General features: G+C 53.5%; 51 protein-coding genes (2 of these 51 cut by a window edge). 35 read left to right on the top strand and 16 right to left on the bottom strand.

Annotated elements, in window-relative coordinates; translation table 11 throughout:
- The 4 genes in view from rnc to pdxJ are tightly spaced (at most 25 nt apart) and all read left to right on the top strand, a layout consistent with a single transcriptional unit that may run on beyond the window.
- Positions 1 to 245: the end of a ribonuclease III gene (gene rnc, locus CPH80_RS10095; protein WP_096277457.1), read on the top strand. The gene continues 445 nt to the left of window position 1, outside the view; only the last 245 of its 690 coding nucleotides appear in the window; its start codon lies off the left edge, out of view; its stop codon occupies positions 243 to 245.
- The gene (gene era, locus CPH80_RS10090; protein WP_096277455.1) at positions 245 to 1,162 is read left to right on the top strand and encodes a GTPase Era; all 918 of its coding nucleotides are present in this window, start codon (positions 245 to 247) and stop codon (positions 1,160 to 1,162) included. Before rnc ends, era begins: the two co-directional genes overlap by 1 nt.
- A 25-nt stretch (positions 1,163 to 1,187) precedes the next feature.
- Positions 1,188 to 1,916 (top strand): DNA repair protein RecO, encoded by a 729-nt coding sequence (gene recO / locus CPH80_RS10085; RefSeq protein WP_096277453.1) that lies wholly within the window; start codon positions 1,188 to 1,190, stop codon positions 1,914 to 1,916.
- The gene (gene pdxJ, locus CPH80_RS10080) at positions 1,906 to 2,646 is read left to right on the top strand and encodes a pyridoxine 5'-phosphate synthase (protein ID WP_096277451.1); all 741 of its coding nucleotides are present in this window, start codon (positions 1,906 to 1,908) and stop codon (positions 2,644 to 2,646) included. The genes recO and pdxJ overlap by 11 nt, the downstream gene beginning before the upstream one ends.
- Positions 2,647 to 2,675: 29 nt before the next feature.
- Here the strand turns inward: pdxJ and CPH80_RS10075 are convergent, their stop codons facing one another.
- On the bottom strand, positions 2,676 to 5,552 hold the full coding sequence (locus CPH80_RS10075; protein ID WP_096277449.1) for an ATP-binding protein: 2,877 nt from the start codon (positions 5,550 to 5,552) through the stop codon (positions 2,676 to 2,678).
- Positions 5,553 to 5,776: 224 nt separating this feature from the next.
- Between CPH80_RS10075 and cysM the strand changes: the two genes are divergently transcribed.
- The 9 genes from cysM to CPH80_RS10030 all read left to right on the top strand — a co-directional run bounded on the left by cysM (position 5,777) and on the right by CPH80_RS10030 (position 17,818).
- On the top strand, positions 5,777 to 6,670 hold the full coding sequence (gene cysM / locus CPH80_RS10070; protein WP_096277447.1) for a cysteine synthase CysM: 894 nt from the start codon (positions 5,777 to 5,779) through the stop codon (positions 6,668 to 6,670).
- Positions 6,671 to 6,696: 26 nt separating this feature from the next.
- A complete protein-coding gene (gene rlmD / locus CPH80_RS10065; RefSeq protein WP_096277445.1) occupies positions 6,697 to 8,046 on the top strand; it encodes a 23S rRNA (uracil(1939)-C(5))-methyltransferase RlmD in 1,350 nt (449 codons plus the stop codon).
- A 58-nt stretch (positions 8,047 to 8,104) separates the two neighbouring features.
- Positions 8,105 to 10,345 carry a GTP diphosphokinase gene (relA, locus tag CPH80_RS10060; RefSeq protein ID WP_096277444.1) on the top strand — a complete coding sequence of 747 codons (2,241 nt, stop codon included), beginning with the start codon at positions 8,105 to 8,107 and terminating at the stop codon, positions 10,343 to 10,345.
- Entirely contained in the window at positions 10,342 to 11,196 is an 855-nt protein-coding gene (mazG, locus tag CPH80_RS10055; protein WP_096277442.1) for a nucleoside triphosphate pyrophosphohydrolase, read from the top strand. Before relA ends, mazG begins: the two co-directional genes overlap by 4 nt.
- A 95-nt stretch (positions 11,197 to 11,291) precedes the next feature.
- Entirely contained in the window at positions 11,292 to 13,937 is a 2,646-nt protein-coding gene (gene ppc, locus CPH80_RS10050) for a phosphoenolpyruvate carboxylase (RefSeq protein ID WP_096277440.1), read from the top strand.
- A gap of 65 nt (positions 13,938 to 14,002) precedes the next feature.
- Complete coding sequence (locus CPH80_RS10045) at positions 14,003 to 15,376, top strand: HDOD domain-containing protein (protein ID WP_096277438.1); 1,374 nt, start codon at positions 14,003 to 14,005, stop codon at positions 15,374 to 15,376.
- 212 nt (positions 15,377 to 15,588) lie between these two features.
- Positions 15,589 to 16,242: an adenylate kinase gene (gene adk, locus CPH80_RS10040; RefSeq protein WP_096277436.1), complete on the top strand. Its 654-nt coding sequence runs from the start codon at positions 15,589 to 15,591 to the stop codon at positions 16,240 to 16,242.
- A gap of 33 nt (positions 16,243 to 16,275) precedes the next feature.
- Entirely contained in the window at positions 16,276 to 16,974 is a 699-nt protein-coding gene (tsaB, locus tag CPH80_RS10035) for a tRNA (adenosine(37)-N6)-threonylcarbamoyltransferase complex dimerization subunit type 1 TsaB (protein WP_096277434.1), read from the top strand.
- A 4-nt stretch (positions 16,975 to 16,978) separates the two neighbouring features.
- Entirely contained in the window at positions 16,979 to 17,818 is an 840-nt protein-coding gene (locus CPH80_RS10030; protein WP_096277432.1) for a class I SAM-dependent methyltransferase, read from the top strand.
- A gap of 14 nt (positions 17,819 to 17,832) precedes the next feature.
- On the opposite strand, the gene plsB is transcribed toward CPH80_RS10030, so the two are convergent.
- A complete protein-coding gene (plsB, locus tag CPH80_RS10025; protein WP_096277430.1) occupies positions 17,833 to 20,301 on the bottom strand; it encodes a glycerol-3-phosphate 1-O-acyltransferase PlsB in 2,469 nt (822 codons plus the stop codon).
- A 139-nt stretch (positions 20,302 to 20,440) separates the two neighbouring features.
- Here plsB and nudC point away from each other — a divergent pair, with 139 nt between their 5' ends.
- Both nudC and murI read left to right on the top strand, forming a co-directional pair.
- Positions 20,441 to 21,268, top strand: a complete 828-nt coding sequence (gene nudC, locus CPH80_RS10020; protein WP_096277428.1) for an NAD(+) diphosphatase — start codon at positions 20,441 to 20,443, stop codon at positions 21,266 to 21,268.
- An 8-nt stretch (positions 21,269 to 21,276) separates the two neighbouring features.
- On the top strand, positions 21,277 to 22,098 hold the full coding sequence (gene murI, locus CPH80_RS10015) for a glutamate racemase (RefSeq protein WP_227520433.1): 822 nt from the start codon (positions 21,277 to 21,279) through the stop codon (positions 22,096 to 22,098).
- Here the strand turns inward: murI and CPH80_RS10010 are convergent.
- From CPH80_RS10010 to CPH80_RS09995, 4 genes are all read right to left on the bottom strand, one after another.
- The gene (locus CPH80_RS10010; protein ID WP_096277424.1) at positions 22,093 to 23,100 is read right to left on the bottom strand and encodes a DUF2156 domain-containing protein; all 1,008 of its coding nucleotides are present in this window, start codon (positions 23,098 to 23,100) and stop codon (positions 22,093 to 22,095) included. The two genes, murI and CPH80_RS10010, sit on opposite strands and share 6 nt — an antisense overlap.
- A gap of 40 nt (positions 23,101 to 23,140) precedes the next feature.
- A complete protein-coding gene (locus CPH80_RS10005; RefSeq protein WP_096277422.1) occupies positions 23,141 to 23,794 on the bottom strand; it encodes a class I SAM-dependent methyltransferase in 654 nt (217 codons plus the stop codon).
- A gap of 249 nt (positions 23,795 to 24,043) precedes the next feature.
- Positions 24,044 to 26,221: a putative bifunctional diguanylate cyclase/phosphodiesterase gene (locus tag CPH80_RS10000; protein ID WP_096277420.1), complete on the bottom strand. Its 2,178-nt coding sequence runs from the start codon at positions 26,219 to 26,221 to the stop codon at positions 24,044 to 24,046.
- Between the two features lie 42 nt (positions 26,222 to 26,263).
- Positions 26,264 to 28,225, bottom strand: coding sequence for an HDOD domain-containing protein (locus CPH80_RS09995; protein ID WP_096277418.1), 1,962 nt, complete (start codon positions 28,223 to 28,225; stop codon positions 26,264 to 26,266).
- A 208-nt stretch (positions 28,226 to 28,433) separates the two neighbouring features.
- Here CPH80_RS09995 and CPH80_RS09990 point away from each other — a divergent pair, with 208 nt between their 5' ends.
- The 4 genes from CPH80_RS09990 (at position 28,434) to CPH80_RS09975 (ending at position 34,293) form a co-directional block, all read left to right on the top strand.
- Positions 28,434 to 29,708 carry a MinD/ParA family protein gene (locus CPH80_RS09990; protein ID WP_096277416.1) on the top strand — a complete coding sequence of 425 codons (1,275 nt, stop codon included), beginning with the start codon at positions 28,434 to 28,436 and terminating at the stop codon, positions 29,706 to 29,708.
- Positions 29,709 to 29,820: 112 nt separating this feature from the next.
- The gene (locus tag CPH80_RS09985; RefSeq protein WP_096277414.1) at positions 29,821 to 31,359 is read left to right on the top strand and encodes a fatty acyl-CoA reductase; all 1,539 of its coding nucleotides are present in this window, start codon (positions 29,821 to 29,823) and stop codon (positions 31,357 to 31,359) included.
- 278 nt (positions 31,360 to 31,637) lie between these two features.
- Positions 31,638 to 33,587: an acetate--CoA ligase gene (gene acs / locus CPH80_RS09980; RefSeq protein WP_096277412.1), complete on the top strand. Its 1,950-nt coding sequence runs from the start codon at positions 31,638 to 31,640 to the stop codon at positions 33,585 to 33,587.
- Positions 33,588 to 33,627: 40 nt separating this feature from the next.
- A complete protein-coding gene (locus CPH80_RS09975) occupies positions 33,628 to 34,293 on the top strand; it encodes a LuxR C-terminal-related transcriptional regulator (protein ID WP_096277410.1) in 666 nt (221 codons plus the stop codon).
- Positions 34,294 to 34,506: 213 nt separating this feature from the next.
- Here the strand turns inward: CPH80_RS09975 and CPH80_RS09970 are convergent, their stop codons facing one another.
- Positions 34,507 to 36,336, bottom strand: coding sequence for a hypothetical protein (locus tag CPH80_RS09970; RefSeq protein ID WP_096277408.1), 1,830 nt, complete (start codon positions 36,334 to 36,336; stop codon positions 34,507 to 34,509).
- Between the two features lie 111 nt (positions 36,337 to 36,447).
- Between CPH80_RS09970 and CPH80_RS09965 the strand changes: the two genes are divergently transcribed.
- Positions 36,448 to 37,410 (top strand): IS1595 family transposase, encoded by a 963-nt coding sequence (locus CPH80_RS09965; protein WP_096277406.1) that lies wholly within the window; start codon positions 36,448 to 36,450, stop codon positions 37,408 to 37,410.
- Between the two features lie 106 nt (positions 37,411 to 37,516).
- On the opposite strand, the gene CPH80_RS09960 is transcribed toward CPH80_RS09965, so the two are convergent.
- A complete protein-coding gene (locus CPH80_RS09960) occupies positions 37,517 to 38,500 on the bottom strand; it encodes a D-2-hydroxyacid dehydrogenase (protein ID WP_096277405.1) in 984 nt (327 codons plus the stop codon).
- A 278-nt stretch (positions 38,501 to 38,778) separates the two neighbouring features.
- Here CPH80_RS09960 and CPH80_RS09955 point away from each other — a divergent pair, with 278 nt between their 5' ends.
- From CPH80_RS09955 to CPH80_RS09945, 3 genes are all read left to right on the top strand, one after another.
- Positions 38,779 to 40,002 carry a pyridoxal phosphate-dependent aminotransferase gene (locus CPH80_RS09955; protein WP_096277403.1) on the top strand — a complete coding sequence of 408 codons (1,224 nt, stop codon included), beginning with the start codon at positions 38,779 to 38,781 and terminating at the stop codon, positions 40,000 to 40,002.
- Between the two features lie 9 nt (positions 40,003 to 40,011).
- Positions 40,012 to 40,203, top strand: a complete 192-nt coding sequence (locus CPH80_RS09950; protein WP_096277401.1) for a CPXCG motif-containing cysteine-rich protein — start codon at positions 40,012 to 40,014, stop codon at positions 40,201 to 40,203.
- A gap of 93 nt (positions 40,204 to 40,296) precedes the next feature.
- Entirely contained in the window at positions 40,297 to 40,869 is a 573-nt protein-coding gene (locus tag CPH80_RS09945; protein WP_096277399.1) for a DUF1439 domain-containing protein, read from the top strand.
- A 53-nt stretch (positions 40,870 to 40,922) separates the two neighbouring features.
- Here the strand turns inward: CPH80_RS09945 and CPH80_RS09940 are convergent, their stop codons facing one another.
- On the bottom strand, positions 40,923 to 42,092 hold the full coding sequence (locus CPH80_RS09940) for an isocitrate/isopropylmalate dehydrogenase family protein (RefSeq protein ID WP_096277397.1): 1,170 nt from the start codon (positions 42,090 to 42,092) through the stop codon (positions 40,923 to 40,925).
- Positions 42,093 to 42,276: 184 nt separating this feature from the next.
- Between CPH80_RS09940 and CPH80_RS09935 the strand changes: the two genes are divergently transcribed.
- Positions 42,277 to 42,633: a hypothetical protein gene (locus CPH80_RS09935; protein WP_096277395.1), complete on the top strand. Its 357-nt coding sequence runs from the start codon at positions 42,277 to 42,279 to the stop codon at positions 42,631 to 42,633.
- Here CPH80_RS09935 and CPH80_RS09930 read toward each other — a convergent pair.
- A complete protein-coding gene (locus tag CPH80_RS09930) occupies positions 42,627 to 43,520 on the bottom strand; it encodes a LysR family transcriptional regulator (RefSeq protein WP_096277393.1) in 894 nt (297 codons plus the stop codon). The two genes, CPH80_RS09935 and CPH80_RS09930, sit on opposite strands and share 7 nt — an antisense overlap.
- Positions 43,521 to 43,665: 145 nt before the next feature.
- Between CPH80_RS09930 and CPH80_RS09925 the strand changes: the two genes are divergently transcribed.
- The 5 genes from CPH80_RS09925 to CPH80_RS09905 are packed head-to-tail and all read left to right on the top strand — an operon-like array spanning position 43,666 to position 48,282.
- A complete protein-coding gene (locus CPH80_RS09925; protein WP_096277391.1) occupies positions 43,666 to 44,877 on the top strand; it encodes an acyl-CoA dehydrogenase family protein in 1,212 nt (403 codons plus the stop codon).
- An 11-nt stretch (positions 44,878 to 44,888) separates the two neighbouring features.
- A complete protein-coding gene (locus tag CPH80_RS09920; RefSeq protein WP_096277389.1) occupies positions 44,889 to 45,710 on the top strand; it encodes an SDR family oxidoreductase in 822 nt (273 codons plus the stop codon).
- Between the two features lie 30 nt (positions 45,711 to 45,740).
- Positions 45,741 to 46,805 carry a phosphotransferase family protein gene (locus CPH80_RS09915; protein ID WP_096277387.1) on the top strand — a complete coding sequence of 355 codons (1,065 nt, stop codon included), beginning with the start codon at positions 45,741 to 45,743 and terminating at the stop codon, positions 46,803 to 46,805.
- Positions 46,805 to 47,494 (top strand): histidine phosphatase family protein, encoded by a 690-nt coding sequence (locus CPH80_RS09910; RefSeq protein ID WP_096277385.1) that lies wholly within the window; start codon positions 46,805 to 46,807, stop codon positions 47,492 to 47,494. The genes CPH80_RS09915 and CPH80_RS09910 overlap by 1 nt, the downstream gene beginning before the upstream one ends.
- A gap of 17 nt (positions 47,495 to 47,511) precedes the next feature.
- Entirely contained in the window at positions 47,512 to 48,282 is a 771-nt protein-coding gene (locus CPH80_RS09905) for an SDR family oxidoreductase (RefSeq protein ID WP_096277383.1), read from the top strand.
- On the opposite strand, the gene CPH80_RS09900 is transcribed toward CPH80_RS09905, so the two are convergent.
- Both CPH80_RS09900 and dacB read right to left on the bottom strand, forming a co-directional pair.
- Entirely contained in the window at positions 48,279 to 49,193 is a 915-nt protein-coding gene (locus CPH80_RS09900; RefSeq protein WP_096277381.1) for a DUF6279 family lipoprotein, read from the bottom strand. The genes CPH80_RS09905 and CPH80_RS09900 overlap by 4 nt on opposite strands.
- Before the next feature lie 188 nt (positions 49,194 to 49,381).
- Positions 49,382 to 50,950 carry a D-alanyl-D-alanine carboxypeptidase/D-alanyl-D-alanine-endopeptidase gene (gene dacB / locus CPH80_RS09895; RefSeq protein WP_096277379.1) on the bottom strand — a complete coding sequence of 523 codons (1,569 nt, stop codon included), beginning with the start codon at positions 50,948 to 50,950 and terminating at the stop codon, positions 49,382 to 49,384.
- 304 nt (positions 50,951 to 51,254) lie between these two features.
- Here dacB and CPH80_RS09890 point away from each other — a divergent pair, with 304 nt between their 5' ends.
- Both CPH80_RS09890 and CPH80_RS09885 read left to right on the top strand, forming a co-directional pair.
- Positions 51,255 to 52,022: a glutathione S-transferase N-terminal domain-containing protein gene (locus tag CPH80_RS09890; RefSeq protein ID WP_096277377.1), complete on the top strand. Its 768-nt coding sequence runs from the start codon at positions 51,255 to 51,257 to the stop codon at positions 52,020 to 52,022.
- Between the two features lie 101 nt (positions 52,023 to 52,123).
- Positions 52,124 to 52,537 carry a GFA family protein gene (locus CPH80_RS09885; RefSeq protein WP_096277375.1) on the top strand — a complete coding sequence of 138 codons (414 nt, stop codon included), beginning with the start codon at positions 52,124 to 52,126 and terminating at the stop codon, positions 52,535 to 52,537.
- On the opposite strand, the gene CPH80_RS09880 is transcribed toward CPH80_RS09885, so the two are convergent.
- Positions 52,531 to 53,655 carry a PQQ-dependent sugar dehydrogenase gene (locus tag CPH80_RS09880; protein ID WP_096277374.1) on the bottom strand — a complete coding sequence of 375 codons (1,125 nt, stop codon included), beginning with the start codon at positions 53,653 to 53,655 and terminating at the stop codon, positions 52,531 to 52,533. The two genes, CPH80_RS09885 and CPH80_RS09880, sit on opposite strands and share 7 nt — an antisense overlap.
- 235 nt (positions 53,656 to 53,890) lie before the next feature.
- Positions 53,891 to 54,340, bottom strand: a complete 450-nt coding sequence (locus tag CPH80_RS09875; protein ID WP_096277372.1) for a YaiI/YqxD family protein — start codon at positions 54,338 to 54,340, stop codon at positions 53,891 to 53,893.
- A gap of 147 nt (positions 54,341 to 54,487) precedes the next feature.
- On the opposite strand from CPH80_RS09875, the gene CPH80_RS09870 reads away from it, so the two are divergent.
- Both CPH80_RS09870 and CPH80_RS09865 read left to right on the top strand, forming a co-directional pair.
- Positions 54,488 to 54,826, top strand: coding sequence for a zinc ribbon domain-containing protein YjdM (locus tag CPH80_RS09870; RefSeq protein ID WP_096277370.1), 339 nt, complete (start codon positions 54,488 to 54,490; stop codon positions 54,824 to 54,826).
- Positions 54,827 to 54,980: 154 nt separating this feature from the next.
- Entirely contained in the window at positions 54,981 to 55,490 is a 510-nt protein-coding gene (locus CPH80_RS09865; protein ID WP_096277368.1) for a copper chaperone PCu(A)C, read from the top strand.
- A gap of 82 nt (positions 55,491 to 55,572) precedes the next feature.
- Here the strand turns inward: CPH80_RS09865 and CPH80_RS09860 are convergent, their stop codons facing one another.
- Positions 55,573 to 55,749 (bottom strand): CCGSCS motif protein, encoded by a 177-nt coding sequence (locus CPH80_RS09860; RefSeq protein ID WP_157746883.1) that lies wholly within the window; start codon positions 55,747 to 55,749, stop codon positions 55,573 to 55,575.
- Positions 55,750 to 56,034: 285 nt separating this feature from the next.
- Entirely contained in the window at positions 56,035 to 56,241 is a 207-nt protein-coding gene (locus tag CPH80_RS09855) for a cold-shock protein (protein WP_096277364.1), read from the bottom strand.
- A gap of 295 nt (positions 56,242 to 56,536) precedes the next feature.
- On the opposite strand from CPH80_RS09855, the gene CPH80_RS09850 reads away from it, so the two are divergent.
- Both CPH80_RS09850 and CPH80_RS09845 read left to right on the top strand, forming a co-directional pair.
- The gene (locus CPH80_RS09850; RefSeq protein ID WP_096277362.1) at positions 56,537 to 57,391 is read left to right on the top strand and encodes a crotonase/enoyl-CoA hydratase family protein; all 855 of its coding nucleotides are present in this window, start codon (positions 56,537 to 56,539) and stop codon (positions 57,389 to 57,391) included.
- Positions 57,392 to 57,506, top strand: the 5' portion of a protein-coding gene (locus tag CPH80_RS09845) for a CPBP family intramembrane glutamic endopeptidase (protein WP_096277360.1). It continues 488 nt past the right edge of the window; the window shows 115 of its 603 coding nt (coding positions 1-115); it begins with the start codon at positions 57,392 to 57,394; its stop codon lies off the right edge, out of view.

Genomic DNA, 57,506 nt, shown 5'->3' with positions numbered 1-57,506 from the left:
ATCTTCAGGATACCCAGAAAGATCCCAAGACCCGTTTGCAGGAGTATCTGCAATCGCGGCAGTTCCCATTGCCCATATACGATGTTATTTCTGTCGATGGAGAAGCTCATAACCAAACATTTCATGTGTCCTGTGTGTTGGCGTCTTTGGATCGCAAAACCAGTGGCATAGGCAGCAGCCGCCGCGTAGCGGAGCAGGAGGCTGCCCGTAGCGCGCTGAAACAACTTGGCGTGGAGACACCCTAATGAATGATATTACTCGCCCGGACAACCCCGATAGTCGCTGCGGTTTCGTAGCAATTGTTGGCCGCCCAAACGTGGGCAAATCTACGCTGCTGAACCATATTCTTGGGCAGAAGCTGAGCATCACCTCCCGTAAACCGCAAACGACGCGCCACAAAGTTCTGGGAATTAAAACCGTGGATCTCGTGCAGGCAATTTATGTGGATACGCCGGGCATGCACGAAGAAGAGCCCAGGGCGATGAATCGATATATGAACAAAGCGGCTACCTCGGCGCTTGTTGATGTGGATGTGGTGATATTTGTGGTGGATCAGCTTGCCTGGACTACCGCGGATGAAATGGTTCTGGAAAAGCTTAGTAGCTTAAAGTGCCCGGTTATCTTGACAGTGAACAAAGTGGACCGGATTGAAAAGCGGGAAAACCTGTTGCCGCACCTCGACATGCTTTCCAAAAAGCGCGACTTTGCTGAAATTATTCCTATGTCGGCGTTGAAGGAAACCAACCTAAAGCCACTGGAAGACGCGGTTGATCGTTTTCTGCCTGAGAGCGTCCACTTTTACCCTGACGATCAGATAACGGATCGCAGCGAGCGCTTTCTGGCTTCGGAAATGGTGCGTGAAAAGATTACCCGCCAACTCGGCGCCGAGCTGCCTTACTCTGTTGCGGTAGAAATTGAAGAGTTCAAACACGACGGTAAGACGTTACACATATCGGCACTGATCCTTGTGGAACGCGAGGGCCAGAAAAAAATCATGATTGGCGATAAAGGCGATAGGTTGCGAAGCATCGGCCAAGATGCCAGGGCCGATATGGAACGCATGTTTGACTGTAAGGTTATGCTGCGGCTTTGGGTGAAGGTAAAACGCGGTTGGGCGGATAACGATCGTGCCCTGAAAAGTTTGGGTATGAACGACTTCTGAGGTCTCTATGCCTCCGGATGCCGCTATGAGAGGAGCTCAGGAGCAGGAGCCCGCTTATGTGATTCATCGCCGGCCTTGGCGAGAGACCAGCCTCGTGGTGGATCTATTCACCCTGAATCACGGCCGTATATCCCTGGTTGCCCGCGGTGCCAGCCGCAGTAAAAGTGCGTTGAAGGCACAGCTTCAGCCCTTTCAACCACTGTTGTTGGGCTGGGTGGGGCGCGGCGACCTGAAAACCCTGACCCAGGTAGATGTGCGCGATGGCCCGGCGCTGCGCAGCACCGTGTCCCTTTATAGCGGTTTGTACCTGAATGAGCTGGTACAACGGGTATTGCCGCAAGCAGATCCTCACCCCATACTTTTTGCTGCTTATATTGAAACCCTTGCCCTGCTTGCAGAAACGTCGGATGTAGAACCGGTGCTACGAAAGTTTGAGCAGTCGTTTGCGGCGGCTTTGGGTTACGATTTCGCCTGGGATCTGGCGATGGATACCGGCCAGGCGGTCTGTGCGACTCAGACTTATTGCTATAACCCCGAACAGGGCATCGTCGCCTCAGTTTCTGCCGGTGTGCGGTTGCAAAACCTTCCCGGGAACACGCTTTTAGCACTCGCCGGTGGCGATTTCGAAACCATCGCAAGTCGCCGGGTGGCAAAACGAGTTATGCGCGTACTCACAGATTACCTGTTGCAGGGGCGCCCATTGAACAGTCGCAGTCTTTTCAATCACCAAAGGGGAGAACGACATGAATCCTAGAGTATTGCTTGGCATCAATATCGATCACATTGCCACTCTACGTGAGGCCCGGGGAACGCGTTATCCCGACCCAGTACAGGCTGCCCTGATGGCGGAGGAAGCCGGTGCAGACAGCATTACGATTCACCCTAGAGAAGATCGGCGCCATATCCAAGATCGTGATGTACTGCTGCTTAAGCAAGTACTACAGACTAAAATGAATCTCGAGATGGCGGTTACGGATGCCATGATTGAGTTTGCCGAACAAGTCCGGCCTGAGTGTGTGTGTCTGGTTCCGGAAAAGCGGGAAGAGCTGACCACCGAGGGCGGCCTGGATGTTGAAGGCCAGCAAGAGCGTGTGGCGAATGCCTGTGATCGCCTTGCTAGGTTAGGCGCAGAGGTCTCCCTGTTTATCGATCCGGATCGCGCGCAAATTGATGCCGCCGTGCGCTGCGGCGCTCCGGTTATCGAGCTACATACGGGTGAGTATGCCGAAGCTGTGGGTGTCGAAGCTCAAGAGGCGGCGTTCAAAGCCTTGGCTGATGCGGTGACTTACGCCCGTAAAAAAGGCCTGATCGTGAACGCAGGCCACGGCCTGAATTATCACAACACGGAGCGGATTGCTGTGATTCCTGGTATCAACGAACTCAATATAGGCCACGCTATAATTGCCAGAGCGGTATTCTGTGGTCTAAAAGAGGCAGTCCGGGATATGGCTGCCATTCTTGACCGGGCCCGCGGCCAAGCTTGATCCGTTCCGGCGAGGGCGCAGGCGCATCATCAGTTGGTTTCAGTCGGCTGATGGTGTTGCCGGAACATTTTCTGCCAGTCGGTCTGATCACTCCAGATCTGCAATCTCTCAATGGCCGAGATCAATTGGTTTTTGTGTAATTCCATGTCTGGAGCTGAGCGTTTGAGTGCCGTTTCTAGGCGATTCGCGGCAGAGCGTAGCTCCGGAACCCCGCAGTAACGAGTTGCGCCATGCAGCTTATGCACGCATTCCAGCAGGTTCTCCAAGTCGTTCCCGTTCCAGAGTTGTTCAACTCTGTTGAGGTCTGTAGAGAGCTGTTCTAGCAGCATGCTAAACAATTCTTCTGCCAAATCAGCCTTGCCCGCAGCCAATTGGATGCCCTCATCCACGCTCACGCATTCTTGCTGCATTTTGCGGGTGGAGGGGCGCAAAGCGCGCCTTGTATCCCGCACTTCTGGTACATGAATCTGGCCAGTCTCACCGGCACTCTGGCACTCAAAGCCGGTGCAGTCGAGTATGGTTTCTGCAAGCTGCGCGCTACTAATGGGCTTGGGCAGGTAGCCATCAAACCCTTGTCGAATCAAGCGTTCCTGCTCATCAGCCAGTGCATGTGCTGTGAGTGCGATGATCGTTGTTCTGTGGCTTCTGTTATCCATTTCACGAATACGGTCTGTGGTTTCCACGCCGTCCATGCCCGGCATTTGAAGATCCATGAACACAAGATCAAAAGGTTTTTTCCGAGCTTTGCTCAGAGCTTCAAAGCCACTCGATGCACCTTCCGCGCCTATCTGGTAGTCCTGCAACAGGGTCATGACCAGTTTCAGGTTGGCCTCGTTATCGTCCACGGCCAGCACTCTAGGCGTAGTAACGGAGGCCGGGAGACGCGCCGTATGATCTTGGCGTGAAATGCCCTGTCCAGAGGTGTTGATGCCGTGCACCAGAAGAAGCAACTCATCATACAGCGCCTCGCGGCATACGGGCTTTGTCAGGTGGCCGCTGGGCAAGCCTGACAGCAGCGTGTCGTGAATTTCCAAAGTGGGTGTAAGCAGCAGCGTGCGGCAGTCACGCTCAACCTCCAGAGTCCGCACTAGCCCACAGTACTGGCTCGAGTTAAGCAGGTGCCGGGTAATCCCGATAATGGCAGCGGCATAGCCCGACTGGCTCTTCTGGGCTTTCTCAATCTGTTCCTGCATGGCACCAGGGGACGCAGCGCGATCCACGATCATGCCCCAGTCACGTAAAATGTGTTCAACAGCAAGGCCGCAGGTTTTCTGATGCTCCAAATAAATAACGCGTTCACCTCGCAGAGCGTCCCGGGGGGCAATCGCCTCTCCGCTTGAGGAAAGCTCTGGTGTTAGGGTAAACCAGAACGTGGAGCCTTTCCCCAGCTCGCTCTGCAAGCCAATCTGACCTCCCATTTCTTCTACCAGGCGCTTGGAAATGGCCAAACCAAGGCCCGTACCACCGTACTGCCGCGCAGTTGATGCGTCGGCCTGGCTGAACGCATTGAACAGGGACTGCTGCTGGGCACGGGAAAGCCCCACGCCAGAATCGGTGATGCTCAAGCGCAGAGTCACCCGGTTGTTTTCCTTATCCTCGTCTTCAAGGCTTGCGCGCAGCACCACCTCGCCTGTCTGGGTAAACTTGATGGCATTGTTGACCAAGTTGGTGATCACCTGCTTAACCCGCAGAGGGTCGCCCATAATGTTATCTGGCACGTCGTTGTACACCAGAGGTACAAGATCCAGGTTTTTGCTGTGGGCGGCGGGGGCCAGCATCACCATCACTTCTTCCACAATATCCCTAAGCTGGAAGGGCACGCGATCGAGGATCAGCTTGCCGGCTTCAATCTTCGAGAAATCCAGAATATCGTTGATGATGGTGAGAAGAATTTCCGAAGACTTGCGAATGGTGCTCAGGTGATCTCTTTGCTGGCGGGGCAAGGGGCTTTTAAGCAGTAACTCGGTAAAACCGATAATGCCGTTAAGCGGAGTTCGGATCTCGTGGGACATGTTCGCCAGAAATTCAGACTTGATGCGGCTGGCCTCAAGGGCTTCCTTGCGCGCGAAGTCCAGCTCGATGTTCTGGATTTCAATCGTTTCCAGTGTCTCCCGCAGATCTTCGGTTGCCTGGTCGATATTCTGCTGCATTTCTGCCTGTGCTTTGCTCAGCTCCTCCGCCATGGCGTTAAGGCCCGATTCAAGCTGTTCGAACTCCGGGCCCGCGCCTGTATGGATGCGGGTATCAAGCTTGCCTTGTTTCAGTTTTGCCACGGCTTCGTTCAGTTCGAACACCGGGCCTGTAAAGGCTCGGCTTAGCCGAAGTGTAATTAGAAGGCTGAAAACAACCCCGCCCAATATCAGCAACAGAGAGATCAGCAGTGCCTTGTATGTCTCTTTTTCGGTGCGAGTGTGAGACATTTCCACGGCCACCCAGCCTAAAGGCTCGCGTTGTTGCGAAGCAGACTGCCGGGCGTCGGGATCTAGCATGTTCTGGATCATCAGATCCTGAAGGAAAACCGGTGTAACAAAGAGGGTACTGGTTGTTCTGGCAATACGGCTAGCCTGTTCGCTAGCCAGTTCTTTGCTGTCAAGATTGTCAGAGCTGCCCGGGCCAGTATGCAACAAACGGCGGCGGTCGCTGTCGAAGAATGTAATTGAGCGCACATCCTGCTCTTCCAGCAGGGCGGTGGAAAGGCTGCTTAGCAGGCTGCGATTCGCAGTGAATAGGCCGTATTCCGAGCCGGCAGAAAGCTGGCGTGAAAGTGACTCTCCGCGATCCTTCAGCAGGCTTTCAATATTGGTAACCCAGCTGTAGGTAAAAAACAGCCCCAGCATCAGAGTCGTGAGTAGGGTGGGAACCAAAGTTACCACCAGCACTTTTTTGCGAATGCCCCAACGTCGCATATGAGATTCCCGAAATATAACTTAACGCCGCTTGTTGATACGGGTTACGTCCTTGTAATAGTAGGCTTTCCGGGCGTAGATAACCTTGGTATCAGTGCCGGCCGAGCCGAGAAGTACACTATTTATATAGCCTTCAGTCATGGTTATAGCCAGAAGCCGTATTGGGCGACTGGGGCCATAAGGCGTATCATGCCAACACCAAAAGTGTACCACAGGGTTCTCATATGCATTTTCGCACAATCGAAGATTATGTCGGGCATACGCCTCTGGTTCGGTTACAGCGCCTTCCTGGCGATACCAGTAATGTGATTTTGGCAAAGCTGGAGGGCAATAATCCCGCAGGCTCCGTTAAAGATCGGCCCGCCATGGGGATGATTCAAGAAGCCGAGCTCCGCGGTGAAATCAAGCCTGGCGATACGCTGATTGAGGCAACCAGTGGCAATACCGGTATCGCTTTGGCCATGGCTGCAGCTATTAAAGGTTACCGCATGGTTCTCATTATGCCAGCAAACATGAGCGAAGAGCGCCGCGCATCCATGAGAGCCTATGGTGCAGAAATTATTACGGTGAGCAGCGAAGAGGGCATGGAAGTCGCCCGAGATATGGCTCTGAAGATGGATGCGCAAGGCAAGGGTACGGTGCTTGATCAGTTCAGCAACCAGGACAACCCGCTTTCGCACTATCGCACCACTGGCCCTGAAATCTGGCAGCAAACCGAGGGACGGGTAACCCATTTTGTCAGTTCCATGGGGACCACCGGCACCATCATGGGCGTTTCCCGGTATCTCAAGGAGCGCAATCCCGATATCAGCATCATTGGTCTGCAGCCGAAAGAAGGCGCCTCCATTCCCGGCATTCGCCGCTGGCCGGAAGCTTACCTTCCCAGCATATACGATGCGGCGCGTGTGGATCAGGTGGTCGACATTGGTCAGCAAGAAGCAGAAGTCACTATGCGTGCTCTGGCAGAAAGGGAAGGTTTGTTCTGCGGCGTATCATCTGGCGGCTCCATTGCAGCCGCGCTTCAGCTGTCCAATCAGGTTGAAAACGCCGTTATTGTGGCCATTATTTGTGATCGCGGCGACCGCTATTTATCGACCGGTGTATTCCCCGGCGCCTAAACCTGACGACAGCAAGAGAGCAAGCTATGAGCAGACGACGCAGGAAGGTACTTCCTACGGAGCCCGTGCACTGTGACGTGGAAAAGCTTAGTCATGACGGCCGTGGTATCGCTCGTCAGGACGGCAAAATCCTGTTTGTGGATGGCGCGTTACCGGGCGAAAAAGTAATGGCCAAAGTGGTCTCCACCCGAAGCAAATTTGATGAGCTGCGCACGCTTGAGGTTTTGGAGGCCGCGCCTGATCGCCAGACGCCTCCATGCGAGTTTGCAGACCTTTGCGGTGGCTGTAGCCTTCAGCACATGAGCAGTGATGCGCAGATAGAGTTCAAAGAAAATACGTTGCGTGAACAGTTAGCCCATTTCGGCGGTATAGAACCTGAAGAGTGGATTGCGCCGCTGCGCTCAGAAAGCACCCTGGGTTACCGCCGCAAGGCGCGCATGGGTGTGCGTCACGTTGGGGCACGGGACTCCGTGTTGGTAGGGTTCCGGGAGAAACGAAACAGCTTCCTCACGGATATTGACCGTTGTGTGGTGCTGGACCCACGCATTGGCGAGCGCATTCTTCCGTTGCGCGAATTGCTGCACGGCATGGATGCCTATGCCCGCATTCCTCAAGTGGAAGTTGCCTGCGGTGACGATACCGCAGCGATGGTTTTCCGCAACATGGATGATCTGAGCAGTGGCGATCGGGAAAAGCTGATTGCTTTTGGTCAGGCCCACGATCTGCACATATATTTGCAACCCAAGGGCCCGGATACCGTGCACCGCATCTGGCCGGAATCTGCGGGCCGGGATGATGAGCGCCTCAGTTACCGGCTTGATGCGTTTGATCTGACCATGAATTTTCACCCCATGGACTTTACTCAGGTTAATGCAGAGATTAACAAGGTCATGATAGACAGGGCCGTGGAATGGCTGGATGTGCAGCCGGATGAGCGAGTTCTGGATCTGTTTTGCGGGCTGGGCAACTTTACGCTGCCGCTTGCACGCAAGGGTGGTCAGGTCATTGGCGTGGAAGGCGATGATGCCATGGTCGTCCGGGGCCGCGAGAATGCGGAACTGAACGGGCTTGAGAATGTGGCATTTCATGGGGCGGATCTACACGGTGATTTTACTGGCCAGAGTTGGGCGAAAGAGGGCTTTGATAAAATTCTTATCGACCCGCCGCGCTCCGGTGCGGAGGAGATCTGCAAATACCTGACTGCATTTAATGCCGAGCGTATCGTGTATGTCTCCTGCAACCCCGCCACTCTGGCCCGGGATGCAGGGGCGATGGCCCGAAATGGCTACCGCTTGGTGCGTGCTGGTGTGATGGATATGTTCCCCCACACCACGCATGTGGAGTCTATTGCGCTGTTTGAGCGCGACTCACACTGAATGTTGTTGTGCTCAGCAAGGGATTGCTGTGTGAACCACCAGGAATAACAAAATAAATATGGTAAAAGTTCGCGAAGATTACGCAGTGAATAGCGACGGCCAGATCGACATCGAGGGCTGGGTACAGCAGATTGCCTCGCAGACCCACTTGGATGACGTGGAGCAGTTTCGCCGGGCCTGTGAGAAATCTGCTGAGATCGATTTGCAGGCCTTCCGTGAAGACCGTTTGTGGGCGTCTGGTTCCAGCAGTTTTCGCATTGGCATTGAGATGGCTCAGGTGCTGGCTGAGCTGCGCCTGGATCAGGCCAGTCTTGTTGCCGCGATTCTCTACCGCGCTGTACGGGAGGAGCGGGTTGCACTTGAAATCATCCGCAAGGAATTCGGTGACGAGATAGCCGGGCTGATAAACGGCGTGCAGCGTATGGCGGCTATTTCCTCTATACACCACCCGCTTAAAGGCCATGTGCTCGGGCAGAGCGAAGGCCAGCTGGACAACGTCCGCAAAATGCTGGTTTCGATGGTTGATGATGTCCGGGTAGCCCTGATAAAGCTTGCTGAGCGCACCTGCGCTATCCGTGGAGTTAAAAACGCGCCGGAAGAAAAGCGCATGCGGGTCGCCCGGGAAGTGTTCGATATATACGCGCCGCTGGCCCATCGGCTGGGTATTGGGCATATCAAATGGGAACTGGAAGACCTCTCGTTCCGCTATCTGCACGAGACGGCGTACAAGAAAATCGCCAAGCTCCTAGACGAAAAACGCCTCGATCGGGAAGGCTATATTCGCCGTGTGACAGCGACCTTGCAGGGGGAACTGAAGGCCTCGGGTATTGAAGCCGAGCTTTCTGGCCGCGCCAAGCATATCTATAGCATCTGGCGGAAGATGCGCATAAAAGGTATAGATTTTTCCCAGGTATATGACATAAGGGCGGTGCGCGTTCTGGTACCCGAAGTGCGGGATTGTTACGCCGCCCTGGGGATTGTGCACACGCTTTGGCGTCACATTCCCAACGAGTTTGACGATTACGTTGCCAACCCCAAAGAGAACGGTTATCAGTCCCTGCATACAGCCGTAATCGGGCCGGACGGTAAGGTCATGGAAGTTCAGATCCGCACTCACAGTATGCACGAAGATGCAGAGTTGGGCGTGTGCGCCCACTGGCTATACAAGGGTACCGACAAGAGCAACAAATCGTCGGGTTACGATGCCAAGATCAACTGGCTGCGGCAGGTGCTGGAATGGCAGGAGGAGCTGGGCGATCTTTCTGGGCTGGCGGATCACCTAAAATTCGATATCGTCTCGGATCGGGTCTATGTTTTCACCCCTGAAGGGCACGTTGTTGATTTGGCCCAAGGGGCTACACCGGTTGATTTCGCCTATCGGGTTCACACCGAGATCGGCCACGCTTGCCGTGGTGCGCGGGTGAACAGCCGAATTGTTCCTCTAACCTACCCGTTGAAGACCGGGGAACAGGTGTTCATTCTTACCTCAAAAAATAATCCCGCTCCTAGCAGGGATTGGCTGAACCCCAATCTTGGCTACATTCATACGTCTCGGGCGCGGGCTAAGGTAACTCACTGGTTTAAACAGCAGAATCGCGAGCGTAACGTAACGGATGGCCGCGCGATCATTGAAGATGAGTTCCGGCGCCTGTCGTTGCACGATGTAGGCTTGGGTGAGCTGGCGGTAAAAGTGAATTATCACAGCGCCGAGGATATGTTTGCCGCTATTGGCGCGGGTGACCTTCGCCCTGCACATGTTGCCAACGTAGCCCAGCAGATGCTGGAACCAAAATCCGAACAGCTTGACCTGAAACTAACGGCTCAGCGACGCAAGCCTTACGATACAGAATCGGATATCCAGATTGTAGGCGTGGGTAAGCTGAAGACCCAGGTAGCCAAGTGCTGCAAGCCATTGCCAGGTGATGCCATTGGCGGGTATATCACGATCGGGCGGGGCGTAACCGTTCACCGTCAGGACTGTCTTACGTTTCTCAATCTGCAGGAGGTTGAGCCCAACCGGATTATTGAGGTGAGTTGGGGTGGCCAGCAGGTTGCTGTTTACCCAGTGGACATCGAAGTTGAGGCCTACGACAGATCCGGCCTACTGCGGGATATCACACAGGTTTTGTCGTTATCAAAGAGTGATGTTCTGTCCCTCAATACAGTCACAAACCGTGATGACAATACCGCAACCATGATCGTTAAGGTGGAGATTTCCAGCTTGGAGCAGTTGGCGCGGTTGCTGGCCCAGATCCGCAACCTTCCTAATATTATCGACGTCAGGCGCAAGCGCTCATGAACTATTCCATTGACGATCTGAAAGTACTGATGACACGGCTGCGAGACCCAGAGACCGGTTGTCCCTGGGATACCAAACAGACGTACCGAAGCATTGTTCCGCATACCCTGGAAGAGGCCCACGAAGTGGCGGATGCCATTGAGCGGGAGGATTATGGGAATCTGAAGGATGAACTTGGCGACCTGCTTTTTCAGGTGATTTTTTACTCTCAGATAGGTGAGGAAGAAGGCCGTTTCAGTTTTGATGCCGTGGCGGATAATCTGGTGCGCAAGCTTGTGCGCCGACACCCCCATGTGTTTCCGGAGGGTACGCTGGAAAGCCGTATCGATCCGGACAACCGACCAGATGAAGCCTGGATCAAAGAGAGCTGGGAGCGCATCAAAGCTGAGGAGCGGGCTCAGAAGCAAGCGGAAGATTCACCAGCTGCAGCACCTACAAGCCGTCTTGATGGCATCGCCCGCGCCCTGCCCGGGATGGTGCGGGCGGAAAAATTACAGAAACGAGCTTCACGGCATGGGTTTGATTGGCCCGATGTTGGCCCGGTATTCGACAAACTCCATGAAGAAATCGACGAGTTGAAGGAGGCCTGGCAGGCAGCTGAATCTGGGCAGGGTGATCACGACGCCGTTGAGGACGAACTGGGTGATTTGTTGTTCGTGTGCGTGAACCTAGCGCGCTTCATGAAGGTAAACCCAGAACAGGCGGTTGGGCGCACCAACCACAAGTTTGAGGCGCGCTTTCGGGCCATTGAGCAGGTTTTGGAGCGCGATGGCCGATCCTTTGATGCGGAAACGCTCGAAACCCTCGATGAGATCTGGCAATCCGTTAAGGGTGTGGAAAAGAAGCGCTAATAGATCGCCATCCCCTCAAACGCCAATAGACTTTTCCAGTAATTCCTTAGTATCGTGAGTTTACTTTGCCTCCGTCAATTCATAAGGGCGCCAATGTGACCGAGCTACACCCCGATCTCCGTGAAAATGTCCGCATGCTGGGCGAACTTCTTGGCCAAAGCATTCAGCGCCACCCTGGTCAAGACTGTTTTGAGCTTATTGAGGAAATTCGGGCTGCCGCCAAATCTGACCGCCGGCAGGAAAGCGGCTCTGGCCAGCGCCTGGTCAACCTTCTGGGCAAACTGCGCGATGATGAGCTGTTGCCGGTCACCCGAGCGTTTAACCAGTTCCTTAATCTTGCGAACCTGGCTGAGCAATATCATGGTATTCGCCGCAAGCGAGGCCACCCTTCTGACCTTATGGTTGAGCCGCTTGACGGCGTATTTGAACGCCTGAAAAGCAGCGGCGTCAGCGCCGAGGCGCTGCACCAGTGTGTGGCAGATATGCGCGTGGAGTTTGTGCTGACAGCGCACCCGACGGAAGTAGCGCGCCGCACGTTGATCATGAAATACGATGAAATGTCGGAGTGCCTGGCCAGCTTGGATCACGACGACCTGTTGCCGGCAGAGAGAGAAGTGATTATAGAACGCCTGTCCCGGCTTGTGGCAGAAGCGTGGCACACGGATGAGATTCGCCATGAGCGCCCCACGGCAGTTGACGAAGCCAAGTGGGGGTTTGCGGTTATCGAAAACAGCCTTTGGCAGGCCCTGCCGCGGTTTGTTGATAACCTTGATACCTCGCTTCAGGCAGCGACTGGGAAAGGGCTGTCTTTACAGGCATCACCGGTGCGCATTGCTTCGTGGATGGGGGGCGACCGTGACGGCAACCCGAACGTCACCCATCAAGTGACCCAGAAGGTTTTCTTGCTTGGCAGGTGGATGGCTGCGGATCTGTTCTTGCGCGATATCCAGTCGCTGAGGGCGGAACTTTCCATGTGGCAGGCAAGTGATGAGCTGCGCGGACTTGCAGGTGATTCCCGGGAGCCATACCGGTATGTATTGGCGGAGCTGCGGGATCGACTCATCAAAACGCGGGAGTGGGCTGAGGCCTGCGTCAATGGTGAGCCGGCTGATACCAGTGGTATCCTCTTTGAAAATGAAGATCTGACGGCTCCACTTGAGCTCTGTTATCGCTCAATGGTTGAGTGCGGGCTTGAGCACATTGCCAAAGGCGCACTGCTAGATACCATTCGCCGCGCCCATACTTTTGGCCTCCCACTTATTCGCTTGGACATCCGCCAGGAGGCGACCCGTCACGCCGAGGCCGTTGCCGAGATGGTGGAGTACCTTGGCCTAGGTGATTATCTGTCCTGGTCTGAAAAAGAGCGCCAGGCATTTTTGGTGCGCGAACTTCAGGGACGTCGGCCGCTGGTTCCCCGGAACTGGGAGCCGTCCGCTCCGGTGCGCGAGGTGTTGGACACGTGTGAGGTGGTTGCGAAGCAAATACCGGAAGCCTTGGGTTCTTACGTTATCTCAATGGCTAGCAAACCCTCCGATGTGCTCAGCGTTATCTTGCTGCTGCGCGAGTCGGGCATGAAATTCCCCATGCGCGTGGTTCCGTTGTTTGAAACCCTGGACGACCTGCGTGGTGCGCCCGAGAGTATGGCGGCGCTGTATGAGGTGGACTGGTATCGGGACTATTGCCAGGGGCGGCAGGAAGTCATGATTGGCTACTCGGATTCATCGAAGGATGCCGGCCAGCTTATGGCAGCATGGGCGCAGTACCAGGCGCAGGAAAAGCTCACTCAGGTAGCGACCCGGTTCGGCGTGCACCTGACCCTGTTTCACGGCCGCGGCGGCACCGTTGGCCGTGGCGGAGGTCCGGCGAATCGTGCGATTTTGTCCCAGCCTCCTGGCTCGGTGAATGGTAGTTTCCGCATTACCGAGCAGGGCGAAATGATCCGATTTAAATTTGGGTTGCCCCAGCTTGCGGTGCAAAGCTTGACGCTATACACCTCGGCGGTGATTGAAGCGACTCTGGCGCCACCGCCTGAGCCGGAAGATAGCTGGCGTGACACCATGGACTGGTTGACGGAGCGTTCGCTCAAGGCTTACCGGGAAGTGGTTCGGGAAAACCCCGATTTTGTACCCTATTTCCGCCAGGTGACCCCGGAGCAGGCGCTGGGGAAACTGGCGTTGGGAAGCCGGCCTGCGCGGCGTAAAGCCAGTGGTGGTGTGGAGAGTTTGCGGGCTATTCCCTGGATTTTCGCCTGGACCCAAATGCGGCTGATGTTGCCCAGCTGGCTAGGCAGTGATGTGGCGTTGGAAGATGCGGCTAAAGAGGGGCGGTTGCCTGTTTTGCGTGAGATGATGCAAGGGTGGCCGTTCTTTCGCACCTACATAGACATGCTTGAAATGGTGCTGGCCAAAGCAGATTTGCGCATTGCCGGTTATTACGAAAAGACCTTGTTGGACGATGATAAGCTCAGAGCTTTAGGCACCAGCTTGGGTGAGCGACTTGAGGGTTGCGTTCAGCGCCTTTTGGAGCTTAAGGAACAAAATGAGTTGCTGGAGGATGAGCCTGTGTTTGCGCACTCCATGCGGGTGCGCAACCCTTACACAGATCCTTTGCATTATCTTCAGGCGGAGCTGCTAAGGCGCGACCGTGAAAGCGAAGGCAAAGGCGAGGTGCCGGAGCTGGTAGAGCGCGCGCTTAAGGTTACAATGGCGGGAATTTCCGCCGGTATGCGCAACACCGGTTAAAGCGACCGGGAACGGATAAAGGGGAGGCATGGGCCGCCCCTGCCATGGATAATAGGAGTATTCGAGTGGCTCTCGCAGTGCGATTGGAGCGGTTTTTAGATCAACAGGGCATAGCTTACCAAGAGCGACCAATCGCCCGGGCTTCCAGCCTCGATGTAGCTGTGTCTGGTCTGGGGCAAATCCAGGAAGGCGTCATTAAGGCAACCTTGCTAATTGATATCAGTGGGATTGTGATGGTGGTGCATGGGTACGATAGCACCCTCGACACAGAGGCACTCTGGCAACTCACGGGCCGCCACCTGCAGCCTCTCACAGGGCAGCAGGCCATGCGGTTGTTTAGCGACTGCGATCCTGGATTCACGCCGCCGATTGGCAATGCGTATGACCTGTCGGTGTTGCTAGACGAGAGTATTGTGCAGGCCGATCGGGTGTTGTTTTCCAGTGGCACAGACCATTCCTTTGTGGAAATGGATGGTCGCTCTTTGCGCTTGGCTATGTCGGGCTCCCGGGAAGGGCGTCTGGCGATCCGCGGCCACGGCAACGATCTTTCGCGGGACGCACTGACCCTGGCGGAAGTAGCCAGCAAACTGAAAAAGCTGTACCGGCTACCGCCCATGCCGGCGCTGGCTTTGCGTATTCTGAAACTGACCTCCAACACTGAAGCGACAGCCCGTGAGCTGGGAGAGCTTATAGAGTTTGACCCCAGCCTGACTGCGCAGGTGATGCGCTACGCACGCTCGGCATTGTTCAACTACCCAGGCCAGATCAACTCCGTTCAGGAGGCGGTAACCAGGGTGCTTGGCTTTGATCGCGTGGCTCATATTACGCTGGGCATTGCCTCGGTTCGGGCGTTCGATGTGCCCAGGGCCGGCATGCTGGGTATGGATAACTTCTGGCGCCACTCACTTTACTCTGCCTTTGTGTGCCAGCGCTTGGCGCCTCGTTGCGGGGCAGATAAGGGTCTGGCATACCTGTGTGGTCTGCTGCATAACTTTGGCTTGTTGCTCGTGGGCCATCTGTTCCCGGCTGAGTTCAAAGAGCTAAACAGGTTACGGGAAGCCAACCCTGAAACCAGCATGCAGTCTCTTGAACAGCAGGTATTCGGGCAGGGCGGCGAACAGGACATTCTTGCGGTAGGGCACGGCGCCATTGGGGGGATCCTGCACCGGTTATGGGATTTGCCTGGCCCTGTCATCAAAGCCGCAGGCGTGCACCAGCAGCCGGGTTATCAGGGTGAGCATAAAAACTACGTGATGATGGTTCAGCTGGCAAACGCGCTACTCAAGCAGCGGGATATTGGTGATGAGTTTAATCCTGATAATATTCCCGCGCTGCTGCATGGATTAGAGCTGAAGCCCGCCATCGTGGATGAACTGATCTCTGAAATCGATCAGGTTGCACCGGAACTGGATGCTCTTGCATCGTCATTGGTGACCTAACGGCGCCCTTCCAGTTTCGGTTTTATGCCCGTTTTTTGAAGATGATACGGAGGTCGACTTTCTCTGAAGTGCCTGACTTCGTATAATGCGCCATCGCCGAATCCGGCGGACACCTTTTCTTGTGGAAGAGCGGGTGAAAGAGGTTGTCGCAAAGGCCTAGGTTTTTGCCACAACTTTTTAAACTATAATGACGAAAACGGGAGCAAAGCGTTATGCGGATCATCATGTTAGGCGCACCAGGCGCGGGCAAGGGGACTCAAGCCCAGTTCATCACTGAACGCTTTAATATCCCCCAGATTTCCACGGGTGACATGCTTCGGGCAGCGGTGAAGGCCGAATCCGAGCTTGGCAAACAGGTCAAGGAAGTAATGGCAACGGGCGGTTTGGTGTCTGACGATATCATTATTGCGTTGATTGAAGAGCGGATTCGGCACCCGGACTGCAAAAACGGCTATCTGCTGGATGGTTTCCCCCGCACCATTCCTCAGGCCGAAGCTCTGAAAGATCAGGGTATTGTTATCGACTATGTGGTCGAGATCGCTGTGGATGATGAAGAGATTGTCAGCCGCTTGTCGGGTCGCCGCGTGCATGAAGGCAGTGGCCGTATCCACCACGTTAAGTATGATCCGCCCACAGTTGAGGGTAAGGACAACGAAACCGGTGAGCCGCTGATGCAACGTGCAGATGACAAGGAAGAAACCGTTCGCAAGCGCCTGGGGATCTATCACGATCAGACGGCACCTTTGATTGGCTATTATCAGAACCTGGCTGAAAAGCAGCCTGAAATAGCACCTGAATATGTGCGCGTAGAAGGCGTAGGCAGCCTCGACAGCATTCGCGATCAGATTCGCGCTAGCCTCAAGTAATTCACCGATGTTCTACCGAGGCCATTCACGCCTGTGAAACTTTTGGCACTGGACACCTCCTCAGAGGGCTGCTCTGCAGCCCTTTTTGTTGACGGTAACGTTATCGAGAGATTTGAGATTGCCCCAAGGGGGCATACTCGCCTGCTAATGCCGATGGTTCGTGAGTTACTGGCGGAGCAAGGGCTCAAGCCAAAAGATCTTGATGTGTTGGCGTTCGCCTGTGGCCCCGGTTCGTTTACGGGAGTTCGCATCGCCACGGGAGTGGTTCAGGGGCTGGCATGGGGGCTTGGTTTGCTGGTTGTTGCTGTTTCTTCTCTGGAAACGGTTGCTCTGGGGGCAATTGAAGCCCTGCACATAGGTGAGGGCGAGGGCGTTGCAATTGCCTTTGACGCCCGCATGAGCGAGCTCTACTGGGGCTGTTTTCGAAACCGTTCTGGCCTTCCCGAATTACTAGGCGAAGAGCGGGTTTGCCCGCCTTCCAGAGTTGTTTTGGAGGCCGGTATCAAACGCTGGGATGGTGCAGGCCAGGGTTGGGTCTTTCGCGCCGACATGCCTGGTGACGTCTCAAACCAAATCAACTCTGTGGATAACGCCCTCATTCCCCGTGCAAGCTGGGTCGCACGCCTAGCCGCTGTAAAGTTCAGTAATGGCCTTGCGGTGCCTGCAGAGCAGGCGCAACCGGTATATATCCGGGACGAAGTCGCCTGGAAAAAACTTCCAGGGCGCAGCTAATCTGATGTCGCGCGCCAAAGCTTCGAACGCCCCCTCCGAAAATGACATTATTCCGCTGGCCGTTGCCAGAAGCCCACTTGGAGATGAGTATCAGGCGCAGGCGCTCAGTTTAGAGCTTTCGTTGCCTTATCTGGGGGTTGTGCGCCCGAAAGACGTACGCCATGCCAATGCTTTACTGTTCCTAGACGAGAACGGCCTAGGCCTTCAAGTGGCAGGAAAGGGCGCTCCTGGCCCGGTAAGGGCTGAGTTTGTAACCGGAAAGATGGGGTACCGCCGTGAGCATGGCGGTGGCGCGGGCCAGCTTGTGGCGCGCGCGGTAGGCTTGCAGAAAACAAAAGCCGGCCTGCATGTTGTGGATGCAACAGCGGGGCTGGGGCAGGATGCCTTCGTGCTTGCTAGCCTTGGGTGCAGGGTGAGCCTATTCGAGCGTAACCCTGTGGTTCATGCATTGCTGGCGGATGGGCTGGCCCGGGCTGCGCTGAATGTGGACTGTGCCCCCTTTATAGCGCGAATGACGCTGCAGGCGGGTAGTAGTATAGATTGGTTAACGAATGCGGCTGAGGAGAGCGAAGCCGCCGACGTGGTTTATCTCGACCCTATGTTCCCCCACAGGGACAAATCTGCGTTGGTAAAGAAAGAAATGCAGGTTTTTAGAACCATTGTGGGGGATGACGACGATTCAGAGGCACTGCTCACAGCTGCTCTGGCCGCAGCTAAGTACCGGGTCGCGGTAAAGCGACCCCGCAAAGCCCCGGCGATCAACGGGCCAGAGCCAGGCACCCGCATAGAGGGCAAGAGCAGCCGCTACGATATCTACCCCATACGCGCACTGCCCCTGCGCTAGGCGTCCAGTTCTCGTTAGACGCCTAACATAGTTACTTGCTGAATGGCCTGGCGTTTCTCCACGCTCAGCACCAACCGTGCATCATCGGCCACTTCATCTAGCCCCTCGCCATAACAGAGCAGCCCGTTGTCATCGGTAGTGATAACGCCGTTTTTCTGCATATTGGTGATGAAATTCCGGAACAGTGTTTTGTCAAAAAACTCGGGTGCATTCAGCCCAAACAATATGGACATGCGCTCTGCCAGTAGGGTGCTCTGCTCTTCCAGTTCTGCTGCGGTGATCTTGGCCGAGCCGTACTTGCGCAGTGTGCCCAGAGCGATGTGATAGCGCTCTACAGTCTGGATAATGAACCGTGACAGCACTCTCAGGCGCAGCATGGCTTCGGTGCCTGCCTCCGGACGTGCGACTCGATCGTTGCCCAGAGATATAAGCAGGCCCTGATCTACCAGAACATCAATCCATTGGTTGATGACCGCTTTTGCCTCATCAGCCTGATACTTCAGGAACAGTTCCGACTGCAAATAAGGGTAGGCTACGCTGGCGAGATGAACGATCCTCTCCCGCGCGAGGGAGCTTTTGTTCTCGAAAAGGCTGGCTACCAGTGCCGGCAATGCGAAAAGATGCTGGATGTTGTTTCGGTAGTAAGTCATCAGAGTGGCGTTGCTGCCTTCCAGCCCGATGATATCCCCCAACTTTTGAGGCTGGCGCGAGATTAGCCCCATGGATTCGCAGTAGGCGACCCAATCTTTGCCGGTGCCTTCCGGCAAGGTGACTGTTTCGGCATAAGGGAAGGCTTTCAGAAGACCCGCATATTGATCCGCAAGGCGGATAAGCTGGCCCTCATCCATAGCCAGTCTCTCGGTGCCAAGCAGTACCGTTGCGATCATACCAATGGGGTTAACGGCAACAGACGCGTTGATATTGGAGGCGACCCGCAGCGACAGTTCGGAAACCGCTTCGTTCAGCCAGGCAGGGCGATACTCTGAATCGTAAGCCTCATCACGCCAGCTGCCGTGAACATCGTCCAGAACGTCAGACAGGTGTATGGCTTCGCCAAAGTTAAGTGCCACCCGACCAAAGGAACTGCTGAGTTTACGGGCGGTTTTTGCAAGGCCGAACACGCTTTCCTTCTGTTTTTTCTTGCCTCTGAGCTCCCCGAGGTAAGAGCGCCCTTCCATGACTTTTTCATACCCGATGTACACAGGAATAAACACGATGGGTTTGCGGTGATTGCGCAGGAAGCTGCGCACGGTCATGGCGAGCATGCCTGGGCGTGGCTGTAGCATTCGCCCGGTACGGCTACGGCCGCCCTCCACAAAGTACTCCACCGAGTAGCCGCGAGAAAACATTACGTGCATGTATTCATTGAAAACCGTGGCGTACAGCGGGTTATCCCGGAAGCTACGGCGCATGAAAAAAGCCCCGCCCCGGCGCAGGATAGGCCCTAAAATCGGCATATTCAGATTGATGCCAGCCGCGATGTGCGGGGGCATTAGGCCGTTTTTGTAGAGCACGTAAGATAGCAGCAGGTAATCAACATGTGAGCGGTGACAGGGTACATACACCACAGCATTGTCCTGCGCTGTCTCTTTCACCACCTGAATGTTGTTAACGGCAATACCTTTATAGAGGCGGTTCCACAGCCAGGCGAGCACCACCTCAAAGATACGGATGGTGACAATAGACATGCTGGCGGCAATCTCATCAGCGTATTTATAGGCTAGGGCGCGTACCTTCTCTGGTGCAATGTCCTCTTTAGCTGCCGCTTCTCGGATGGCTTCTTTTACTGCCTGGGTTCTTAGCAAGCCTTCTACGAGTGTTCTGCGGTGAGACAAATCCGGGCCCACAACCGCCTGGCGCACCTTGCGGAAATGGGTGCGTAGAATACGTGCAACTTTGCGATTGGCGCGTTCTTCGCTATGACGATACTCCTCGATAACCTGGTTCAGGGAGAGCGGCTTGTTGAACTGCACATAGGTGTTGCGGCCGTGCACCAGAATAATCAAAAACTTCTGTAGCCGGCCAGCGACAGCCCAGGTGTCGGACAGCAACAGCTTTACCAGAGATTTTTCCTTATCAGGAGAGCGGCCCCAGAACAGTGACACAGGAACAATCTGAACATCCTGCTCAGGGTTCTCAAGACCGTAGCGCACTAACGCCTGGAATTCAGAGGTGCGAACCGGCGCTTGGCGCCCACGAAACATACCGCCGGTTCGGCGATAAAGGAAAAAGAATGAGTGCGCGGGCCCGTTTTTTACAGGGAGCGACGTGGTGGCTCCCGGTAAATGCGCCCGAATAACCTCTTGCTCAAGCACTAGGCGGCTGGATAATGAACTGTACTGCAGCACATAACATACCGGTTTCCCCGGCGACAGCTCTAGGGCATCAGCGCTGTTCCCGCTAACATCTGTTCGGACCCATAAAAACAGAATTTTCCGGAAAAAGGTCAGAATCAGGCTACGAATGCCCTGGTAAAGACGCATATAATGTCGCTCCGATGAAAAACAGGCGCCAAGTTTACTTGGTTGAGTAGGAGCCGGGAAGCCACGGCCGCATTCTTGATGGCCATCGCTCTATGTTACATTCCTGCTTGGCCCGTTTAACACTAAGGTGCGATGGCACATGGCGACATCAACGATTCATTGGAGCCCCGGCTGGACGACCAAGGCGCCCGAGCAGGGCGATCTTGTGCTGACATTGTCGGGATCCGGTGTTTTCAAACCGGATGATGGCTGGTTGCAGCCGCTGGAAAACATGCTTGGGGGCGCCGGAAGCGCCGGCTTTTTATCGCTGGGAAGTGCCAGTGGACGCCCAGTCTTCGTAACAGAAGTGCCAGAGTCGTTTGTAGCAGCCCACGAGGTTGTTCCGCTGCGGGATGCGCTGATGATGATCAGCGACGCACCGGCGGCTATGCTCAGTACCGGTTTTCAGGTGTGGCAGTGGTTTCAGGATCATAAGTACTGTGGCCGGTGCGGTGGCGGGACGGGATTTCACCCGCGGGATCGAGCAAAGTGGTGCAGTAGCTGCGATATTCCGTGGTACCCGCGGCTTGCCCCCTGTGTGATCGTGGTCATCCGCAAAGAGGGCCGTTACCTGCTGGCAAAATCATCCCACGCAAAACACCATTACTACAGCCTGATTGCGGGCTTCGTTGAGCCAGGTGAGAGCCTAGAGGCCGCAGTTGCCCGAGAGGTGAAAGAGGAAACCGGTCTTGATGTGACCAATATTCGCTATCAAGCTTCCCAGCCCTGGCCATTCCCGCACCAGTTGATGGCAGGGTTCTTCGCAGATTATGCCGGGGGTGAGCTGGTTCTTCAGGAAGATGAACTGGCGGATGCTGGCTGGTACTTGCCTGGCAACAGACCGCCAGTGCCCCCGGATACAACCATTTCCGGGCGCCTGATACGAGATATGGAAAGATTGATCGCCGGCGGAGGTATCGGGTCTTGAGCGAATGCGTGGCTCCCCGAATTCTGATTTTTGATTCTGGTGTGGGCGGCCTGAGCGTTGCTGCCCGTGTTCATGAAGCCATGCCCCACGTATCGATTGTGTACCTGGCTGATAATGCAGCGTTTCCGTATGGCGATCAGCCCGAATCTGTCGTGATTGAGCGCTGTTGCACCCTCATTGCCGTGGCGCTTGAGCAATATCCCTGCGATGCCATTGTTGTTGCCTGTAACACTGCCAGCACCATCGCTTTGCCGCACTTGCGCGCCATAACAGAGGTGCCTGTGGTTGGTGTGGTGCCGCCAGTGAAGCCGGCAGCGGCACAAACCCTGAACCGTCGCATAGGCCTTCTTGCCACTCCGGCAACCGTGCGGCGGCCCTATATAGATCAACTGATCGGGGAGTTTGCCGCTGATTGCCAGGTTGAACGTGTGGGCCACCCGGGGCTGGTACAGTGGGCGGAAGGCTTGGTTCGGGGCGTGCCCGTGCCGCAGGCCGAACTTGATCGGGCTGTTGTGGGGCTGCGTGATGCGGGGGTTGATACCGTGGTTCTTGGCTGCACCCACTATCCGCTTTTGCTGGATAACCTAAAGCGAAGCCTACCAGGCGTAAAGTCCTGGGTGGATTCGGGAGAAGCCATTGCCCGCCGTGTAGCTTGGCTTCTGGCGCAAGTGCAGCCATCTGTGGACGTGTTGGCCGAACACGACACGTCTTGCACGCCAGTGGTCACCGCTTTGTTCTCAGGCAACTCGCCGGTGGGTGTTGCAGGCTTTATGATGGGTTTGGGCCTGCAGCCGCGTGCGGTTATTGGGAATTGGCCCGGGAAATCATAGCACCTGGGTCAGTTTGAACATGACGAGAAATTCCCAAACCGGAATGCCCCGCTTGTGACAACAGTAGGTTTTAAAGTTATCGCCCCGGAACCGCGATTTTGTGAACTCCAACCCCTTGAAATTATAGATGGAGTTCCCTCTATTGTAGAGGCCGTGCAGAATCCGCTTCAGAAGTGGGCTTTCTTGATGTTCCGTTGTGGAATCAAGAGACAGCGGGATAAGACCCAGATCCAGATAAGGAACACCCTCAGCTTTGAACGCCTCCATGGCATGCGCCATTAAGGTGTAAAAAACGCCCTGTCGGAAATCTGCGTTGGCGCGGGAAATATTAGGCACGTAACTGATAATTTCGTTGTTGCGATATATTGGGTCAAAGTAGACAAACCCCACGGCCTTGCCATCTTGGTAAGCGTAGAAACGGCGCTCGTTCTCGCTATACTCCATCTCCATGGGGCGGATCAGAAAGCGGATCTCATTGCTTTTGCATTTTCGGGTACGAATCCAAGCCTCTGAGATTTCACGGGTGTGGTCGTCACTGTAGCGCTCCTGCACCGTTATCCCGCACTTTTCAGCCTGATTCAGCGCGGTGCGCAGAATTTGTTTTTTCTTGCCACTGAGAGACCACTTGCCCAAATCGATGCGAGATTCGCTACCACACTGTGTTCCATAAAGGCCAAAGCGCAGATGCATGAAGTCGACCACTGCCTTTGAGACCTGAATATAGGAAGCGTTGGGATAACGCTTGTGGAACTGCTCAAGAATCTCGCCGAAGTTTTCCGGGGCGCATACAGGATCGGACAGAACAAATGTGCAGCCCCACTTGCGCATATAGGCCACGTAGCCCAGGCCAGGTGCATCGAAGTACTGCATACCCTCCTGCAAAGTGGAGAAGGACTGAGAATGAGCACCAAACTGTTTCAGATAACTCACCCTCTCGGCGAAGGTAAAGGCAGTGCTTTCAAGTTCTTTGGTTTGCCCGAGTGCAAAAATCTGTTCCGACATAGTGATTCTCCCCGATTGTTTTTGTCTGGCAGGCGGCCGGTTACGCCTGCTTGCGGCCGAGAATTGACCAGTAGCAGTCCATGTTCAGCAGCTTGAAGTGTTTTTTCTCGGTAACTTCAAGGCCTAGGCGCTGCATGTGCTCTGGGTAGTTGTAGATTTTGTGGAAGGCATTGTTGGCAAATAGCCAGAATGTGAATACAGCCATGTACCAGTAAAGTTTTTTGAACATGCGTGAAAACACATTGCCGGTGGGATAGCAGAAGTCGCCCACAACAATGTTGGCATCGGCCTTGCCAAGATTAATAAGGTGTTCTAGAACCCGCACCATCATGGTTTCGTCGAACACATTGAGGAAGAAATTGGCGACGACCATATCGTACTGGCCTAATTCCTCTACTTTCATGATGTCGCTGTGAATACGGCGAACGGTCAGGTGCGGCGCTTCGCTTTCCTGGGCTTCTTCAAATTTCCGTAACATGGTTTCTGACAGGTCAACAACGGTAACGTCGGCGCCCAGTTCAGCTGCGCGTATGGCATCTCGACCATGGCCAACACCAGCAAAGAGGATGCGGTCTCCGGGCTTTACTGTCTCCACGTCTAACATGGCTGTTTTGCAGTGGTGGATGTTTTTGCCGCTGTAGAGGTTGCTGAGGAAATCGTATACGGGGCCGATGTAACGGTACTTGTCGCGCATGATGACTGCTGCCTGTTCTTGTTCGCTGGGATATTGCCACCGTTATTGTGTTGTTGCCCTGACGACGTGCGTCGAGCGCTTCGGTGGCCAATGTCTTATGAGTCCGAGCTTATTGAACAAGGTTGAGAAAGTATGTGCAGCAATACACATTTTCGGATACACAAGTTAACGCAAAGCAATACTTTGCAAACAGGGTCAAGGTTTTTGCTAGGAATGTAGGACAATTTTCAGCGGCGTGCTGTAACGTGATCAGCCCGACAGGGCCGTTCGAACGGTTGTGTGTGCCAGTAGTTTGCTGATATCTGTGGCAGGCTGTGCCGGGCCATAAATAAAGCCTTGTACTTGGTGGCACCCAAGGGTCCGTAAGTACTGAAGCTGGCTCTCAGTCTCCACGCCTTCGGCGACGATTTCCAGCTTCAGGCCGTGAGCCATGGCGACAATGGCGTTAACAATGCAGGCATCATCCACGCCACTGTGAATGGCTTTAACAAAAGACTGATCCACCTTCAGGGTGTGGATAGGAAGCCTGTGCAAATAGTTGAGTGATGAATAACCCGTGCCAAAGTCATCAATGGCGATACGGACGTCCATATCGGCCAGTTCCCGAAGTTTCTGGCTGATCTGATCTAGGTCATTCATGAGCACATTTTCAGTGATTTCGATTTCCAAATTGCCGGGAGGGAACCGATTGGCTTTAACCCGCTTCATCAGGGTTTCTACAAATTTGGGGTGCTCTACTTCAACAGGGGAAAGGTTGACGGCCAAACGCAAATCCCGGTGACCGGAACGGATCCATTTGCCGACATCCCGGCAGGCCTGATCCAGAACTTGCTCGCTAAGTTGGCTGATCAGTTGAGTTTCTTCTGCCAAGCCCAGGAAATCCCGGGGGTAAAGTAAGCCACGTTCGGGATGCTGCCAGCGTACCAAGGCTTCCAGCCCCATAATTCGGTTCGTGCTTGCGCAAACCTGGGGCTGATAGAACACCCGCAGCTCATTTCTTTTAAGTGCCAGCCGCAAATCCCGCTCCAAATTGAGGCGGTTCGTGCTGTCGATGCTCATGCTTTCGGAGAAAAATCGGTAGCTGTCTTTGCCTTTGGCTTTGACATGGTACATGGCGATATCGGCGTTCTGGATCAGCTGGTCCATGCTGCTGCCCGCCTCTGGGTAGATCGCGATACCAATGCTGACACCCACGAACACTTCATGTTCGCCCAACAGGAACGGCGCTTTGAGCGCTTTGATGAGCTTTCTGGCGATCTGGCTGGCATCTTCGTGGCCATGAATCGAGGGCAGCAACAAGGTGAACTCGTCACCACCAAAGCGTGACAATGTATCGCCCTTGCGCAGGCAACTTTCGAGACGCTGGGTTACGGCTTGCAGCAGACGGTCGCCCATGGCGTGACCAAGTGTGTCGTTAATAATCTTGAAGCGGTCGAGGTCTAGAAACATGACCGCCAGTTTTTGGCTCCCTCGGCCTGCATGAGTAATGGCCAGCTCCAATCGGTCTTTGAACAGCGCCCGGTTAGGAAGGCGTGTGAGCAGGTCATGGTAAGCCTGAAAATTGATAAACGCTTCGGCTTCCTTGCGTTCGGTAACGTCCCGGGCAGTTCCGTAGTAGCAAGCGTTCTGGCCACTGCCGCCGCCCTGGGTGTTGCCATTGTGCATCCATGTCTGGGGGTCGATGGGAAAGGCGGTCACTTCAAAATGCCGCGTGGCCCGTCGGCTGCCGCGGGTTTTAAGGCGGATCTCCAGGGTGCGGGGGTTGTCTGCGCTGATATCTGGTGCATTGAGCGCGTATATGCCCCTAGCAACATCACGGTCATCTAGAATGTGTCGGAAATGCTGACCACAGAGCTCAACCGGTTTGTAGCCCAGCATGCTTTCAATCTTGCTGTTGATAAAGCAGAAGCGGCCATCTGCATCAAGCATGAAAACGATGTCTGGCGAGCTGTTTACAATGTACCGGTGAAGGGCTTCGGATTTCTCAAGGCGCCCCTGTATGTTTTCATGGGCCTTAAGTAACGATTGCTTGTCGGCGACGCCTTTTACTGTAGCGACCAGATCTTCTGGGTCAAAGGGTTTGCGGATGTAGTCCAGAGCCCCACGTCGAAGCGCCCGGCTGACAGTTGTAAACGAACTTTCTCCACTGATTACGATAGTTCCGCAAGCAGGCTGCTGGTTTTCAAGATGAGTCATAACGGCGAAACCATCGACTTCTGGCATGCGCAAATCCAACAGTGCAAGGTCGAAGCGCTGGGTGTCTATTAATTCGCATGCACGCCTTCCGCCATGGGCTTCGGTGGCATCGTAACCGCAGCTGCGCAGTAGAGTAGCCAGTGTACTCGCCAGCCGTGGCTCGTCATCAACCACCAGAATGCGCGCTGCCAGCCTCTGAGATGAGTGTCTGTTGGTACGTTCAGATGCCATCGATTTGTATCCGTTTTACTGTGTCAGTCGGATGTGGTTTTTCTAGCTGGCCGCCGGTAGCAAAATTCGAAAAATGGTACCTTCCTGCCCCGTGTGGCAAGCAACAATGCCTTCCATGTCATCAACAAGCTGCTTCACAATACTCAGGCCCAAACCGCTGTGGCCTTCTCCTTTTGTGGTTTTTCCTGGCGTGAATAGGGTTTCTCGGACAGTTTCAGGTACGCCTGTGCCGGTATCGCTTACTTCCATTTCTACCCAGTTTCGGCCCCCTTGCCACACTGGGGCGGATGTTTTTATCGTAACGGTGCCACCCGTATCTGGCAGGCTTTCAGCGGCGTTTCGAGTCAGGTTAATCAGAATCTGACGGATAGCTGACGACCCAGCAGCGATAAATGTCGGAGGCCGACACGTTAGCACGTTGAATTGCAGGTTGCTGGCACTGAAAAGGCTGTCTTCAAGCAACCGGGCGAGGCTTTGTAATTCTGCATTGAGGCAGGACGTTTTGTCACTTGTATCACCGACGGTGTCATGGCTCATCTGCAGCAGCAGGTTGCCTGCGCGATCTAGTTCTTCCCGTACAACGTCCAGCTCTCCTCGAGAGTCAGGGTCATCAAGCCGGTTTCGCAGCTGATGGATATACTGCCGTATTATGGTTAGAGGATTACTGATCTCATGCACCTGCCTGCGCAGTTTTTCGATGGCAGTTTTCTGGTTTATTTCAGCCTGTTCAGTTTCGTTTTCGGGGGCCGTGTTTTTTTCCTGAAGAACGCTAGACAGCTGGCGGATAAACAAGCGTATAAGCTCTTTTATTGTGTCGGGCGTACGGCCATCGGTACCCAGCACAAACACGCCGGGACAACCGTCACTGGTGACTACCGGAACGGCGGTCAGTGAGTGAGTTCGCAGCAGCGATAATAGCTGGCGGTCGAGTACCGTTGGGGTGCGCCCGCTCAGGCTGGCAGGTATGTGTGAGTTGAAAGCCTCGGTAAGCATGCTACCGCCGGGTTCAGCGGTTACAGCCAGATGAGGATGTTGTCCGGAGGTACTAGAGAGCAGAACAAGATTGTCATTGTCATACCCAAACCACAGCGCAGGCAGGCCGGTAATCAGTGTCAAGCTGCTAACGGTTTCAGCGAGAATAGCGCCGCTCTTACCGGCAAGATCGGCAAAGCCGATTGCTTGCTGGGCGATAGCCTGCTGCAATACGGTTTGGAGCAGTTGTTGTGATGCTGGCTCGGCGTTGTAGCTGTTAATCAGCGGGATTCCTAGGGATCCTGCCATTGTTGATACGTCATCGCTGATTCGCCGATTGATCTCCCGGGTTAACTCTTCACTGAGCCCGAACATGGTGCCTGCAGCGGCAATGCCAGCCGAATCAGACAGTGCCAAGCGAGAAGCAAGGCTTATAACCTTTACCAAGTGTCCCGCGTCCCGCAATTCTGAGGGCAGTGCCTGCTGGTAGCGCATGGCATCGGCTGCCAGTGGGCCTAGCCCCCAGGATGTAACCAGCTCCGCTGCAATGTCTGACTGCCGGTTCATATACTGTTGCCTGGTTTCCAGATCCGGCGTGTTAATGGCAATCAGCTCTCCGATGTTATGGAGCATGCCAAGCATAAAGGCCTCGTCAGCTTCGGGATAACGGGTCAGGGTTGCCAGTGCGCGCGCCGTCATAGCGGTAGTTAGGGCGTGTCGCCAGAAGTCTCGTAACTGCTGCCAGGCGTCGCCACTCAGCTCAAAAAGGATCTGGCGCAGTGCGGCCGTGAGTATCAGCGTTTTGAATCGCCGGGTTCCAAGGCGCATTAAAGCCTGATCTATCGATCGAATTCCGGTTGTAGGGCCATAAAGAGACGAGTTGGCCAGTGCCAGAATGCGAACCACGAGCGCCGTATCGCATGCGACAATTTCGCTGATCGCGCGGTAGTTTTCATCCCTGTGGCAGGCTTCAAGAGCACGTAGGGTGACTTCCGGAAGGCTCGGGAGCTGAAGGTCCGGTAATGTATTCATAGATTTGCCTTCTGCGCTCTGAGCCTCAATTTATGAGGTTCCGTTCATTTTTTGTTATTAAAAGAGGTAAGCTTAGACAAAATCACGCGGATATTAAACACCGGTGGCTCTTTTTTGATCAACGTATTCACTGTAACGTGATGTGCGTACAATTTTTACAGGTTATAGCGTCGTTCGTTGTTATTGCAAGGATGTAAAGTCAGTTGCCATGAGTGCTAAGGAATCTCGCGTACATAAGGTGAGCTCACCCAGAACGATCGCCGTAACGGGTGGTAAAGGGGGTGTGGGGAAAACATCTATTGCACTTAACTTAGCGCTCACTTTGGCTCGCCACCAAAAGCGCGTTCTACTGCTAGACGGTGATACGGATCTTGCCAACGTCAGCATCATGCTGGGGCTTTATCCTGAGCGAACGCTGGCTAATGTGATTGCCGGTGAATGTCGTCTTGAGGACATCCTGCTGGAGGCGGATTACGGTCTGCATATCTTACCGGGTGCGTCTGGTGTTCAGGAATGCATGGACATGGAGCCTGAAGAAAGTTTTGGTATCCTACGGGCCCTCTCAATACTCGAAAGACGCTACGATTACGTCATAACAGATACCGCCGCAGGTCTTCAGCCTGCTGGTATGCACATGATTGCGGCGGCGGAGCTGGCGTGCGTTGTTGTGACTCCCGACCCTGCCTCACTGACAGACGCGTTTTCCCTGATTAAGGTACTGAAGCGCCGCGGGTACCGGAGAACACCCAGTGTGCTCATTAATATGGCGCAGGGTGCCAGCCAGGCCCGCTCAGTGTTTCAACGCCTCGATTCAGCCGCCCGACGTCACCTGCAATGTTCTCTGCACTACATGGGTGGTGTATGGCGCGATGAAACCCTGCGCCAGTCGGTGTTGAATCAGAAGCCAGTTGCACTGTTACCAGAGTCTGATCCGTCTTGCCGCCAGTTCCTTACTCTGGCGGACATGCTTGATGTGCGCCTATCGCAATTACCCCCTCGCAAAGCGGGTATAGCGGCCTACTGGCATTCAGTTTCGAAGCGGCAACCGGGCCGAACACATAAAACGGACGTTGCGCCCGCTGTGGCAAGCCCTCGCGAGCGGTGTCTTCAGGCTGTTGGTGAGCTGGAATCTGTGTTCGAGCAGACAACGGAAAGCGCACTGTTGCGGTACGATGTTTTTATCCGTTTGTTCGCACTGCTGGGCCGCACTCCAGACAACGATACCATCGAAATTATCCAGACAGGGCTTGGCGCAATTGCTTGGGAAAGTCTGAATCCGGAACTGCGCGAGCATTTGGCGGCTCATCTGAGGCACCTAGCCGACGAGATCTCGCTCCAAACTGTGCTCCCCGAGCCCTTTTACGATCGCATCAGATTTGGTGATCAGAAAAAGCTGATCAGAGCATTGAAAGAACAGCCTTCTGATGTCTCACTGAGCCAGTTGCTCCGCTCGCTGACGGGTATAGAAAACAACGACCGTTGAGAAGGCATTGTTTTGCTGGTATTGGTGATAACCTTGTAGTTTGTCACCGCACTGCCACCGGGATTGTGTAAGAATCGGGTACGGTAGGCATCAACGAAAAGGAGCTTTCACAATGGCAAAGCAAAAAGAGGGCGCTGAAGTGTCTTCGTCAAAAGTACTTGAGCAGCTGCGTGGCAAGCATGTTCTGATTACGGGCACTACGGGGTTCCTTGGCAAAGTCGTTCTGGAAAAACTGATTCGTGCGGTGCCGGATATCGGCGGTATACATCTGCTGATACGAGGCAATAAACGACACCCTGAGGCGCGTAGCCGTTTTCTCAATGAGATTGCTACCTCCTCAGTATTTGACCGCTTGCGCCAAGAAAATAGTGAGGCGCTCGAGGCTTTTCTGGAGGAGCGGCTGCACTGTGTTACGGGAGAGGTAACACAGCCTAATTTTGGTTTGCAGCCAGAGGCGGTTCGGGAACTGGCAAGCAGCATCGATGCGGTTATTAACTCCGCTGCCAGCGTCAATTTCCGCGAAGAGCTGGACAAGGCGTTGTCTATTAATACCTTGTGTCTACAGAATATTGCTGAACTGGCGCGCCACAATCCATCCCTTGCGGTAGTTCAGGTTTCGACCTGTTATGTAAACGGAATGAGTTCTGGTCAGATTACCGAATCGGTAGTCAAGCCCGCTGGTGAAGAGGTTCCCCGCAGCTCAGCCGGCTATTATGAGGTCGAAGAGCTAATCCGGCTTCTTAAAGACAGCATTGCAGACGTGCACTCGCGATACACAGGAAAAGTGTTGGAGAACAAGCTTGTGGATCTGGGTATCCGCGAAGCAAACCGCTACGGCTGGAGTGATACCTATACTTTCACCAAGTGGCTGGGTGAGCAAATACTGATGAAGGCGCTTGAAGGGCGAGCTCTAACAATAGTGCGCCCATCCATCATCGAGAGCGCTTTGGAAGAGCCGGCACCTGGCTGGATTGAAGGCGTGAAAGTAGCTGATGCGATCATTCTTGCCTACGCCAGAGAAAAAGTAACGATATTCCCCGGTAAACGCTCCGGCATTATTGATGTCATCCCCGTCGACCTTGTGGCAAACGCGCTTATTCTCGCGGTTGCTGAGGCAATGAGTGAGCCTCCACGGCCTCGGGTGTACCAGTGTTGCAGTGGCAGTTCCAACCCGGTGTCTGTGGGTGAGTTTATCGACCACCTGATGGCTGAAGCCAAAACGAATTACGCAGCCTATGAGCGGCTTTTCTATCGCCGGCCGGTCAAGCCCTTTATTGCGGTGAATCGGACGTTGTTTGATGCCTTGGTGGGCGGTGCTCGCATTCCATTCAGTCTGGCCCGACGTATGATGCAACTGCTGGGGCAAGATCGTGAGCTTAAGGTATTGCGCAACCTGGACACCACGCGTTCACTGGCGACCATTTTTGGTTTCTACACCGCGCCGGATTATATCTTCCGCAATGACGATCTGCTGGCTATGGCATCACGCATGGGGGAGGTGGACAAGGTTCTGTTTCCCGTAGATGCGTGTCTGATTGATTGGGCTGTGTATCTGCGCAAGATTCACCTAGCGGGTTTGAACCGCTACGCGCTTAAGGCGAAAAAAACGAGGGGCTCCGGGTCGTCCCGAGTTCGCAAGCAAGCGGCCTGATTACACCTGGCCCCGTTTAGCGGGGCTGGTTTACCTCTTGGGTAAACCGAACTATTCTTTTATTTGAAACTCACGCTCTCGGCAAATTACCGTTGATTTCTTGCAGGTTACTGAACTTTTAGCGTTAAAAGTTCAGTCGCGTTAGGACGTTAGTCTAATTCATTGTGTGGTGGCACACATGTTGAACTACTGCGATGTGTCCGCAGGGCGTGCATGCCCTACCGCTCTGATTTAACAAAATAGACAATGACAATAGACTCTGATCAAGGGGGAGCATAATGACTAATAAGCACCTTTATCCGGTAAGTTCGGATGTGGCCAAACGGGCCTTGTTGAACCGGGAACAGTATGACGAAATGTATCGTCAGTCGGTCGATGAACCAGATGCTTTCTGGGGCAAGCACGGTAAGCGCCTTGACTGGATCAAGCCTTACACCAAGGTTAAGAACACCACCTTCGACTACAACAACGTTTCTATCAAGTGGTATGAAGACGGGCAGCTGAATGCGTCTGCTAACTGCCTTGATCGTCACTTGGAAACTCGGGGTGACCAGACGGCCATCATTTTTGAAGGGGATGATCCCTCCGATTCACGTCACGTTTCCTACCGCGAACTGCATGAAGAAACCAGCAAGTTTGCCAACGTACTGAAAGATCTGGGCGTGAAGAAGGGTGATGTGGTCACCATCTACATGCCAATGATTGTCGAAACCGCGGTTGCCATGCTGGCGTGTACCCGTATTGGAGCGGTTCACTCTGTTGTGTTCGGCGGTTTCTCGCCAGAAGCGCTGGGCGCTCGGGTTGCCAATGCCAAGTCTCGCTTCGTCATTACCTCTGATGAGGGTCTTCGCGGCGGCCGTAAGGTGCCACTGAAAAAGAACGTGAATGCGGCACTTAAGAATGAAGCGGGCGCGAACGTAGAGAAGGTGATCGTTGTCAGCCGCACCGGGAATAAAGACGTGCCTTGGGTCGACGGTCGCGATGAGCGATACGAGGATCTGATGGCGACTGCTTCTGCAGATTGCCCACCAGAGCCAATGAGCGCAGAAGATCCCTTGTTCATGCTGTACACCTCGGGTTCAACCGGAGCCCCCAAAGGGGTTCTGCATACCACGGGCGGGTACATGGTTTATGTTTCCATGACCCATGAGTATGTATTTGATTATCACGACGGTGATGTCTACTGGTGTACGGCAGACTTTGGCTGGGTAACTGGCCACAGCTATATTTTGTATGGCCCGCTGTGTAACGGCGCAACCACTTTGTTGTTTGAGGGCGTGCCAAATTACCCCGACAGCTCCCGCATGGGCCAGATTGTCGACAAACATCAGGTGAACACCCTGTATACGGCGCCTACCGCTATTCGAGCGCTGATGGCCGAGGGCGAAGCCTGCATGAATGGTACAACCCGCAAAAGCCTGAAGTTGCTGGGCTCTGTGGGCGAGCCAATAAACCCAGAAGCCTGGGAGTGGTACCACCGTGTGATTGGTAACAGCGAATGCCCGATTGTGGATACTTGGTGGCAAACAGAAACCGGTGGCATCCTGATTTCACCTTTGCCTGGTGCGGTGGATCTGAAGCCCGGCTCCGCGACCGTGCCGTTCTTCGGCATTAAGCCTGGGCTGGTCGATAGCGAAGGTAGTCTGCTGGAAGGCAAGTCCGATGGTAACCTTGTTATTCTGGACAGCTGGCCTGGGCAGATGCGCACGATATACGGTGATCATGAGCGCTTTATTCAGACCTATTTTAGCGCTTACAAAGGCATGTACTTTACCGGTGACGGTGCCCGTCGTGACGAAGACGGTGATTACTGGATTACAGGGCGTGTTGATGACGTGCTTAACGTGTCTGGGCACCGCTTGGGTACGGCTGAGGTTGAAAGTGCACTAGTGGCTCACGATAAGGTGGCCGAGGCGGCTGTGGTAGGCTTTCCCCACGAAATCAAAGGCCAAGGCCTGTACGTATACGTAACCCTGATGCAGGGGATAGAGCCCTCTGATGAGCTGAAAAAAGAGCTGGTTCAGTGGGTTCGTAAGGAAATCGGCCCGATTGCCTCTCCGGATGTCATTCAGTGGGCTCCGGGCTTGCCGAAGACACGATCAGGTAAGATTATGCGTCGGATTCTGCGTAAGATTGCCGCTAACGAGCACGATCAGTTGGGCGATACGTCGACACTTGCAGATCCCAGTGTCGTGGAAGAACTCATCGACAGTCGTGAGTTCAAATAAGGTCTGAAAGCAGGCCGTAAACCTGTGAGGAATTGGTTTAATGACACAAACAATTATCGTCGCTGATGACCATCCGCTGTTTCGGGCCGCCCTGAAACAGGCGGTCAATCAAGCGGTGCCTGATGCGGACATCGTAGAAGTTGACAGCATCAAGGCACTTCAGGCGTCGGTAGCTTCGCACCCGGATGCAGACCTGGTTCTGCTCGATCTCAATATGCCGGGTGCCCATGGTTTTTCTGGGTTGGTGTTCATGCGTGGACAGTATCCTGGGTTGCCAGTGGTGGTTGTGTCAGGGTCTGAAGAGTTGCAGGTAATGCGGCGCTCGATTGACTACGGGGCGTCTGGCTTTATTCCAAAGTCGGCGCCACTGCCTACCATAACGGGGGCAATTCGTAGGATTCTTGAAGGCGATGTCTGGCTGCCGGAAGGTGTGGCAGACAAGCTTGAACGAATGCATTCAGATACCACCGACTTCTCCGAGAAGCTGGCATCACTCACACCACAGCAGTTCCGCGTGTTGGGTATGTTGGCGGAAGGGCTCCTGAACAAGCAGATTGCTTACGATCTGGATGTGTCCGAAGCCACCATCAAGGCGCACATCACCGCTGTGTTCCGCAAGCTTGGCGTTCGTAACCGAACCCAAGCGGTGATTGCGATACAGCAGATGGAGATTGACCCCACGAAGCAATCGTTGTCGGGGAGCTGATTTCCAGCTTTTCTGGGCTGAATAAAAAACGGGAACCCGCGGGCAAGCCATTTACCTTAAGTGTGGCTGAGCTTGGGCAAGCCAAGTAAGAAAAGCCAGTGACCAAAAATCACTGGCTTTTCTTCATTCAAAATTTCTGAACGCAGACGTTTTGGCATCCCTGCTTCCCAACGAAAAAAACCTGAGCTTTTGGCTTGAATTAGCCGGTCAACTCTATCCAGCATATCGATTGTAATAAATGATTTTCTCGACAGTGACTGGGGCTTTTGCAAGCCCCAGTTTCATGGCGGGTGTGTCCTTTTTCTTTGATCTTGTGCAGTAGTTGTAATGAATCCTGAATATGTCACCCACTATGGTGTACATCTCAGGGTTATATGCAGAGTATCCGTGCCAGATACGCCCCATCCCGGTGCCTGACTGGAATGGCCTTTCAAAGTACATAGACATCCTGCGGATATTCATAAAAAAGCGATCTACTGGAGCTAGGGTCACCATGCGGTAGAGGTTGGCCTGGTGCAGAATGTCGTACCTAGACACATTCGTCACCGCAGCCACCATTTTCTCCGGCTCTGCCTTGGACACCCATGGATGCTCAATCCAAAACTCAGGCGAGTTCGGAACCTTAATGGGTTTCTTTAAACGCTCCGCGATAATTCCGTTAGTTACATCCATTAGGATTTTGAAGGTCAGCTGTTTGACTGGGGTTCCTGACATTTTGGAAACCATGCGTTTGAAATTTGCTACCAGCTTTTCTTTCTCATCATTTGTTTTATTTTTCGAAGCCCTAACTAAGAACCCATCGGATCGGCCTTCTCCAATTTCCTCACGAAACGCAGAAATATAGGCCGTCTTCATCCCGCTATCCAGATCCAGAAAGAAGCGAGTTTTCCCTGTGCTCCTGAAAAACCGTTTCAGTAAAAAGAAGTGAGCCAGCATGGTGTATTCGTTATGAACCAAGGCACCGCGATTAGGAAGACTTTTTGTTTGATCGATGTTCTCCGACGAATCGGGAACATTAGAGCTTTTTTCGATCAGAGCTCTGATCTGAATTTCATCTCTAAGATTTCCGGCATATGGTAACTTCTCTCTAGGTAAGCGATTCTTTACAGCGTCATTGAACTCCTCGCTCAACCAGACTCTAGCGTGTTTTCGGTGGTGTTTTGGTCTTTCGTGATCACCACTATCAACTGAGTCCCGCTCTGCCAAACTGGAGTCCACAGAGCCATCGTAATTAAAGTTGAAAGCGAAAACGTAGCCTGAGTTCAAGCATGCCGTGGCAATTCCGTAGAGGTCGCAATTCCTTTTGTCACCTCGTTGAGTCCAGTTGGTCATCAGAACTTGACGGTCTGTTGAAAGATAAAATCGCTCAAAAACTCTGCTCTCAAGTCTTCTCTCTCGCTCAGAAACAAACGATAAACACTGGCGATGAATAAATCTGATTTTGTCGTAAACCGTTTTTTCTGAAATATCCAAAACATCAGCAATACGGTTGATCGGTTGTTTGTTGACCAGGAGCTTGAATAGTAACCTGTTTAAATGAGGCTTGGAGTGCTTGCGAGCCTTCGGTTTACCACAAAAACTCTTCCGACAGTGAAGGCAAATATACCTTTGGTTTCCGCTAGTCGTTTTGCCATTCTTTTTGACGGAAATAGGCTTTTTATCCATATTGCTTGAGCATTTTGAGTTTGGGCAGATAATTGATTTTGGATCTAGGTGGCTCGATATCCTACTAAGCTCTTCGTGGACAGCCTGATTACTCTTTAGAGCGGTTGATACAGCATTAACATCTTCACCCAGAGCTTTTTTCTTGGAGCAAATCTCACAAATCAGAGATGCCTTGGCTTTACCCCTTCCAGATAGACGATAGGATCCGCCGCCTCTCTGGAAGGCTTCAGGAATACCCCCTTCACATCCATCAATATTTTTGATCGGACTAAGCGTTAAAAAATTCTCACACGTCGGATTTCGACATCCATTGACTTGAATACCTTCGAACGGGAAGGGAATGCGGGGCGGTTTATTCTGGAAAGATTTCTTTCCCATAAAAAGAAGCGCCTATACTGTCTGTATATGGCTATGTTGGCATCACCTGTTGGTTTGCTCCGGTGACACTGTATATATTACTGTATATCCGGTTCCTCTTTGGAGCAAATTATGAAACAAGCCGACATCAACGCCATTGAAAAGACCTTGGCCCACCTCCCAGTTGATCTCAAACAACACCTTGCCAATCAGCTCCTTGGGCAAATTAATGCTCAGGCCCACACGCTGCTCGAAACCGCCAGCCTCCATCGTCTATGTCCTCACTGTGGCGATAAGCACCTTGTAAAATGGGGGCGCTCTGGTGGCTTGCAGCGGTATCAGTGCCAGAACCTGGGCTGTCACAAAACCTTCAATGCCGTTACGGGAACATCGCTGGCCAAGCTGCATCACCGTCATAAATGGTTTGATTACTTGCGATGCATGCGGGACAGCCTAACCCTGCGGGTTTCAGCAGCCCGAGTAGGCATTGATTTGAAGACGGCTTTCCGATGGCGTCACCGTTTTCTGAGCACCAGCGCAAAAGCCAACGCTAATGCCCTTTCCGGCATTATCGAAGTGGATGAAACGTTCTTTGCTGAGTCTTGCAAGGGCAAGCGCAACCTCACTCATCGCAGCCCCAGAAAACGTGGCGGAGAAAGTAATAAGAAGAAAAAAGCGGATAAAATTCCGGTGGTTATTGCGCGAGACCGCAACGGTCATGTCAGCGACCTGGTGGATCCGGCGCTGAACAAATCAACGATCCATGCTTTTCTGGCACCGATTATCAATCGTGATTCTATTTTATGTTCAGACGGCCACAGCTGGTATAAAACCTTCTCCAGCGACCATGGCATTGCCCACCATCGACTGATCGCACTCGATAATCAACGAGTGATCGGCAGGGAATACCACATTCAAAACGTCAACAGTTATATAAGCCGATTGAAGGGCTGGATCGCCCGCTTTCATGGTGTGGGGACAGCGTATTTGCCGAACTATCTGGCATGGCGACGGCTGTTCGAAAATGCGCCGGCTTCAGAGGAGGCGTGGCTTCGTGCTGCGATAAGTACAAACCAACAGCAGATGCCAACATAGCCCTGTATATACAGTAGTATAGGCGCTTCTAGCGGTTTTGTCAGTAACCTCAGCCACACTTAAGGTAAATGGCTTGACCCGCGGGTTCCCGTTTTTTTATGCCCGACTACTTGCTCCCAGCGTAACCCAACTCTTTGTTGACCAGATTAAACAGCTCTTCGCCGTTGTGCCATCGGTCAAAATTCTCAAGAAACTGATCAGTAAGCGCGCGCTTCCAGCCGACAAAGTCACCGGCCATGTGTGCCGTCATGGTGACGTTTTCCATGTCCCACAAAGGGTGATCTTCCGGTAACGGCTCCTCCTCGAACACATCAAGCCCAGCGCCTGCAATCTCACCGCTCTTCAGTGCAGCAATTAGATCGTTGGTTTTAACAATCGGCCCACGCCCAATGTTGATCAGGCGCGCCGTGTTTTTCATGGCTTTAAATGCCTTCTCGTCAAACAGGCCTTCTGTTTGTGGCGTCAGTGGTGCGGCGATCACCACGTAATCGGCATGGCCCAGCTGCTCATAAAGATCATCGTTGCCATGTACCGCAACAAAATCAGGATCTTCCTTGCGAGCTGTTCGGGCAATACCGTGAGGCTTCAAGCCGGCAGCCCCAACCAAACGGCCAATCTGGCGACCGATCGAGCCTGCGCCAACCACCAGTACCTGCTTACCCTCTGCGCGTTCCGTATCCCTGTGCTTCCACTGATGCTTCATTTGCAAACGGATAGAGCCCGGGAAATCTTTCGCAAACATCAAAATGGTGCACAGCACGTATTCGGCGATGGTTCGGTCGAATATGCCCCTGGCGTTCGTCACTACAACATTGCCGTTTGTAAGAGCAGGGAACATTAGCGCGTCCACCCCTGCACTGGTTGCGTGTATCCATTTTAGTTTGTCCGCGCAGCCCCAGGCAGCCTCCAATGCTTCGGTACGGAAATCCGTTACCATCATCACATCGGTACCCGGCAGAGTACTGCGAAGGGTCGCCTCGTCACTTGCAAAGCGCACTTCGGCGTGGGCCCGGAGTGAGTCTATTCCCGGTGGCTCCTGCTCGCCGGGTGCGGTGAGAACCGTTACAACAGGCTTATCGTGCTGAGACATTGAACCTCCGCCGGGTTAGCTGGCTAGTTATCGTGAGTGGTTTGTGTAAGGCCCTACATACCCGCTGCAAGGCCCCCGTGACAGTCTGGTAGGCAGATGCCATTGGGTCAACCTCAGCCGGATTCAGTTGCGACTTATCCCCGGTCGGCGCCTATTAAAACGGCATAAATGGCGCGCCGGAAAGAGTATTTCAGGCGGTCCCTTGTATGCGCTGATTTTACTGACTAACCTGCATTGGTAGTTGTGTTTTGCCCCAGTTCCCGTTGTAGGAGGTTGTTATGGCAGACGCCAACAGAGATACCGGCCAGGATAAACCGAAGAAGGTGAAGTACCGGAAAACCAAGGCCAGTTGGAACCCTGCCATGCAGGCAGTTCCGGTGCCGGGTATTCGGCGTATGGTGAATATGGCAGCCACCATGAAAGATGTTATCCATCTTTCTATCGGCCAGCCGGATCTGCCAACGCCTAAGCATATTATTGACGCTTACATTGAAGCTCTTAAGGCAGGGCAAACCGGTTACACCATGGACGCCGGGCTGCCTGAGCTGCTGGTAGCGCTGAGGGACTACTACGGCAAACGGTACAACCGCAAGCTCACCAGAGATAACATCCTGGTTACCAGCGGTGCTACGGAGGCCATGTACCTTGCCATCTCAGCGACGGCCGCACCGGGCCGACAGTTTATTGTGACAGATCCATCTTTCCTGTTGTATGCGCCTTTAATTCGCATGAATGGGGGGGAGGTCAAATTTGTGCCGACCAAAGCAGAAAACGATCACCAGCTTGATCCCGATGAGGTGATCCGAGCCATGGGGCCACGCACCTTTGCCCTGATACTCAATAACCCGAATAATCCGACCGGAGCGGTTTATCCTCGCAGTACTGTGGAAACCATTTTGGAAGAATGCGCGTACCGGGGCATACAGGTTTATGCCGACGAGGTGTATGACCACCTGATTTTTGATGACGATGATTTCGCCAGTGTGCTGAACTGTTCCATGGACCTCGACAACATCATGTGCATCAGTAGTTTTTCGAAAACATACAGCATGGCGGGGCTACGTATAGGCTGGGTAATTGCCAGTCAGGCGGCGATCAAATCTCTGCGGCGCTACCACATGTTCACCACCTCGGTGGCTAATACGCCTTCTCAGTTTGCGGGGGTAGCGGCACTAACGGGTGATCAACAGTGCGTGAGGGACATGCTGGCTATCTATAAGGAACGCCGAGATAAAGTGGTGGAGCTGATCGATCAGACTCCTTACATGACCGGGTACAAGCCGGGCGGGGCCTTTTTTGCGTTCCCGGATCTGCCGCGCCACGTTGACGGGTCAGATTTGGCGCTGCGCCTGCTCAAAGAAACTGGGGTGTGTTTGGTACCGGGGGATGCGTTTGGTGAAGGCTGTACCAACGCTGTTCGCATCAGTTTCTCAACCACCTGTGAGAACCTTGACGCAGCCTTCGACCGCATCATCCCGTGGATGGCTAAACAACAATTCTAAGGAGCGCCTATGTCGGCTCTGGATTATGTACTTATCCAGTGCCCTTACTGCTGGGAGACGCTGGATGTCAGCGTCGACCCTTCAGTAGCGGAACAGGAATATGTTGAAGATTGCCAAGTATGTTGCCAGCCCATTTTATTGCGGGTTGTTTTCGACGATAATCTCACCCCTAACGTAGAAGCCCGGGCCGAAAACGAGTAAGCGGCCCGGGTTCTGACCAATTATTAACCTGCTAGTCTTGTTCCGCTTTCCGCGCTGCCGCAGGATAGGCGTTCAATCCATGGAGAGTAAACGATGAATAAACTACACCTTAGTAGCCGTTGGGCCTTGGTGTTGTTGGCCCTTGCCTTGTCTAGTGGTTGTGCCAGCCTTTCCCCTTATGCAATCTCGGAAGGAGAGCTTGAGCGCCACCTGCAGGACGCTGTGAGTGCCTATGATCGCAATCAGTTGAAGAGCGGGTCACCGCTCAGCTTGAGCCTTGATGACGCCAACGTTACCTTGGGCCCGGATGGCCGTGATGTTGCGGTGATTGATCTGAAAGGTCAGGTGGCGCTCAACGTACTGATGGCTAAGCTGCCAGTTGATATTGCTTTGAAAATTGAAGGCGCGCCTGTTTACGACAGCAAGGAAAAAGCGATCTTTATCCGCCGGGTAAAACTGTTAGAAAGCAGTGTTGATACAGGCTTTTTCAAGGGTGACCTTGGGCCGGTTACAGACAACGTGATGCGGGTGGTGGCCCAGATGCTGGAAACCATGCCGGTTTATCGACTGGATGAAACCAATATGGCCCAGCGGATGTTTGGCATGTTACCTACAGATGTGCGTGTAGCGCCTGGCCGTCTCGAGTTTGTGATGGCTGATAAATAGAGCGTGTGAATAAAGCAGAGCCAGAAAACATGTTCTGGCTCTGCGGCTCCTTATTATCGGGCCGATAGCCGTTGGCAGATTGCTTCGCCTATCTCCTGTGTTCCCCGCCGCGCGCCGGCATTTTCCGCCAGATCTGCTGCCACAACGTCAAACAGTTCCTTACCAGCTGCTGCCATAACAGGGTCTTTTCGGCCTAGCCACTCCAACATGCGGGCTGCGGTAAACAGCATGGCTGTTGGGTCAGCCAGGCCTTTACCGGCGATGTCCGGAGCACTCCCGTGAGTAGGCTCGAACATGGAGGGCATATCTGGATCTGTGGGGTTCAGGTTGCAGGAAGGCGCAACACCCATACCGCCAGACAGCACGGCTGCCAGATCCGTTAGAATATCCCCTTGTAAGTTGCTGGCAACCACCACATCGAAGGCCCACGGGCTTTGTACGAACTTCATACAGGCTGCATCTACGAGCTCGTGGTGGGTAGCTACGTCTGGAAACTCTTTGCTGATTTCTTCAAAGGCTTCCGTGTACATGTCGCCCCAGTAGCGCAGAGCGTTGCGTTTCGTGATTAGGCACACCTGGCTTTCGCAACTGCGACCATCCCGACTGCCATCAAGGGTGTGGAAGTTTCTGGTGCGGTTTTCTTTGGTGCGATCTGCAGCCCGGGTGCGAGCCTGTTCAAAGCCGTAGCGAATAATGCGATTGGTCGCCTTGCGCGTAAACACCTCCATTTGGGTCGCAACCTCATCCTCAGTTCCTTTGCGTAGGCGGCCGCCCTGGCTTACGTACTCTCCTTCGGAGTTTTCTCGGATCACTAGCATGTCTATGTCTTTGGCGCGCTCATCGGCAAGATACTGCCGGGCACCGGGTAACAGTCGAGCGGGGCGTTCGCACACCCACTGATCAAAGCCTTTACGCATATCCAGCAAGGGTGCCAGTGAGACACTGTCGGTTAAAAGATAACGGTTCGGATCGTCCACGGGGCCTGGGTCGCCCAGTGCGCCGAGTAATATGGCGTCGTATACTTTGAGTTGGGCTAGTGCATCAGCTGGCATGGACTCGCCATGTTCTTGGTGCCAGGCGTGGGACGGCCAAGGGAAGTGGGTCCACTCAAGCGCTAGGCTGTGCTTGGCGCGCAGGGCTTCCAAACAGCGTAAGGCTTCGCCCACGACTTCGGGGCCAATGCCGTCACCCGGAGTTACTGCGATACGGGTAGGTTGGGGCATTATGGAGACTCCTTTTTAGATTGACTCGTATAGATAACAAACCCAGTTTAGTCACCGGAACACGGTATGCCACCGCTGAGGGAAATAAAGCTGTTTTACCCGCCGGCGGACCAAGGCTATAGTGTGTTCCGCAACAGGCGCATTCGCGTTTGTTATCTGCTTTACCGACGACAGGACGGCAACTTTGCTTTACCGACTTCTTACCATTATTGGCGGCCTGGTGTTTGTCGCCGCCTTGTTTGCGCTGGTTTGGTTCTTTTGCAAGAAATTCCTTGAGCACTATGGCGTTACCGACCGGCTGACAGACCGTACCACCGAACTTGCGACCTGGACGTTTGCTGGTATCAGCGTTGGCCTGGTGTTTGCAGTGGTGGGTGCGTTTTTGCTTGGCCCTTGGGCGTTTTACCGCACCCTGCGCGGCCATGAGCTCGCCATTTCTGATGGTGCAGCGATCTGGTGGGGGTTTGGTGTTGTGGTGACCTCACTGGGCATTACGGCTGCCGGGTTTTTCGGGTTTCTTATGGCCGTTGGTGCCTACTGAATGGCTTTGAGCTGCTCCCGAAACCAGAGCAGTGCCGGTTCCTGATCATAAGCTTTGTGCCAGTACAGATGCGCATCGAGTGAGGGCAGGTCTGCAGGTGGATTCATAATGGTAATATTTGCCCGCTCCGAAATAATTCTGGCGTAGGTTTCTGGCATGGTCAGCAATAGATCGGTGGCTTCCACCACCCGACAGGCCGCGTAGTAATGCTGGCAGCGTAAGCGGATGCTGCGCTGAACCCCCAATCTCGATAGCTCAAAATCTTCAATTCCTGGCCCTTCTGTACGCGACGAAACCAGCACGTGGCGCGCTGCAAGGTACCCTTTCATATCCAGTGTCTGTGACGCCAGCGGGTGCCCGTCCCGGGCCAGAACCACAAGCTTGTCCCGCCTTAGAAGTTCGTGGGACGTTTGGTTGCTGACCGGCAGCAGAACATCAACAGAGAAGTCCAACTTGCCGGCGGCGAGTTGTGTTTCCATTTCCCTCCGTGGAACGCGTTTGCTGGCAATCTCTAGCTCCGGATAAGGGTCCAGCCGCTGCATGAGCTGGGGCAGAAAGGTTGATTCCAGAACGTCGCGCAGGCCCAGCGAATAGGTTTTACGCTGATTGGCAGGATCAAATGCATGAAACTGATTAACCGCGCCCTGGATTTGGGTAAGCCCTGGTTTCATGGACTCAAGAAAGCGGCGGGCCAGCGGTGTTGGTACCATCTGATTGCCTTGGCGCGTGAACAGTGGGTCGTCAAAATGGTCTCGCAGGCGCGACAGGGAATGGCTGACCGCTGGCTGGGTCAGGTGCAATGCCTTTGCTGCGCGGGTAAGGCTGCCTTCCCGGTAGATGGTGTCAAAAACATGCAGGAGATTGAGATCTAAGCGTGCCCCGGCCATAGTCAGTGTGTCTCTGTGAATAAGCAACGTTAATAGTAAACGATAAGAATAATTCAGTCGCGTAATAGTTTGGGCAACTTTAGACTGATTTTAATGTGCTTATATTCACTGCACCAGCCTGTGCAATCTCTGTGAGGAATCGGCAATGGATTTCAGTATCTCCGAAAAAGGTCAGGATTATCTTAAGCGTGTTAAAGCGTTCATGGCGGAAGAGATTTTCCCGATTGAAGCTCAATACAATAAAGAGCTGGCATCGCTTGAGAACCGCTGGGTTGTCTTACCGATCATCAAAGAGTTGAAAGAAAAGGCCAAAGCCCAAGGGCTCTGGAATATGTTTTTTCCGGATGAGAAGCATGGTTGTGGTTTACTCAACTCTGACTACGCTTTGATTGCAGAGGAAACCGGGCGCAGTTTTATTGCCCCCGAAATCTTCAACTGCAATGCGCCGGACACCGGCAATATGGAAGTACTGATTCACTATGGTTCAGAGGAACAGAAAGCCGAATGGCTGCCCGGTCTTCTTAGTGGTGCGGTCCGGTCTGCGTTCTGCATGACGGAACCCGCGGTAGCGTCTTCCGATGCCACCACCATGGAAGCTACCGCTGTGGTTGAAGGCGATGAGGTGGTGCTGAATGGTCGCAAATGGTGGAGCACTGGCGTGGGTCACCCAGACTGCAAGGTCACCATTTTTATGGCGCTTTCTGATCCAGACGCGGATAAGCATCGTCGCCATTCGATGGTTCTGGTTCCGATGGATGCGTCGGGTGTAACGATTGAACGAATGCTTCCGGTGTTTGGTGAATACGATGAGCCTTACGGACACGGCCAGGTTCTGTTCGATAATGTGCGCCTGCCCAAGAGTGCTTTTATTGCTGGGCCAGGCCGTGGCTTTGAGATTGCACAGGGGCGCTTAGGGCCAGGCCGTGTGCACCACTGCATGCGTGCCATCGGGGCAGCGGAGCGCACGCTGGAGCTGCTAATTAAGCGGGCCACAAGCCGCGAGGCGTTTGGCCGCCCATTGGCGAAGCTTGGCGGTAATCCAGATATCATTGCCAATGCCCGTATGTCGATTGAGCAGGCGCGCTTGCTGACGCTTAAATGTGCATGGGCGCTGGATACCAAGGGTGTTGCGGGGGCCATCCAGGAAGTGGCCATGATTAAGGCAATTATTCCTGTAATGCTGCAGACCATTGTGGACCAGGCTATTCAGATTCATGGCGGTGCGGGTGTGAGTGATGATGATTTCCCGCTGACTCAGTTGTTTGCCTATGCTCGCGTTCTGCGGCTGGCAGATGGGCCGGATGAGGTGCATAGAGCTACAGTGGCTCGCCTCGAATTGCGCAAATACAAAAAGTGATGGAAAACACTATGACACAAAAAGTATTCGTAACAGGCGGCGCCAGCGGCCTTGGCCGGGCTATTGCACTGCGTTATGCCAAAGAAGGCGCCAAGGTCTGTATTGGCGATATCAATTCGGAGCAGGGCGCGGGTGTTGAGCAGGAAATCAACAATGCCGGTGGCGAAGGCTACTTTGTGGAGTGCGATGTTCGGAGGCTGAAAGATCTGGAAAAAATCTGTGCTGAACTCACTCAAAAGTGGGGCGGTGTGGATGTGGTGGTGAATAACGCCGGTGTGGCGTCTGCCGGTTCGATTGAAGACACCACTATGGCGGACTGGGAGTGGATTATTGATATCAACGTGCTGGGCGTTGTGCGGGGCTGTAAAGCGTTTACGCCGCAGTTCAAGAAGCAGGGCTTGGGTACGTTTGTGAATATTGCCTCTATGGCGGGCCTTATGCTGGCGCCGCTTATGGGTAGCTACAATGTGTCTAAGGCCGGGGTGATTGCGTTGTCAGAGACGTTGAGCCAGGAGTTGCGCAGCGACGGCATTCATGTGAGTTGCGTGTGCCCAGCGTTTTTCCAAACAAACCTCGCCAGCAGCATGCGTTCGGATATTCCCGGTATTGCGCAGAACGTGGGCAAGTTAATGAAGCGCTCCAATATTTCTGCAGATCATGTTGCCGAGGATATCGTGCGCTCGGTCAAGAACAAAGATTTTTGGGTGCTGCCCCATGTTAAAGAGCGCCGACTATGGATGCTTAAGCGCTTTGCTCCTTGGGCGTTTGATCGTCTGATGTATGAGGAAAGCAAGCGCTGGATGAAGAAGATGGGCGGTAAGGCCAAGGCCTGACCGAGAACCAGAATAATAGGAGAGCCTTTGATGACCCAGATTGACCAAGCCGCGGGTATCCGCGAAGGCGAGGAGCTGGATCTTGCGGCAGTAGACCGGTTTATGAAAAGCGCCATGCCCGATCTGACCGGCGAGCCGGTTATTCATCAGTACCCTGGCGGCGCTTCCAACCTGACGTATCAGGTGGATTACGGCGATCGCTCGTATGTTTTACGTCGGCCACCTTTAGGCAAGATTGCAAAATCGGCCCACGACATGCTCCGCGAAGCAAAGGTGATGCAGGCGTTGAAGCCGGTGTATCCCTATGTGCCAGCGATCATCGCTATCTGCGATGATCATGACGTGCTGGGGTGTGATTTCTACGTAATGGAAAGGATGAAAGGCGTCATTCTGCGCCAGGATTTCCCCAAAGACTTGGACATGAACGAGGCCGATACTCGCAAGCTGTGCCTGAGCGTGATCGACAAGATGGTGGATTTGCACCGGGTTGATGCCAAGGCGGCAGGGCTTGATAAGCTGGGCAAGGGCGAAGGCTATGTTCAGCGCCAGATTGGTGGCTGGAGCGACCGTTTCCGCAAGGCCCGCACCGACGATGTTGGCGATTTTGAAGCGGTCATGTCTTGGCTTAACGATAAAATGCCCAACGACGTTGCTCAGGTTGTGATTCACAACGACTTCCGCTTTGACAACGTGGTGCTGAACCCCGACAACCCCTTTGAAGTGGTCGGGGTGCTAGATTGGGAAATGGCGACGATCGGTGATCCGTTGATGGACCTGGGCAATACGCTGGCCTATTGGATTGAGGCGGACGACGAGGGCCCGTTCCAGGTGCTGCGGCGCCAGCCCACACATCGCCCCGGCATGCTTACGCGTAAGGAAGTAGTGGAGTACTACATGGAGAAATCTGGCTTTCAGGCTGATAACTTCGATTTCTATGAGATCTACGGGTTGTTCCGTTTGGCGGTGATTGTTCAGCAAATCTATTACCGCTTCTATCACGGCCAAACCAAAGATAAGCGCTTTGCCGCGTTTGGCCATGCAGCTAACTATCTTGAAAAACGCTGCCAGCGCCTGATCTCCGAGAGCTCTCTGTAATGGCTACGGTGTACCTTGTGCGCCACGGCCAAGCCAGTTTTGGTAAAGAGAACTATGATCAGCTTTCACCCAAAGGTTGGGAGCAGGGCAAGGTTCTTGGCCGCTGGATGGTCGATAAGATAAAACCGGCTGCGATTTTTGGCGGCGATCTGCAGCGTCATCGTGAAACAGTTGAAGCCATCGCGACCGGTTACGGTGGGCAGTTGCCCGATATGCAGGTAGCGCCGGGCTTCAACGAATTCGATCATATATCCGTTGTTAACTGCTACCGGCCCGAATGGAGCGATCGGCAGGTTATGGCGAGAGATCTTGCGGCTTTTCCGAAACCTGCGGCAGCCTTTCAGCAAGCCTTTGTGGAAGCTGTGCGCCGGTGGGCATCTGGGAATTATGACGCGGAATACGATGAGACCTGGACGGATTTTAAAGCCAGGGTTCTTGCAGTATTTGATGAAATGATCGAGTACGCAGACGGCGGTGATGTTTTGGTGTCCACATCTGGCGGCCCCATCGCGGTTATGTGTCAGCACCTTCTGGGCCTTGAAGACGAGCGGGCACTGGCACTGAACGAAGTCATCGCTAATACCAGCGTTACCCGGGTTCTTTATTCCGCTGGCCGTCGCAGCCTGTCTGTTTTCAACAATTACAGCCACCTAGAAGCGGAAGACCCCGCCCTGGTGACGTTCCGATAACGAATTGAGGTGAATGAATGAGCAAGAAAGACCTGTTTGATCTGACCGGCAAGATTGCCCTGATTACCGGTGCCAGCCGTGGTATCGGCGAGAGTATTGCCCGCACTCTGGCGGACTATGGCGCTCACGTGATCGTAACCAGTCGCAAGATTGAAGCCTGTGAAACCGTGGCCAGCAGCATCCGCGAAGCAGGCGGCAGCGCCGAAGCCTATGCCTGTCACATTGGCGAAATGGAGCAGATCGAAGCTATCTGGGCTCATATCGAAAAAGAGCACGGCAAACTGGATATTCTGGTTAACAACGCTGCAGCCAACCCGTATTTCGGCCCGATTGAGGATACAGACCTCGGTGCTTTCCACAAAACCGTAGACGTGAATATTCGTGGTTACTTCTTTATGTGTGCCCGCGGTGCACAGCTGATGAAGAAAAACGGCGGTGGCTCTATCGTCAACGTCGCATCGGTTAACGGCGTAAACCCGGGGCACTTCCAAGGCATCTACTCGGTAACCAAAGCTGCCGTTATATCCATGACCAAATCCTTCGCCATGGAGCTGGGCCAGCAGAAGATTCGTGTGAACGCTCTGCTGCCGGGGCTGACAGACACCAAGTTCGCCAGCGCCCTAACCTCTAACGAAGCCATCAAGAAGCAGGCTATGGCGCATATTCCGATGAAGCGTGTGGCCGACCCGAGTGAGATGGCCGGCACGGTGCTGTATCTGGCATCAGATGCGTCCAGCTACACCACGGGTGCCTGCATCAATGTGGACGGTGGTTACCTTACGATTTAATGACTCGTAAGAACCCGCGCCGCGACTTCGGAGCCCGGCTGGCAGGTGAGGGCTTTGAAGTCGCCGCTTAATTCTGATGCTTGGCGGGCCAGGTGATCTAGGTGGGTGGGCTTGCTTGCGAGCAACAGATCCTGAATCAATGAGGTCATGGCCTCCATGCTGCTGTTCATCATCGCAACATAAGCATCGCCTCGCGCCGCTTCGGGGTTGCTAATAAGTTCGGTAATTGTTTCGTCGAAGCCCGGCTCATTGCGATTTTCGAGGGCGAGCAACAGGGCTTCTTGCCAGTTTTGGCGGCCTTCCAGCCAGATCCTAGCTTGCCCGGTGCGGCTTTCTGACCAGCCGTTGATTAGGCTCTGCTGTTTAGCGTTCAGGCTTCCCAGCCAACGCTCAGCTCGCTCCGCGGTTCGTTCTGCTCGAGCCTCTGCAATCTCTTCAGCGTCTCCAACGAGAAATTCTTCTTCCAGTTCCCGGTGCTTCTTCGCCATGTTGCCAGCCAATTCGCTCACCTGCTCATCGCTGAGGCTGGAGAGCAGATTAATAGCGGTGGGCGTTATCTGCTGCAGCAATGGTGGGAAGAACGTCATAAGTTGGTTTTGAAGGTTGTTAATTTTGGCCGGGGCCGGATTACCTAAAGCCAGATCGCTCTGGAGGCTGCTCAGCCACGCCCGATAACGCGGTAACTCGGTGCTACAGTGCCAACTCTTCAGGCTTTCAATATCGGCATTCAGCTGCTTTTTTTGGGGCTGAGTGAGCGTAATTAAGTCCTCAACCCACCAAACAATGCCCCAGTCAGCGTAACGGTAGGCCAGCCGGGTTGAGCTGCACCCCGTGACAAGAAAGCCCATAATAAGCACGAGAGCAACCGCTCGTCCGGCACCTACCTTAAATGAATCCCCACAGTGATCCATATTGCGCCTGACTCGGTAAAAAAGCCTATCGAAAAAAGATTGGAAGCTTATTATAATTCGATCTTTGTATTTTGATATGCTAGGAGAACTCATGAGCCGTATCAAACCCGCACGCCTACGCCATCTCGTGTTCGGGTTCTATATGTCCGGAATGATGTCGCTGCCGATTGGGCTTAGTTAGAAAATTTTTATTGGAAAGACGTTTCAGAGCCGCTCGCATTAGCGCGCGAAAGCGAGGTTCCCGTGGGTGGTTCGAAATGCAGGGAGTAAAGAATCCGATCTAGTACTGCTTGGCCATTCCAAGCAGGATCATTATTCACCATGCCCACAACCGCCCAGGTGGTGTTGTTTTCATCCCGGGTAAAGCCGGCGATAGAGCGAACGTTTTCTAGGTAGCCGGTCTTAATGCGACCCTCGCCATCCATACCCGTGTTGCGTAAGCGACGCGCCATGGTTCCATCCATGGCGATGATCGGCATAGATGTCATCAAATCAGAGGAATAAGGGCTGTTCCACGCGTGTTGCAGTATTTTTGTGCCTTGTCTGGCGGTTATCCTGCCGTGACGTGTCAGGCCCGCGCCGTTGTCGATGACCATCCCGGACGTATCGATTCCTTTCTTCTCCAGCCAGTCATAAATAACGCGTATGCCAGCAACCCGGTCGTCGTTTTCATCATCCAGACGGTTTTGTGCGCCGATGGTCAGCAATAGCTGCCGCGCCATCACGTTACTGCTCCACTTATTAATGTCTCGAACCATGGTAACCAGGTCTGGCGACGTGGTTTTCATAACCAGCCGTGCCTTTTGTGGAGTTGGCCCATTCAGGTTTCCACCGGATACGATGATGCCCATCTCACCAAGCAAAGAGCGAATCATCGAGGCGCTGTATTGCTCCTGAGGCAACAGGGACAGGTAGGTCGTGGTGCGACACCCTTGCGGCAGTTCGCCGGTTACCCGCACCGTTACTCTTCCACCTTCTTGAACGACAGGCTCCCAGTCAAAATTACGGCGCGAAGGGCAGGGTCCTTCGTCCACTGCGGTTACCCGGTTGTCGATGACAATCTCGCTTAGATCTGGCGTGCTCCAAGCCTGAGTACCACGCTCGTCGGCACGAATCTGGAAGTGCAGGAGGTTGAGGTTAGTAAGGTAGGCAGATGGCTCGACCAGAAATGGTGCGTATGGGTTGTGGCCGTTGTCCTTAAAGAGAGGAAAACCACCGTCGATTTCAAAATAGCTGCCATCGAGCACCAGATTGCCATCGATACGGTTAATCCCCATATCGCGGAGTTCCCGCAGGGTCGCCCAGAGACGTTCGAAAGTGAGTTTCGGGTCGCCACCAAAGCGAACGTAGAGGTCGCCTTTAAGCGTATCGCCAACCATTACTCCATCGGTCAAAAAATCCGTATCCCAGTGATGGGTGGGGCCAAGAATTTCCAGCGCGGCGTAGGTGGTGATCACCTTCATTATGGAGCCGGGGCTCATGGGAACGTCGGCATTAATGCTCTGGTCAAGCCCCGGGCCGTTCAAAGGCACCGCAGCCATGCTCAGTGCTTCTTCGCTTTTTAAGGAGTTAGTGGCGTAATCTTGCATCTCGCTGGCCCAGAGGCGCTTGCCACTGTAGCCCGAGCCGTCGCCTTCAGCAGCCAGTGCCGATGGCAGGTTTGCCAGAACAGGAGCCAACGCAAGAGCAGCGGCAAAAATCAGCGCTGGGCGCCTTTGTCGAAGACTGACTTTTCCTGCGCTGTTTGAATGCGGCATACCCGGGATCACCATGATGGCTGTTTGGTTAGATGTGGAGAGAAACTCTCTAGATGAACAATAGCCCATCTTTGCAAGTTGTACTATGCAGATAACCTCTACATGACGTTAAAAAATGCCAGTAGAGCGCTTGTTTGTATTGGTGTTTTGTGTCCGAGTGTAAGTTAGCTTGCGCGAAGCGACGAGGCAAATATCAACAAGGTAACGACTGATATCCGGTCGCCTGCCCTTCGTGTGATTGTAAGCCAATGGAAAGTCGTTTTATTTGATGATAATGGTTGGTTCATATATTAAGGATTTGCTTATGTTTAATAGACTCGCTCACCACGCGAACGTGCTGGGTTCCGTCGCAACCTCATCATTGACAGCTTGGCGTGGATGTCTTGTGGTAAGTGACGTGCCGCAACCGGAACAGTCTCTTGTATTGTACGACATGGAAGGGTGTCCCTACTGCCGACGTGTTCGCGAAGCGCTCACCGCACTCAATCTTGATGTGCAGATTCGGCCCTGTCCTAAAGGTGGTCGTGTTTTCCGAAAACAGGCGGAAGCAACCGGTGGCAAACAGCAGTTCCCTCTGCTGGTCGACCGGAACACAGAGACCGTGATGTATGAATCAGAAGCCATCATTGAGTACTTGTTCCGCCAGTATGCGGGGCGATCGGTGCCCGGCTACTACCGTGAGCGGATTTGGCAACCGGTTTTGGGTTCACTTGCTTCCGTGGCCAGCGCCATGAGAGGGCTGCGTGCGAGTTCAACCAAACAGCCAGAGCAGCCGTTGCATTTGTGGAGCTTCGAAGGAAGCCCGTTCTCTCGCCTAGTGCGCGAGAAGTTGTGTGAGCTGGAGATCCCTTACACTTTGCATAATCTGGGCAAGGAACACTGGACTGAAATCGGCCCTGCAAAGCAACGTATTAAACCTGGGCCTTACACGCCTGCTCCCGGCGGAAAGCGCGATGCTTTCTTCAAGGCGCACGGTCGAGTTCAAGTGCCGTACCTTGAGGATCCGAATACCGGAGAAGGATTGTTTGAATCTGATCGCATACTGGGTTATCTAAATACGCAATATGGCTAAAACAATCGGTGGCCACGCTGTTTCATAGGCATCTTGGCGGGTATCATAGCCGGCCGTTGAGATAGTTCTGGAGCGCTCAGAACACGATAATCAGGAAGTTTATGTATACCGGCCAGTGCCTGTGTGGCGATATTACATTTGAATACGAAGGCCCCTTGGGCCCGCTCTCTCTGTGCCATTGCAGTCAGTGTCGCCGTGCCCACGGTAGTGCATTTTCTGCAAGCTCTCCGGTGCAAAAGGTGCGCTTCCAGTTTCTGAGTGGCGAGGATCAGCTGACCGAATATGAGTCGCGCCCCGGTAAATACCGGGCCTTCTGTGGCCGCTGCGGAAGCCATTTTTATAGTCGCGTGGATGCGATTCCCGGCATTCTTCGCCTGCGAGTGGGCGTCATTAACGAGCCCCTGAAAAAGGGGCCAGCGCAGCATGTCTACACTGGTTCAAAATCGGACTGGTTTGAAATCACTGACGCTCTGCCTCAGTACGAAAAAACCGAGCGTACCGGCGACCCTCACTGAGCTGGCACTACCCGGTACACTTTGCCTTGTGGCGAGTCTGTCAGTAACCACAGGTTGCCATCTGGCCCTGTTCGAACGTCGCGGATCCGTTCTGCCAGGCTGGTGAGTAAATCTTCCACTTCTACTATCTGCCTGTTCTCAATTTTCAGACGAACCAGCTTTCGCATTTTGAGCGCGCCTACGAACAAATTGCCTTGCCATTCGGGAAATTCGAGCCCTGTGTAAAACGCCATGCCTGAAGGCGCGATGGACGGATCCCAATAATGTAGTGGCTGTGCCATGCCGTCTTTTGCTGTGCTCAGCGTGATCGGGATTCCTGAATAACCGATGCCATATGTGATTTCCGGCCATCCGTAATTGGTGCCCGCCCGTAAAACATTAATCTCATCACCACCTCGTGGGCCGTGTTCGTGAGTCCAGATATCACCAGTAATGGGGTGAGCGGTCATGCCCTGAATATTACGGTTGCCCCAAGTAAAAAGGGTGTTGTTGATGCCTGAATCATCAATCCCCGGGTTGCCCGGAACTGGCTCGCCACTAACGGTAATACGGTGGACGCCGCCCGCATCGTCTCCAGTGTCTTGCGCCCGATTCATCTCGCCGCGATCGCCAACGGAAATATAGAGATAACTTGATGCATCGAAGGCCATTCGCCCTCCAAAATGTCGTGATGTGCCGGAGCGGGGCAGGGCTTCGAAGATAACCGTTACGTTTTCTAATTTGTTGTTGTCAAAAATCGCCCGGGCGACCCTTGTGGTCATTCCTTCGCTGGAACGGTGGGCGTAACTCAGGAACAGAGTTCGGTTCTTCTCAAAACCCGGGTGTAGCACTACATCGAATAGCCCGCCTTGGCCTGTTGCCGCAGAGACTGGAACCCCCGGAACTGGTTTGGATGACAACTCTCCGTTTCGAATAACACGAAGTCTGCCGGTTCTCTCTGTAACGAGCATGGAGCCGTCTGGGAGAAAAGCCAGGCTCCAGGGATGTTCAAGACCACCAGCAACCGTTTCCAGCTTGAAGCTTGCTTCTTGGGACTTAAATACTTGGCTTGAGGCAAAGAGGGGGAGGCCGAGCAAAATCAGTGCACTGAATGTTATCAGATGTCGGCAAGAGAGCATTCGATTCTCCTTGTTCATTGCAAATGATAATCAATGTCATTAATATCTTTTATGTGCCTTGCTTGGAGTAACGGCACAGAAGTTCTTCATACGATCTGTTTATATCATAAGCTAAGGGAGATACAGCCATGACAGCAGAACAAGAAATGATCGAAGGGCTGAAGATTGCAGCGGGGGCCGGCCTTTTCATCGCGCTTGTTGTTACTGGCTTAGTTGTGGGCTCCGGGGTCGGAGGCTAGCCCCGATTACGCTGCAGCCATCGATCCAGTTTGTTAGCGAATTCTTTTCGGTCGGTCTGGCTAAATGGGGCCGGGCCGCCGGTAACCTGTCCGGCATTACGCATCTCTTCCATGAAATTCCTCGTGGCGAGGCGCTGGCGAATATTTTCTTTAGTGAAAGCTTGGCCCCTTGGATTGAACACATCGGCGCCTTTCTCGATGGCTTCGGCCGCCAACGGAATGTCCTGAGTAATAACCAAGTCGCCAGCGCTGAGCTGATCCATAATTTCATTATCCGCCACATCGAAACCCTGCATAACCTGCCTGGCTTTTATATAGGGGCTGGGTGGTAGTTTGATGACGTGGTTGGCAATGAACGTTGTCTGGGTTTGCCAGCGCGTGGCGGCGCGGCAAAGAATTTCGCGAATAGGTACAGGGCAAGCATCGGCGTCAACCCAGATCGACATATCAACTTCCTTAAGCAGTTTAGTAACTAGTGGGGGAGTGTACCTGCTGTTGCTGCAAGCCTGGTAGTGAACCTCAGCCGCGGCTGCCGGATTTGCCGGGACCTTGGTGGTATAGTCCTGTGTAAATTCAATTACTAGGAAACACCCATGTCTCAACTTCCTCCGTGCCCCCAGTGTGGTTCTGTATACACCTATGAAGACGGTGTTCAGCTTGTTTGCCCTGAGTGTGCTCATGAATGGACAGAAGCAGAGGCGGCAGCGGAAGAAGCAAGCAAGGTGGTACGCGATGCCAATGGTAATGAGCTTCAGGATGGTGATGCGGTCACTGTGATCAAAGATCTGAAGGTGAAAGGTTCCAGCTCTGTTGTGAAAGTCGGCACCAAGGTGAAGAGCATTCGTTTAGTAGACGGCGATCACGATATAGACTGCAAAGTTGATGGCATTGGTCCCATGAAGCTTAAGTCCGAGTTTGTTAAAAAAGTCTGATATTCCAAGTACCAAAATTTAGCTGACTTGTTGCGACTATTCGACGCACCTCGTTACTTGCTTTGAGCTGATCTGAACGCAACACTGTAGGCATTACGGCCCCCAAAATGTAGCGTTTACCATCATCAGTTAAACCGTAGCGGCGCGAGACACCATGAAAAAAGTAATGACACTGCTGTTTGCCAGTAGCGCCCTGATCATGTCGGGCTTTACCAATGTTGTGATGGCCCATGAGTACTCCCGAGGGGGGATCGATATTGAGCATCCATGGAGTCGGCCGACACCGCCGGGCACACCCATGGGCGTCGGCTATCTAGTTATTAGAAACCATGGCGACAGAGATATCACATTGATTAGTGCAAGCACGCCCAGGGCAGATCGTGTTTCAATTCATGAAACGCTTATGAAAGATGGGGTCATGCGGATGCAGCCGCTAAAGAGCGGGCTGAAAATATCGGCGGGAGAGGCTGTGGAGCTTAAGCCTTACAGCTATCATTTGATGCTGGAAAAACTTACGGAACCGCTGAAGGAGGGGGAAAGTATACCCTTGACTCTGGAGTTTGAGGACGCAGGCGCTATTGACGTTGAGCTGAGCGTACAGTCATTGGATGCAGATATGAAAGAGCCGGAAATGGATCATTCTGGGCATCAGATGGATCACTGACTCCCTCCGGTTTAAACAACCAGTGGCGTTTCCAGAGTGTGCGATGGAAGCGTCACTGGTGATCTTCTTAACAGGTGTATCTTTAAGAGCAGCCACCGCAGCAGACGCCGTCATCACCGTGTTTAGCCTTCTTGGGGGCGCTTTCATAAGCGTTCACCGGCGCCTCAGAGCGCTCTTCCGTCGCGCCATTCTTTAGCTTGTCAGCTTCTACCTTATCGGCATTCTTCGGGCTGCTTACTTCCTTAAATAATTGCGTCATAAGATGTGATCCTGTTGCTGGGAAGCGTTTGAAAGCTTCTTGATTTATAAGATTCATTATAGATGAATGTTATTTGTATTCAGGAGGTGAGTCAACCAATCTTTGCAGAATATAAACCTAGCACTCACTGCAGGCGTACAGAGGACGTTAGGTGCGTTTTACTATGGCAAGACGGGGGAGGTAAAACCGAGTGGAGCAGGAAGAGATTTTAGGGCAGTAAAAAACGCGATTTTTGGGCAATAAAAAAGGCAGCCGAAGCTGCCTTTTTTTAGCGTTGTCTGTTAATTAAACAGCAACAACGTTCTCAGCCTGAGGACCTTTCTGGCCCTGAGTCACTGTGAAATCAACTTGCTGGCCTTCAGCCAGAGTCTTAAAACCGCCGCCCTGAATAGCGCTGTAGTGAACAAAAACGTCCGGGCCTTCTTCACGAGTGATAAAGCCAAAGCCTTTTGCTTCGTTGAAGAACTTAACCGTACCGGTAACAGTAGACATATCATTATTCCTGTATTCAATCATTTAAAGTGCCGCCAGGTCATCATGTTGATGGCTGGTCAGCGGTATGCGGAAACAAACAACGGGCGTGATCAAAAACAGGACGTACGACTACAGAAAGGCGTCTTATTTATGAAGTGCTTTGCTAAATCTTTCCTACGAAGCGCACTGTACCTGCTGCTTGCTGAAAAGCAAAGCACTTTCTTATAGGCATAAACCCGACATTTTCAGTCACATGAGGTATGTTTGCCTTAGCATTTTTGAATTTTTGTGCACTAATAAAGGAGGCTTTGCCGTGTCTGAGTTACCCACTTACGAGAGTTTTTCTGTCAGCGTTGAAAATAAGATTGCCCACGTGCAGTTCAGCCGCCCGGAAGCGATGAACACCATGAACAAGGCGTTTTGGCTTGAGCTGCCTAAGTGTATGCAGGACATTGAAGCACACACAGATGCACGGGTGATTGTGGTGTCATCCACGGGTAAGCACTTCTCAGCGGGAATGGATCTGGGTGTTTTCTCAGACCCCAAGGCTGTGCCCATGAGTGGTGACCCTGGTCGCATGGCAGAAAATCTGCGGCGTGTTGTACTACAACTTCAGGACACTTTGACGTCGCTGGAGAACATTCGCTTGCCAGTACTTGCGGCCATTCATGGAGGCTGCATTGGTGGTGCTTTGGATCTGGTGTGTGCGGCAGACAGCCGTTACTGCACGGAAGACGCGTACTTCACGATCAAGGAAACCGAGCTGGGCATGACAGCGGATGTCGGCACACTTCAGCGTTTACCCAAACTGATGCCGGAAGGTGTTGTGCGTGAGCTGGCGTACACGGGTCGTAAGTTTTCTGCGCAGGAGGCGAAAGACCTAGGTTTTGTCAATGCCCTCTATTCTGACCAGGAAGCGCTGATTGCTGGCGTTATGGAAATTGCCGCCCAGATTGCCGCCAATCCACCGCTTGCGGTCATCGGCTGTAAAGAGATGTTGAACTACAGCCGTGATCACACGGTAGCCGATAGTTTGAAATACATGGCAACTTGGCAGGCTGGCATGTTTCGCCCCACGGATATGATGAAAACTTTTCAAGCTAAAGCACAAAAGCAGGCGCCCAAGTATGATGATCTGTTCGCAGTGAAAGGCCTTTTTGAGCAGTAAATGACGGTGAGCAACGGGAATAGATCGAAGGTTTCTCCGATTAATGCCTTGGTGTTCCAGGGTGGGATTGGCGTGGTTGGGCTGCTGGTGATTCTGGTCGTGGATATTCCCGTGC

The sequence above is a fragment of the Marinobacter sp. LV10R510-11A genome, assembly GCF_900215155.1.
Taxonomy (GTDB): Bacteria; Pseudomonadota; Gammaproteobacteria; order Pseudomonadales; family Oleiphilaceae; genus Marinobacter.
The sequence above is the reverse complement of the archived record's forward strand: the minus strand, read 5'-3'. Positions and strand labels throughout refer to the sequence as shown.

Excerpts from the sequence above, each read along its gene's own strand:
- CPH80_RS09900 (WP_096277381.1), bottom strand. The coding sequence starts at position 49,193 with ATGGATCACTGTGGGGATTCATTTAAGGTAGGTGCCGGACGAGCGGTT.
- CPH80_RS09990 (WP_096277416.1), top strand. The coding sequence starts at position 28,434 with ATGAGTGCTAAGGAATCTCGCGTACATAAGGTGAGCTCACCCAGAACG.
- mazG (WP_096277442.1), top strand. The coding sequence starts at position 10,342 with ATGAACTATTCCATTGACGATCTGAAAGTACTGATGACACGGCTGCGA.
- CPH80_RS09970 (WP_096277408.1), bottom strand. The coding sequence starts at position 36,336 with ATGGGAAAGAAATCTTTCCAGAATAAACCGCCCCGCATTCCCTTCCCG.
- CPH80_RS09940 (WP_096277397.1), bottom strand. The coding sequence starts at position 42,092 with ATGCCCCAACCTACCCGTATCGCAGTAACTCCGGGTGACGGCATTGGC.
- CPH80_RS09875 (WP_096277372.1), bottom strand. The coding sequence starts at position 54,340 with ATGTCGATCTGGGTTGACGCCGATGCTTGCCCTGTACCTATTCGCGAA.
- CPH80_RS09975 (WP_096277410.1), top strand. The coding sequence starts at position 33,628 with ATGACACAAACAATTATCGTCGCTGATGACCATCCGCTGTTTCGGGCC.
- CPH80_RS09950 (WP_096277401.1), top strand. The coding sequence starts at position 40,012 with ATGTCGGCTCTGGATTATGTACTTATCCAGTGCCCTTACTGCTGGGAG.
- CPH80_RS09870 (WP_096277370.1), top strand. The coding sequence starts at position 54,488 with ATGTCTCAACTTCCTCCGTGCCCCCAGTGTGGTTCTGTATACACCTAT.
- CPH80_RS10010 (WP_096277424.1), bottom strand. The coding sequence starts at position 23,100 with ATGTCGGAACAGATTTTTGCACTCGGGCAAACCAAAGAACTTGAAAGC.
- nudC (WP_096277428.1), top strand. The coding sequence starts at position 20,441 with ATGGCGACATCAACGATTCATTGGAGCCCCGGCTGGACGACCAAGGCG.
- CPH80_RS09930 (WP_096277393.1), bottom strand. The coding sequence starts at position 43,520 with ATGGCCGGGGCACGCTTAGATCTCAATCTCCTGCATGTTTTTGACACC.
- CPH80_RS09910 (WP_096277385.1), top strand. The coding sequence starts at position 46,805 with ATGGCTACGGTGTACCTTGTGCGCCACGGCCAAGCCAGTTTTGGTAAA.
- CPH80_RS09880 (WP_096277374.1), bottom strand. The coding sequence starts at position 53,655 with ATGCTCTCTTGCCGACATCTGATAACATTCAGTGCACTGATTTTGCTC.
- CPH80_RS09905 (WP_096277383.1), top strand. The coding sequence starts at position 47,512 with ATGAGCAAGAAAGACCTGTTTGATCTGACCGGCAAGATTGCCCTGATT.
- CPH80_RS09985 (WP_096277414.1), top strand. The coding sequence starts at position 29,821 with ATGGCAAAGCAAAAAGAGGGCGCTGAAGTGTCTTCGTCAAAAGTACTT.
- CPH80_RS09965 (WP_096277406.1), top strand. The coding sequence starts at position 36,448 with ATGAAACAAGCCGACATCAACGCCATTGAAAAGACCTTGGCCCACCTC.
- CPH80_RS09860 (WP_157746883.1), bottom strand. The coding sequence starts at position 55,749 with ATGACGCAATTATTTAAGGAAGTAAGCAGCCCGAAGAATGCCGATAAG.
- CPH80_RS09890 (WP_096277377.1), top strand. The coding sequence starts at position 51,255 with ATGTTTAATAGACTCGCTCACCACGCGAACGTGCTGGGTTCCGTCGCA.
- CPH80_RS10030 (WP_096277432.1), top strand. The coding sequence starts at position 16,979 with ATGTCGCGCGCCAAAGCTTCGAACGCCCCCTCCGAAAATGACATTATT.
- plsB (WP_096277430.1), bottom strand. The coding sequence starts at position 20,301 with ATGCGTCTTTACCAGGGCATTCGTAGCCTGATTCTGACCTTTTTCCGG.
- recO (WP_096277453.1), top strand. The coding sequence starts at position 1,188 with ATGAGAGGAGCTCAGGAGCAGGAGCCCGCTTATGTGATTCATCGCCGG.
- CPH80_RS09915 (WP_096277387.1), top strand. The coding sequence starts at position 45,741 with ATGACCCAGATTGACCAAGCCGCGGGTATCCGCGAAGGCGAGGAGCTG.
- cysM (WP_096277447.1), top strand. The coding sequence starts at position 5,777 with ATGCATTTTCGCACAATCGAAGATTATGTCGGGCATACGCCTCTGGTT.
- CPH80_RS09885 (WP_096277375.1), top strand. The coding sequence starts at position 52,124 with ATGTATACCGGCCAGTGCCTGTGTGGCGATATTACATTTGAATACGAA.
- relA (WP_096277444.1), top strand. The coding sequence starts at position 8,105 with ATGGTAAAAGTTCGCGAAGATTACGCAGTGAATAGCGACGGCCAGATC.
- CPH80_RS10075 (WP_096277449.1), bottom strand. The coding sequence starts at position 5,552 with ATGCGACGTTGGGGCATTCGCAAAAAAGTGCTGGTGGTAACTTTGGTT.
- CPH80_RS09865 (WP_096277368.1), top strand. The coding sequence starts at position 54,981 with ATGAAAAAAGTAATGACACTGCTGTTTGCCAGTAGCGCCCTGATCATG.
- CPH80_RS09945 (WP_096277399.1), top strand. The coding sequence starts at position 40,297 with ATGAATAAACTACACCTTAGTAGCCGTTGGGCCTTGGTGTTGTTGGCC.
- dacB (WP_096277379.1), bottom strand. The coding sequence starts at position 50,950 with ATGCCGCATTCAAACAGCGCAGGAAAAGTCAGTCTTCGACAAAGGCGC.
- rlmD (WP_096277445.1), top strand. The coding sequence starts at position 6,697 with ATGAGCAGACGACGCAGGAAGGTACTTCCTACGGAGCCCGTGCACTGT.
- CPH80_RS09855 (WP_096277364.1), bottom strand. The coding sequence starts at position 56,241 with ATGTCTACTGTTACCGGTACGGTTAAGTTCTTCAACGAAGCAAAAGGC.
- era (WP_096277455.1), top strand. The coding sequence starts at position 245 with ATGAATGATATTACTCGCCCGGACAACCCCGATAGTCGCTGCGGTTTC.
- CPH80_RS10000 (WP_096277420.1), bottom strand. The coding sequence starts at position 26,221 with ATGGCATCTGAACGTACCAACAGACACTCATCTCAGAGGCTGGCAGCG.
- adk (WP_096277436.1), top strand. The coding sequence starts at position 15,589 with ATGCGGATCATCATGTTAGGCGCACCAGGCGCGGGCAAGGGGACTCAA.
- CPH80_RS09920 (WP_096277389.1), top strand. The coding sequence starts at position 44,889 with ATGACACAAAAAGTATTCGTAACAGGCGGCGCCAGCGGCCTTGGCCGG.
- CPH80_RS09955 (WP_096277403.1), top strand. The coding sequence starts at position 38,779 with ATGGCAGACGCCAACAGAGATACCGGCCAGGATAAACCGAAGAAGGTG.
- CPH80_RS09995 (WP_096277418.1), bottom strand. The coding sequence starts at position 28,225 with ATGAATACATTACCGGACCTTCAGCTCCCGAGCCTTCCGGAAGTCACC.
- CPH80_RS10005 (WP_096277422.1), bottom strand. The coding sequence starts at position 23,794 with ATGCGCGACAAGTACCGTTACATCGGCCCCGTATACGATTTCCTCAGC.
- acs (WP_096277412.1), top strand. The coding sequence starts at position 31,638 with ATGACTAATAAGCACCTTTATCCGGTAAGTTCGGATGTGGCCAAACGG.
- CPH80_RS09960 (WP_096277405.1), bottom strand. The coding sequence starts at position 38,500 with ATGTCTCAGCACGATAAGCCTGTTGTAACGGTTCTCACCGCACCCGGC.
- pdxJ (WP_096277451.1), top strand. The coding sequence starts at position 1,906 with ATGAATCCTAGAGTATTGCTTGGCATCAATATCGATCACATTGCCACT.
- CPH80_RS09925 (WP_096277391.1), top strand. The coding sequence starts at position 43,666 with ATGGATTTCAGTATCTCCGAAAAAGGTCAGGATTATCTTAAGCGTGTT.